At 66.0% G+C, this 57,671-nt stretch carries 48 protein-coding genes, 1 tRNA gene and 1 other RNA gene (2 of these 50 cut by a window edge); 22 read left to right on the top strand and 28 right to left on the bottom strand.

Annotated elements, in window-relative coordinates; translation table 11 throughout:
* Positions 1-1,052 carry the 3' portion of a PD-(D/E)XK nuclease family protein gene (locus IPM20_01625; GenBank protein ID MBK9130331.1) on the top strand. Its footprint begins 1,912 nt before the window's first position, so the window shows 1,052 of its 2,964 coding nt (coding positions 1,913-2,964); its start codon lies off the left edge, out of view; the stop codon is at positions 1,050-1,052.
* Complete coding sequence (locus tag IPM20_01620; protein ID MBK9130330.1) at positions 1,049-4,456, top strand: UvrD-helicase domain-containing protein; 3,408 nt, start codon at positions 1,049-1,051, stop codon at positions 4,454-4,456. Before IPM20_01625 ends, IPM20_01620 begins: the two co-directional genes overlap by 4 nt.
* A gap of 15 nt (positions 4,457-4,471) precedes the next feature.
* Here the strand turns inward: IPM20_01620 and IPM20_01615 are convergent, their stop codons facing one another.
* From IPM20_01615 to IPM20_01575, 9 genes are all read right to left on the bottom strand, one after another.
* Positions 4,472-5,200 carry a DsbC family protein gene (locus IPM20_01615; GenBank protein ID MBK9130329.1) on the bottom strand — a complete coding sequence of 243 codons (729 nt, stop codon included), beginning with the start codon at positions 5,198-5,200 and terminating at the stop codon, positions 4,472-4,474.
* A gap of 90 nt (positions 5,201-5,290) precedes the next feature.
* Positions 5,291-6,229 carry a site-specific tyrosine recombinase XerD gene (gene xerD, locus IPM20_01610; protein MBK9130328.1) on the bottom strand — a complete coding sequence of 313 codons (939 nt, stop codon included), beginning with the start codon at positions 6,227-6,229 and terminating at the stop codon, positions 5,291-5,293.
* Positions 6,230-6,323: 94 nt separating this feature from the next.
* A complete protein-coding gene (locus tag IPM20_01605; protein ID MBK9130327.1) occupies positions 6,324-6,704 on the bottom strand; it encodes a hypothetical protein in 381 nt (126 codons plus the stop codon).
* Between the two features lie 162 nt (positions 6,705-6,866).
* Positions 6,867-7,211 carry a 50S ribosomal protein L19 gene (gene rplS / locus IPM20_01600; protein MBK9130326.1) on the bottom strand — a complete coding sequence of 115 codons (345 nt, stop codon included), beginning with the start codon at positions 7,209-7,211 and terminating at the stop codon, positions 6,867-6,869.
* Positions 7,208-8,008 carry a tRNA (guanosine(37)-N1)-methyltransferase TrmD gene (trmD, locus tag IPM20_01595; GenBank protein MBK9130325.1) on the bottom strand — a complete coding sequence of 267 codons (801 nt, stop codon included), beginning with the start codon at positions 8,006-8,008 and terminating at the stop codon, positions 7,208-7,210. The genes rplS and trmD overlap by 4 nt, the downstream gene beginning before the upstream one ends.
* Before the next feature lie 14 nt (positions 8,009-8,022).
* Positions 8,023-8,538 carry a ribosome maturation factor RimM gene (gene rimM, locus IPM20_01590; GenBank protein MBK9130324.1) on the bottom strand — a complete coding sequence of 172 codons (516 nt, stop codon included), beginning with the start codon at positions 8,536-8,538 and terminating at the stop codon, positions 8,023-8,025.
* Between the two features lie 52 nt (positions 8,539-8,590).
* Positions 8,591-8,842 (bottom strand): 30S ribosomal protein S16, encoded by a 252-nt coding sequence (rpsP, locus tag IPM20_01585; GenBank protein ID MBK9130323.1) that lies wholly within the window; start codon positions 8,840-8,842, stop codon positions 8,591-8,593.
* 225 nt (positions 8,843-9,067) lie between these two features.
* Entirely contained in the window at positions 9,068-10,414 is a 1,347-nt protein-coding gene (gene ffh / locus IPM20_01580) for a signal recognition particle protein (protein MBK9130322.1), read from the bottom strand.
* A 104-nt stretch (positions 10,415-10,518) separates the two neighbouring features.
* Positions 10,519-11,283, bottom strand: coding sequence for a 3',5'-cyclic-nucleotide phosphodiesterase (locus IPM20_01575; GenBank protein ID MBK9130321.1), 765 nt, complete (start codon positions 11,281-11,283; stop codon positions 10,519-10,521).
* 307 nt (positions 11,284-11,590) lie between these two features.
* Here IPM20_01575 and ccsA point away from each other — a divergent pair, with 307 nt between their 5' ends.
* Together ccsA and IPM20_01565 are read left to right on the top strand one after the other, a co-directional pair.
* Positions 11,591-12,403 (top strand): cytochrome c biogenesis protein CcsA, encoded by an 813-nt coding sequence (gene ccsA, locus IPM20_01570; GenBank protein MBK9130320.1) that lies wholly within the window; start codon positions 11,591-11,593, stop codon positions 12,401-12,403.
* 52 nt (positions 12,404-12,455) lie between these two features.
* Positions 12,456-13,739 carry an HlyC/CorC family transporter gene (locus IPM20_01565; GenBank protein ID MBK9130319.1) on the top strand — a complete coding sequence of 428 codons (1,284 nt, stop codon included), beginning with the start codon at positions 12,456-12,458 and terminating at the stop codon, positions 13,737-13,739.
* On the opposite strand, the gene IPM20_01560 is transcribed toward IPM20_01565, so the two are convergent.
* The 6 genes from IPM20_01560 to hrcA all read right to left on the bottom strand — a co-directional run bounded on the left by IPM20_01560 (position 13,740) and on the right by hrcA (position 20,682).
* Entirely contained in the window at positions 13,740-14,627 is an 888-nt protein-coding gene (locus IPM20_01560; protein ID MBK9130318.1) for a hypothetical protein, read from the bottom strand.
* A 129-nt stretch (positions 14,628-14,756) separates the two neighbouring features.
* Complete coding sequence (gene dapB, locus IPM20_01555) at positions 14,757-15,560, bottom strand: 4-hydroxy-tetrahydrodipicolinate reductase (protein MBK9130317.1); 804 nt, start codon at positions 15,558-15,560, stop codon at positions 14,757-14,759.
* Between the two features lie 50 nt (positions 15,561-15,610).
* Positions 15,611-16,741, bottom strand: coding sequence for a molecular chaperone DnaJ (dnaJ, locus tag IPM20_01550; GenBank protein MBK9130316.1), 1,131 nt, complete (start codon positions 16,739-16,741; stop codon positions 15,611-15,613).
* Between the two features lie 186 nt (positions 16,742-16,927).
* Positions 16,928-18,856: a molecular chaperone DnaK gene (dnaK, locus tag IPM20_01545; GenBank protein ID MBK9130315.1), complete on the bottom strand. Its 1,929-nt coding sequence runs from the start codon at positions 18,854-18,856 to the stop codon at positions 16,928-16,930.
* Between the two features lie 92 nt (positions 18,857-18,948).
* Positions 18,949-19,536: a nucleotide exchange factor GrpE gene (gene grpE / locus IPM20_01540; protein ID MBK9130314.1), complete on the bottom strand. Its 588-nt coding sequence runs from the start codon at positions 19,534-19,536 to the stop codon at positions 18,949-18,951.
* A 108-nt stretch (positions 19,537-19,644) separates the two neighbouring features.
* Positions 19,645-20,682: a heat-inducible transcription repressor HrcA gene (gene hrcA / locus IPM20_01535; protein MBK9130313.1), complete on the bottom strand. Its 1,038-nt coding sequence runs from the start codon at positions 20,680-20,682 to the stop codon at positions 19,645-19,647.
* Positions 20,683-20,859: 177 nt separating this feature from the next.
* Between hrcA and IPM20_01530 the strand changes: the two genes are divergently transcribed.
* Both IPM20_01530 and recN read left to right on the top strand, forming a co-directional pair.
* Positions 20,860-21,738: an NAD(+) kinase gene (locus tag IPM20_01530; protein MBK9130312.1), complete on the top strand. Its 879-nt coding sequence runs from the start codon at positions 20,860-20,862 to the stop codon at positions 21,736-21,738.
* 7 nt (positions 21,739-21,745) lie between these two features.
* The gene (gene recN, locus IPM20_01525; GenBank protein MBK9130311.1) at positions 21,746-23,428 is read left to right on the top strand and encodes a DNA repair protein RecN; all 1,683 of its coding nucleotides are present in this window, start codon (positions 21,746-21,748) and stop codon (positions 23,426-23,428) included.
* A gap of 39 nt (positions 23,429-23,467) precedes the next feature.
* On the opposite strand, the gene fur is transcribed toward recN, so the two are convergent.
* Positions 23,468-23,920, bottom strand: coding sequence for a ferric iron uptake transcriptional regulator (gene fur, locus IPM20_01520; GenBank protein MBK9130310.1), 453 nt, complete (start codon positions 23,918-23,920; stop codon positions 23,468-23,470).
* An 85-nt stretch (positions 23,921-24,005) separates the two neighbouring features.
* On the opposite strand from fur, the gene IPM20_01515 reads away from it, so the two are divergent.
* Positions 24,006-24,326 carry an outer membrane protein assembly factor BamE gene (locus IPM20_01515; GenBank protein ID MBK9130309.1) on the top strand — a complete coding sequence of 107 codons (321 nt, stop codon included), beginning with the start codon at positions 24,006-24,008 and terminating at the stop codon, positions 24,324-24,326.
* A gap of 10 nt (positions 24,327-24,336) precedes the next feature.
* On the opposite strand, the gene IPM20_01510 is transcribed toward IPM20_01515, so the two are convergent.
* Positions 24,337-24,648 (bottom strand): RnfH family protein, encoded by a 312-nt coding sequence (locus IPM20_01510; protein ID MBK9130308.1) that lies wholly within the window; start codon positions 24,646-24,648, stop codon positions 24,337-24,339.
* Complete coding sequence (locus tag IPM20_01505; protein MBK9130307.1) at positions 24,635-25,072, bottom strand: type II toxin-antitoxin system RatA family toxin; 438 nt, start codon at positions 25,070-25,072, stop codon at positions 24,635-24,637. Before IPM20_01505 ends, IPM20_01510 begins: the two co-directional genes overlap by 14 nt.
* A 327-nt stretch (positions 25,073-25,399) precedes the next feature.
* Between IPM20_01505 and smpB the strand changes: the two genes are divergently transcribed.
* From smpB to IPM20_01485, 4 genes are all read left to right on the top strand, one after another.
* A complete protein-coding gene (smpB, locus tag IPM20_01500; protein ID MBK9130306.1) occupies positions 25,400-25,882 on the top strand; it encodes an SsrA-binding protein SmpB in 483 nt (160 codons plus the stop codon).
* Positions 25,883-25,987: 105 nt separating this feature from the next.
* Positions 25,988-26,362, top strand: a transfer-messenger RNA (tmRNA) gene (ssrA, locus tag IPM20_01495).
* A gap of 340 nt (positions 26,363-26,702) precedes the next feature.
* Complete coding sequence (locus IPM20_01490; GenBank protein ID MBK9130305.1) at positions 26,703-27,155, top strand: LAGLIDADG family homing endonuclease; 453 nt, start codon at positions 26,703-26,705, stop codon at positions 27,153-27,155.
* A gap of 170 nt (positions 27,156-27,325) precedes the next feature.
* Positions 27,326-29,068 carry a sulfotransferase gene (locus IPM20_01485; protein MBK9130304.1) on the top strand — a complete coding sequence of 581 codons (1,743 nt, stop codon included), beginning with the start codon at positions 27,326-27,328 and terminating at the stop codon, positions 29,066-29,068.
* Positions 29,069-29,098: 30 nt separating this feature from the next.
* Here the strand turns inward: IPM20_01485 and IPM20_01480 are convergent, their stop codons facing one another.
* Complete coding sequence (locus IPM20_01480) at positions 29,099-29,935, bottom strand: dioxygenase (GenBank protein MBK9130303.1); 837 nt, start codon at positions 29,933-29,935, stop codon at positions 29,099-29,101.
* 136 nt (positions 29,936-30,071) lie between these two features.
* Positions 30,072-30,344 (bottom strand): hypothetical protein, encoded by a 273-nt coding sequence (locus tag IPM20_01475; GenBank protein MBK9130302.1) that lies wholly within the window; start codon positions 30,342-30,344, stop codon positions 30,072-30,074.
* Positions 30,345-30,616: 272 nt separating this feature from the next.
* On the opposite strand from IPM20_01475, the gene IPM20_01470 reads away from it, so the two are divergent.
* Complete coding sequence (locus tag IPM20_01470; GenBank protein MBK9130301.1) at positions 30,617-31,528, top strand: LysR family transcriptional regulator; 912 nt, start codon at positions 30,617-30,619, stop codon at positions 31,526-31,528.
* Between the two features lie 62 nt (positions 31,529-31,590).
* On the opposite strand, the gene IPM20_01465 is transcribed toward IPM20_01470, so the two are convergent.
* The 4 genes from IPM20_01465 to IPM20_01450 form a co-directional block, all read right to left on the bottom strand.
* Complete coding sequence (locus tag IPM20_01465) at positions 31,591-34,074, bottom strand: tetratricopeptide repeat protein (GenBank protein ID MBK9130300.1); 2,484 nt, start codon at positions 34,072-34,074, stop codon at positions 31,591-31,593.
* Positions 34,071-36,227 (bottom strand): tetratricopeptide repeat protein, encoded by a 2,157-nt coding sequence (locus IPM20_01460; protein MBK9130299.1) that lies wholly within the window; start codon positions 36,225-36,227, stop codon positions 34,071-34,073. The genes IPM20_01465 and IPM20_01460 overlap by 4 nt, the downstream gene beginning before the upstream one ends.
* Before the next feature lie 43 nt (positions 36,228-36,270).
* Complete coding sequence (locus IPM20_01455) at positions 36,271-37,677, bottom strand: FkbM family methyltransferase (protein ID MBK9130298.1); 1,407 nt, start codon at positions 37,675-37,677, stop codon at positions 36,271-36,273.
* A 122-nt stretch (positions 37,678-37,799) separates the two neighbouring features.
* Positions 37,800-39,986, bottom strand: coding sequence for a tetratricopeptide repeat protein (locus IPM20_01450; GenBank protein MBK9130297.1), 2,187 nt, complete (start codon positions 39,984-39,986; stop codon positions 37,800-37,802).
* 233 nt (positions 39,987-40,219) lie between these two features.
* On the opposite strand from IPM20_01450, the gene IPM20_01445 reads away from it, so the two are divergent.
* On the top strand, positions 40,220-41,986 hold the full coding sequence (locus tag IPM20_01445; GenBank protein MBK9130296.1) for a cation:proton antiporter: 1,767 nt from the start codon (positions 40,220-40,222) through the stop codon (positions 41,984-41,986).
* A gap of 18 nt (positions 41,987-42,004) precedes the next feature.
* Here IPM20_01445 and IPM20_01440 read toward each other — a convergent pair whose 3' ends face one another.
* The 3 genes from IPM20_01440 to IPM20_01430 all read right to left on the bottom strand — a co-directional run bounded on the left by IPM20_01440 (position 42,005) and on the right by IPM20_01430 (position 45,083).
* A complete protein-coding gene (locus IPM20_01440) occupies positions 42,005-42,706 on the bottom strand; it encodes a copper resistance protein B (protein MBK9130295.1) in 702 nt (233 codons plus the stop codon).
* Between the two features lie 27 nt (positions 42,707-42,733).
* Positions 42,734-44,587, bottom strand: a complete 1,854-nt coding sequence (locus tag IPM20_01435) for a copper resistance system multicopper oxidase (protein MBK9130294.1) — start codon at positions 44,585-44,587, stop codon at positions 42,734-42,736.
* Positions 44,588-44,693: 106 nt separating this feature from the next.
* Complete coding sequence (locus IPM20_01430) at positions 44,694-45,083, bottom strand: hypothetical protein (GenBank protein MBK9130293.1); 390 nt, start codon at positions 45,081-45,083, stop codon at positions 44,694-44,696.
* A gap of 204 nt (positions 45,084-45,287) precedes the next feature.
* Here IPM20_01430 and IPM20_01425 point away from each other — a divergent pair, with 204 nt between their 5' ends.
* From IPM20_01425 to IPM20_01385, 9 genes are all read left to right on the top strand, one after another.
* Positions 45,288-45,509 carry a hypothetical protein gene (locus IPM20_01425; protein MBK9130292.1) on the top strand — a complete coding sequence of 74 codons (222 nt, stop codon included), beginning with the start codon at positions 45,288-45,290 and terminating at the stop codon, positions 45,507-45,509.
* A gap of 197 nt (positions 45,510-45,706) precedes the next feature.
* Positions 45,707-45,783 (top strand) — tRNA-Arg (locus IPM20_01420).
* 540 nt (positions 45,784-46,323) lie between these two features.
* The gene (locus IPM20_01415) at positions 46,324-48,303 is read left to right on the top strand and encodes a bifunctional aldolase/short-chain dehydrogenase (GenBank protein ID MBK9130291.1); all 1,980 of its coding nucleotides are present in this window, start codon (positions 46,324-46,326) and stop codon (positions 48,301-48,303) included.
* Positions 48,304-48,534: 231 nt separating this feature from the next.
* On the top strand, positions 48,535-49,935 hold the full coding sequence (locus tag IPM20_01410; GenBank protein MBK9130290.1) for a MinD/ParA family protein: 1,401 nt from the start codon (positions 48,535-48,537) through the stop codon (positions 49,933-49,935).
* Positions 49,936-50,007: 72 nt separating this feature from the next.
* On the top strand, positions 50,008-52,497 hold the full coding sequence (gene pgaA / locus IPM20_01405) for a poly-beta-1,6 N-acetyl-D-glucosamine export porin PgaA (protein ID MBK9130289.1): 2,490 nt from the start codon (positions 50,008-50,010) through the stop codon (positions 52,495-52,497).
* Between the two features lies 1 nt (position 52,498).
* Positions 52,499-54,451, top strand: coding sequence for a poly-beta-1,6-N-acetyl-D-glucosamine N-deacetylase PgaB (pgaB, locus tag IPM20_01400; protein ID MBK9130288.1), 1,953 nt, complete (start codon positions 52,499-52,501; stop codon positions 54,449-54,451).
* Positions 54,452-54,454: 3 nt separating this feature from the next.
* Positions 54,455-55,720: a poly-beta-1,6 N-acetyl-D-glucosamine synthase gene (gene pgaC / locus IPM20_01395; GenBank protein MBK9130287.1), complete on the top strand. Its 1,266-nt coding sequence runs from the start codon at positions 54,455-54,457 to the stop codon at positions 55,718-55,720.
* Positions 55,717-56,163: a poly-beta-1,6-N-acetyl-D-glucosamine biosynthesis protein PgaD gene (pgaD, locus tag IPM20_01390; GenBank protein MBK9130286.1), complete on the top strand. Its 447-nt coding sequence runs from the start codon at positions 55,717-55,719 to the stop codon at positions 56,161-56,163. The genes pgaC and pgaD overlap by 4 nt, the downstream gene beginning before the upstream one ends.
* Before the next feature lie 296 nt (positions 56,164-56,459).
* Entirely contained in the window at positions 56,460-57,488 is a 1,029-nt protein-coding gene (locus tag IPM20_01385) for a lipid A deacylase LpxR family protein (GenBank protein MBK9130285.1), read from the top strand.
* On the opposite strand, the gene IPM20_01380 is transcribed toward IPM20_01385, so the two are convergent.
* Positions 57,485-57,671 carry the end of a cytochrome b gene (locus tag IPM20_01380; protein ID MBK9130284.1) on the bottom strand. 404 nt of this gene lie beyond the right edge of the window, so 187 of the gene's 591 nt are visible here — the last part of the coding sequence; the start codon falls outside the window, past its right edge — the gene reads right to left on this strand; the stop codon is at positions 57,485-57,487. The two genes, IPM20_01385 and IPM20_01380, sit on opposite strands and share 4 nt — an antisense overlap.

Below are 57,671 nucleotides of genomic sequence, written 5' to 3'. Positions count from 1 at the left end.
TGCTGTTCACGCTGCACCGCGAGGCGGACGCCGACGCGCTGCCGAGCCCGTGGCTGACGCTGCTCGACACCTTTCACCGCCTGGCCTGGGGCGACGCCTTCGACGATCTCGGACTGGCCGCGCTGGTGCGGGATCCGCGCGCGCAGGTCGGCGGCGCGGCGCCCGCCCCATGGGCGCGGCCGACGCCGGCGCCGCGCGTGCGCCTGCCGGCCGGCCTGTCGCCGCGGGAATTCTCCGCCACCCGCTACCAGCGGCTGGTCGACTGTCCGTATCAATTCTTCGCCGCCGACTGCCTGGGCCTGAGCCCACCGGAGGAGGTGCGCGAGGCACTGGAAAAGGCCGACTACGGCGAACGCATCCATCGCATCCTCGAATGGTTTCATGGCGGCGACGCCCGGCGCGGGATCGAGGCCTTCCGCATGACCGGAGACCCGGGCGACCGCACGCGCGCCATCGCCGGGCTCGAGGCACTGTCGCGCCGCGCCTTCGCCGACGACCTGGAAGACAATGTCGTCCATCGCGCCTGGCTGCAGCGCTGGCTCGAAATCGTGCCGCGCTACGTGGACTGGCAGCTCGAATTCGCGCGCGCGCACCGCGTGGAGGCGGTCGAGGTGCGGGCCGCGCGTGACGACCTGCACCCCGGCCTGATCCTGCGCGGCCGCCTTGACCGCCTCGACCGCGGCGCGGCGGGCACGACCGTCATCGACTACAAGACCGGCGCCATGCCGGGGCTGGAGGACGTCCTGTCCGGCGAAGCGGTGCAGCTGCCCTTTTACGCCCTGCTGCTGCGCGAACCGCCGCAGCGCGTGCAGTACCTGGGACTGGAGCGCGACAAGGTACGCGCCGAGGCCGCGCTGGAGGGCGCGGACCTGTCCGAACTCACGCACGCCAACGCCACGCGCCTGATCGAGCTGACCGAGCAGCTGCGGTCCGGCGCCGAGTTGCCGGCCTGGGGTGACGAGCGCACCTGTGAACGCTGCTTCGCCATGCCGCTGTGCCGCAAGCAGTCATGGGATGACAGCGCCCCGCCCGCCGGGGAGGCGCCGGCATGAGCATCGAATTCGACACCGTCGCCGCCGCCTCGGATCCGCGCGACAACGTGACGGTGATGGCCTCGGCGGGCACGGGCAAGACCTGGCTGCTGATCGCCCGCCTGGTTCGCCTGCTGCTCGACGGCGCCGAACCCGGCGCCATCCTCGCCGTCACCTTCACGCGCAAGGCGGCGGGCGAGATGCAGGCGCGCCTGACCGACCGCCTGTCCCGGCTCGTGCGGATGGATGACGCGGCGCTCGACGCGGAACTGGCCGCGCTCGGCGTCACGGCGGACGCGGGCGCGCGCCGCGGCGCGCGCGGTCTGTTCGAGCGCCTGCTGCGCGCCCCGTTCCCCGTGCGCACCACGACCTTCCACGCCTTCTGCCAGGAGATCCTGCGTCGCTTTCCGCTCGATGCCGACGTGCCTCCCGGCTTCGACGTGAGCGAGGACGGCGGCCTGCTCGAACAGGAGGCGCTCGACGCGCTATACGCCGAGGCGACGGCGGCCCCGCGCGGCGAGGTCGCGCAGGCGCTGGACGAGCTGTCGGGCCGCTGCCGCAGTCCGGCCGGCGTCGCCGAGGCGCTGCGCGAGTTCCTGCGCCATCGCGGCGACTGGTGGGCGTGGACGCAGGACATGAAGGACCCGCCCGCCGAGGCCGCCGCGCATCTGGCGCGGCAGTTGGGGATCGCGCCGGAGGAAGCCCCGGAGGAGGATTTCCTCACGCCCGGCGCGACGGCCGCGCTGGACGAATTCCGCGCCCTGCTGCAACGGCACGAGACCGCCGCCAATGCCCGTCATGCCGAACAGCTGCTCGCCGCGCTCGACGCCGGACGCACGACCGGGGAGCGCATCGACGCGGTCATCGAGGTCTTCCTCACCGCCGGCGGCGAACCGCGCAAGCGCAAGGCGAGCGCGGCGCAGCAGAAATCGCTGGGCGCCGCCGGAGAGCAACGCCTGCTCGCACTGCACGCCGAATTCTCGGACGCCCTGCTGCGGCTGCTGGACCGCCGGCGGCGCCTGGGCACATTCCGCCTGTCACGCGCCTGGTACCGCGCCGGCGCGCGGCTCGTCGCGATCCATCAGCGCATCAAGCGGGACCGGCGCCTGCTCGACTTCAACGATCTGGAATGGAACACCTACACCCTGCTCAATCGCGGCGACAATGCCCACTGGGTGCAGTACAAGCTGGACCAGCGCATCGATCACCTGCTGGTCGATGAATTCCAGGACACCAACCCGACCCAATGGCGCCTGCTGCTGCCGCTGCTGGAGGAACTGGCCGCCGGGGCCGGACGCCCGCGCAGCGTGTTCCTGGTCGGCGACGTCAAGCAATCCATCTACCGCTTCCGTCGCGCCGATCCGATGCTGTTCGGGGCCGCGCATGACTGGCTCACCACGCGCCTCGCGGGCAAGAGCTATCCGCTCAACGCCTCGTGGCGCTCCGCACCCCGCATCATCGAGTTCATCAACCGCGTGTTCGCGGCCGGGGAACTGCACGAACGCCTCATCGGATTCGAACCGCACGCGAGCCGGCGCAGCGGGCTGTGGGGCCATGTCGAACTGCTGCCGCTGATCCAGCCGCTGGCCGAACCCATGCCCGCCGACGCGCCCCGGGGCCTGCGCAATCCGCTGCTGCAACCACGCGCGGAGGAGCTCGACCGGCGCCATTACCGCGAAGGCCGCGCGCTCGCGGCGCGGATCGCCGGACTCGTCGCCGGGGCGGTGATCGCCGACCGTGGCGGCGAACCGCGCGCGGTGGATTACGGCGACATCATGATCCTGATGCGCAACCGCACCCACATGCACGAGTACGAACTCGCGCTGCGCGACGCCGGCATCCCCTATCTCGGCGGCGGGCGCGCCAGCCTGCTCGACAGCCTGGAGATCCGCGACATGGTCGCGCTGCTCGATGTGCTGACCACGCCCTACGATAACCTGGCGCTCGCCACGGTGCTGCGTTCGCCCCTGTTCGGCTGTGCCGATGCGGACCTCATCGCGCTGGCCCAGCGCGCGCGCGCCGGCACGGCGGGCCGCCAGCGCCCCTGGCTGCACGCGCTGGCGGCGCTGGCGCCGACCTTGATGGCGGATTCGCCGCTGCGGCGCGCCTGGGACAAACTGCAGGACTGGAAGGCGCGCGCCGACCGCATGCCGGTACACGACCTGCTCGATCACATCTATTGCGACGGCGGTGTGCCCGCCTGCTACCTCGCGGTGTTCCCGCGCCATCTGCATCCGCGCGTGCAGTCCAACCTGATGCGTTTCCTCGAACTCGCGCTGGAGATCGAGAGCGGACGTTATCCCAGCGTGCCGCGCTTCATCGCCAGCCTGCGCGAGCTGCATCGCTACGCGCAGGAGGCGCTGGAGGAACCGCCAGCCGAACAGGGCCTCTCCGGCGTGCGCCTGATGACCATTCACGCCGCCAAGGGACTGGAGGCCCCGGTGGTATTCCTGGCCGACGCCGCGCGCGGCAACGCCGCCGCGCGCGCCTTCCAGGCCGTGGTCTCATGGCCGTCGGCGGCGGACCGGCCGCGGCACTTCCGCCTCGCCGGCAGGAGACAGGAGATCGACACCGATACCGCCGCCCGGCTCGACGAACTGGCGGCGGAAGAGACCCGCGAGGAGGCGAACCTGCTCTACGTCGCCCTGACCCGCGCCTGCCAGTATCTGTACATCTCCGGCTGCGCGCCCAGGCGCGGCGACGGGCGCGGGTGGTACGGGCAGATCGCCGCGCGCCTCGCCGACGACCCGGCGGGCATCGACGTGGAAGGCTGGTCCCGGACGGACGCCGACATCCCCGCCCGCGCGCCACGCGCGCAGCCCGCGCCGGAGCCCGGTTCCGCGCCGGATACGCGGCTCGCGCGGCGCCTGTCCGCGCGGATCGAATCCATGGACGGGGACGCGACGGAGACGACGCCGACCGGAGGCGATGCGGAGCGCCGGCGCGGCAGCGTGATCCACCGCATGCTCGATCTGCTGTCCACGCCGGGGGACGCGCCGGCGGCACGCGCGACGGCGGCCCATGAATTCGACCTGGACCCGGAGGCGCCGCTGCTGCGGGAATGGTGGGAGGAGGCATACGCGGTGGTCGCGGCCGAGGAACTGCGCGCATGTTTCGATCCGGCGCACTACCTGCGCGCCTATAACGAGATGCCCGTCACGCTCGAGCAGGACGGGCGATTGGTGCACGGCGTGATCGACCGTCTGGTGATCGGTCCCGACGGCATCACCCTGCTGGATTACAAGACCCGGCGCGATATCCCGCCCGGAGACCTGGCCCGCGCGGCGCTGCCCCACCGCGATCAGCTGCGCCGCTATCGCGCGGCGGTGCACAGACTGTGGCCGGAACAACCGCTGCGCGTGATGCTGGTGTTCACCGCGGGCGCGCGGGTCTACGAATGCCCCGCGGCATATTTCGCCGCCTGAAGGCGGCGGGAAGGGTCAGTCGGAGAACTGCGTCTCCAGGTACCGGGCGAGCTGCGTCGGATTGAGGTAGCCCGGCAGTATGCTGCCGTCGCTGAACACCAGCGTGGGGGTGCCGTTGACGCCGATCTTGCCGCCGAGGTTATACTCCGCCTCGACCGGGTTGTCACAGTGGCGTTCAGGCGGCTGGCGGCCGGACTTCGCCTCGGTCAGCGCCGCCTTGCGGTCCGCGGCGCACCAGACCGAAACCGCCTTGTCATAGGACGGGGAGTCGATGCCGGTGCGGGGGTAGGCGAGGTAGCGGATCTCGATGCCGAGATCGTTGTAGCGCTTGATCTCCTTGTGGAGCTGGCGGCAATAACCGCAATCGATATCGGTGAAGACGTAGACCGTGTACTTCGGCTTGCCCGCCGGCGCGAAGACGATGGCGTCCTCCTGCTTCACGTCCTGCATCAGCTCGCGACGCTGTTCGGAGCGTTTCTTCTCGGTGAGGTTGACCTGGGTCTTGAGATCGAGCAGATCCCCCTGCAGCAGGTAGCGCCCGTCCGCGCTGATGTAGAACGTCTCCGTGCCGTAGGTCACCTCGTAGAAACCGCCGGTCGGCGCCGCGCGGACCTCATCCGGGGTCTGGCCGGGGATGATGGCGGAAAGCATCTTGCGCACCGCCTCGGGCACGGCCTCCTCGGCCCCCGCACACGGCAGGCAGGCAATGAACAGGAGGGCGGCGATGAACGGCTTCTTCGGCATGGCGGCGGATCTCATGGATGGAGTCGCGGACATGATAACAGAGTCCCCCGCCGATTTTCGTGCCCGCGTAACACTCCGGGGACGCGCGGCTCAGCCGCGCGGGTGATGGCTGGCATGCAGGTGCTTGAGCCGCTCGCGCGCGACGTGAGTGTAGATCTGGGTGGTGGAAAGGTCGCTGTGACCCAGCAGCATCTGCAGGGCGCGCAGATCCGCGCCGTGGTCCAGCAGATGGGTCGCGAAGGCATGGCGCAGGGTATGCGGTGACAGCGGTCGGACGATCCCGGCCCGTCGCGCGTAACGTTTGATCAGGTGCCAGAATGCCTGGCGCGTCATCCCCTCGCCACGCGCGGTGACGAACACCGCATCGGACGGCCGCCCGTCGAGCAACTCAGGGCGCGCGTCGCGCAGATAGGTCTCCAGCGAGGCCAGGGCCTCCTCTCCCACCGGCACCAGGCGCTCCTTGCCGCCCTTGCCGAGAACGCGCACGATGCCCTGGCGCGGATTGACGCGCGCCAGGCTCAGGCCCACCAGTTCCGAGACCCGCAGGCCCGTCGCATAGAGCAGTTCGAGCATGGCGCGGTCGCGCAGCCCCAGGGCGGCCGACGCGTCGGGCGCGGCGAGCAGGGCTTCGACCTCGACCTCGGTCAATGACCTGGGCAACGGCCGCCCCAGCCTGGGGGCGTCGATGCGACTGCTCGGATCGGTCCGCGCCAGCCCCTCGCGTACCAGATGCTGATAGAACCTGCGCATGCTGGACACCAGCCGGGCGGTGCTGCGCGGACGCGCGCCCGCGCGAATGCGTTCGGCCAGGTAGTCGTGCAGATCGCCGCTCTCCGCCGCCGTCAAGGCACGCCCGCGCGACAACAGCCAGCGGGCGAGCCCTTCCAGGTCCGCGCGATAGGCGCCCAGGGTCGCGCGGCTCAGGCCGCGCTCCATCCACAAGGCGTCCAGAAAGCGTTCGAGACAGGCGGTATCCGCGTCAGGCGATCGCGGCGGCGCGGCGGCCGTCTCCATCCCGGACTCCTTCATGGACCAGCAGTCAGCGCCTGATCCGGCGCATGCGGCCGGCGGTCGCTCCGGAATACCCGCCGACGCCGTCGGTCGCGAGCGCGCGCACGCCGTGTTATCCGCCGGCCAGCGGGCGCAGTTTCTCCTTGTCCGCCGCCGAGGGTTTGTGGTTGATCCCGAGGAGCACCTCCGCCAGGGTGCGCTCCGCCGCGGGAGTGCCGTCCGCCTTCACCAGCGCCTCCAGCTTCTGCCTGTCCGCCCCGCCGACCTTATGCTCCATGTTCATCAGCGCGGTGGCCAGGGTGCGTTCGCCCGCGGTCGCGGAGGCATCGTCCGCGATGCCGCGCAGGGTGGCCTTCTCCGCGTCGGAAGGATAGTGATTGAGATGCAGCGTGATCCCCGCCATCTGCTCGATGGCGGAAGCGGCGAAGACCGGAGCGGCGAGGAATGCCAGCAGGATCGCCAGCAGAAACGGAGTGATTCTGAACAGGTTCATGACTCACCTCCATCGAGACAGGGAAACCCGCGGAAGGGGGTTTCGACGCAATAGAGATATACCGATTCGATGAGGATTACAAGAATGCGCGGGGAGCGGGAATATATGCCGCCCTCAAAAGGGAATACGGGCGCCGGTCCTGACGCCGGCGCCCGCGGTCCGTCAGAGTTTTTCCTTGATGCGCGCGGCCTTCCCTTCCAGTTCGCGCAGGTGATACAGCTTGGCCTTGCTGACATCGCCGCGGCGCTTCACTTCCACGGAATGGATCGCCGGACTGAAGGTCTGGAAGACGCGCTCGACGCCCTCGCCGTGCGACATCTTGCGCACCGTGAAGGCGGAATTGAAGCCGCGGTTGCGCTTGGCGATGACGACGCCGGTGAAGGCCTGCAGACGCTCGCGCTGTCCTTCCTTGACCTTGACCTTGACCTCGACGGTATCGCCCGGGCCGAACTCCGGCATCTCGCGCCCCATCTGCTCCGCTTCCAGCTGACTGATTATCTTGCTCATGATCTTTCTCCTGCTGTTCCTGTAGTCCCGCCGTTCATTCTTTCCGATTCCGGTTCCCGCGCGTCTTCCGCCGGCAGTTCCGCCAGCCAGCGGCGCCGCTGCTTGTCCAGCTCCAGGCCGGAGAGCAATTCGGGCCGCCTGCGCCGCGTCCGCAGCACGGCCTGCTTGAAACGCCATTCCTCGATCTCGAGGTGATTGCCGCGCAGCAGCACCTCGGGCACCGCGCGCCCGTCGATCTCGCGCGGGCGCGTGTACTGCGGATACTCGAGCAGCCCCGTGGCGAAGGTATCCTGGCGCACGGAATCCTCGTCGCCGACCGCCCCGGGGAGCAGCCGCGTCACCGCGTCGATGACCACCGCGGCGGCGAGTTCACCGCCGGTCAGCACATAGTCGCCGATCGAGAGCTCTTCATCGACCTCGCTCTCCAGCACGCGCTCGTCGATGCCCTCGTAACGGCCGGCCACCAGTATCAGCCGCGCCCCGTCTTCCGCCAGCGCGTGGGCGCGGGCCTGATCGAAGCGGGGTCCCTGCGGTGACAGGCAGATCACCCGCGCCGGATCCGGCGCCGCCGCGCGGGCGGCACGGATGGCATCGCGCAGCGGCTGCACCATCATCACCATGCCCGGGCCGCCGCCGAAGGGCCGATCGTCCACGGTACGATGGACATCCCGCGTGTAATCGCGCGGATTCCAGGTCCGAACGTCGACGAGGCCGGCCTTGGCCGCGCGCCCGACGATGCCCCACCCCATCAGCTCCGCGACCATGCCGGGGAACAGGGTCACCACGTCGATGCGCATCGGATGCCGCCCGTTCAATCCCCCGCTTCCCAGTCGACCGCGATCCGGCGCCGTGCCAGATCGACCTCGAGCACATAGCGCCCCATCACGAACGGGATCAGGGTCTCGCCCTGCTCACCCCGCACAACCAGGACATCGTTGGCCCCGGTCTCGATCATATGATCGACCCGACCGAATTCCACGCCGTCGCGATTGACGACCTCGGACCCGATCAGGTCGGTCCAGTAATATTCATTCTCGGCGGGGGCCTCCAGCTGCCTCCGTTCCACCGCGATCTCCGCCCCGATCAGCTCGCATGCATGATCACGGTCGGTGTAGCCGGCCAGCTGTACGACCAGGCCCTTGCCGTGGCGGCGACCGGCGTTGACCTCGAGCGTCTTCCACGCCCCGCCCAGATGTACCTGCCAGGGGTCATAGCGCAGCAGGTTCTCGGGTGGAGACGCGTACGACAGCACCTTGACCCAGCCGCGGACGCCGAAGAGGCCGCCGATCCTGCCCATCAACACCTGCCGGGTGTCGTGCTCCACCATGGCCAATCACCCGCGCCGCCGTCCCCGCGGAACGACGACGTCGCTGCCTGCCTCAGGCGGCGGCAGCCGCGTTTTGCTTGGCCAGCAGGTTGACGCGCTCAGAGGGCTTGGCCCCCTGCGAGAGCCAGTAGTTCAGCCGTTCGCCGTCGAGCTTCAGCTTCGGCTCGTTCTCGGCGGCGACCGGGTTGAAATACCCGATGCGCTCGATGAATCGGCCGTCGCGCGGCTTGCGGCTGTCTGCCACGACGATGTGGTAGAACGGCCGCTTTTTGGCCCCTCCGCGGGCCAGTCGTATGGTTACCATGGGATACCGGTCCTCTGTATGCGTATTGCTGCCAAGAAAAAGTGCATTATTTTACGCGATTTATCCCAAAAGGGAAGCGGGATTACCCGGCGGGAAAGACGCCTCGTCCGGAAGCCGTCGCGGCACCCTGTCCTGCTACGCCTCGGGATACCGGCGGGCGGGCGCTAATCCGGATATCTCCCTGTTTCCCCGCGCTTTATGGCTCGGGCTCCGACGGCGGGGGGATCAAAACGGGAGCTTACCCTTGAAACCGCGCAGGAGTTTGTTCATGCCGCCCTTCGACATCTGTTTCATCATGCGCTGCATCTGCTCGAACTGCTTGAGCATGCGGTTGATCTCCTGCACCTGGACGCCGGCGCCGGCGGCGATGCGGCGCTTGCGCGAGGCCTTGATGATGGCGGGAAAGCGGCGTTCCTGCGGGGTCATGGAGTTGATGATGGCCTCCATGTGGACGAACTGGCGGTCGTTGATCTGGTCGCGAGAGGCCTGCGGGATGGCGGACATCCCGGGCAGCTTGTCGAGCAGGCCGGCGACGCCGCCCATGTTGCGCATCTGCTGCAACTGGGTACGGAAGTCGTCGAGATCGAATCCCTTGCCCTGCTTGAGCTTCCTGGCGAGCTTTTCCGCCTCGTTCCGATCGACCTTGCGCTCCGCCTCCTCGATCAGGCTCAGGATGTCGCCCATGCCGAGGATGCGCGAGGCGACGCGTTCCGGGTGGAACACCTCCAGCGCCGCGGTCTTCTCGCCCACGCCGAGGAACTTGATCGGTTTGCCGGTGATGTGGCGCAGCGACAGCGCCGCGCCGCCGCGCGCGTCGCCGTCGGTCTTGGTGAGGATCACGCCGGTCAGGGCGAGGGCGTCATGGAAGGCCTTGGCGGTGTTGGCCGCGTCCTGGCCCGTCATGCTGTCCACCACGAACAGGGTCTCGACCGGCTGCAGCGCGGTATGCAACCGGCGCGCCTCGTCCATCATCTCCGCGTCCACGTGCAGGCGTCCGGCGGTATCCACGATGACCACATCGAAGAACTGCTTGCGGGCATGGTCGACGGCGGCGGTCGCGACGGTCACCGGATCCTGATCGGTACGGCAGGGATAGAACCCGACGCCGACCTCTCCGGCCAGGGTCTCGAGCTGCTCGATCGCTGCCGGGCGATAGACGTCGACGCTCACCAGCAGCACCTTCTTCTTCAGCTGCTCGCGAATCCAGCGCGCCAGCTTGGCCGCGGTAGTCGTCTTGCCGGAGCCCTGCAATCCGGCGAGCATGATGACGGCCGGCGGCGCAACATTGAGCTCGAGGCTGGCGGAGTGTTCCCCCATCACGGCGACCAGTTCGTCGCGCACCACCCGGATCAGCGCCTGTCCGGGCGTCATGCTCTGCAGGATCTCCTGGCCGACCGCGCGTTCGCGCACGCGGTCGACGAACTCTTTCACCACCGGCAGGGCGACGTCGGCCTCGAGCAGGGCCATGCGCACCTCGCGCAGGGCCTCCTTGATGTTGTCGTCGGTCAGGCGGGCCTGGCCGCGCAGGTTCTTCAACGCCTGGCCGAGGCGTTCGGTGAGATTCTCGAACATGGGCTGGAATCGGGTCCGGAATAGTCAAATCACGGCCATGATACACCGGCCGCGCACCTTCCGCGCAACCCCGGAGGGGATTCGGGACAGCAGGCGGGAACCGCTCAGATTTCGATCACGAGGCCGCTGGTCAGGCGCTGGAGCTGGCGGTCGGTGATCATCTCGCGGCACTGGCTGAAGATCAGCTCTTCCTCGCCGGGCTTGTTGTGGGTCAGGAAGATCCGCGGACGATGCCTGAGCTTCTTGAGGTCCTCGGCCAACAGCGAGGGGCAGTAATGACGCGACTTGAGCGCGAGCTCGCGGAAGGATTCCTTGAACGCAACCTCGACGATCAGCACGTCGAGCCGGGAGCGCTTGTTCAGTTCCGCCCAGAAGGTGTCATTGGTGGTGGTGTCGCCGCTGAAGGCCACCACCCCGCTCGCGCATTCGATGCGATAGCCGACGGTGGGAACGATGTGGTTCACGGGCATCATCTCGAAGCTGCGCCCGTCGAGCGTACAGACATCGCCCATGCGCAGGGGTTCGTAACGCATGACCGGATTGTCGGCGGTCGGAAGGCTGGCGAAATCGGGCCAGATGGCCCAGTTGAAGATGTGTTTCTTGAGCACCTCGATGGCGGAGGCGTGGCTGCGGATCATCATCGGTTCGACGATGTGCGGGAACATGCTGTCCACCATCAGCGGCAGGCAGGCGATGTGGTCGAGATGGGTATGGGTGAGGAAGATGTGGCGGACCTTCTTCATCTCGTCGAGGGTCAGCTCGCCGATTCCGGTCCCGGCATCGATCAGGATGTCGTCGTCGATCAGCATTGCCGTCGTGCGCAGCTCGCCGCCGATACCGCCGCTGCACCCCAATACACGCAGTTTCATATATCGATTCTCTTCCCGATTCCGCCGGAACCGCTCCCCGGTCCGGTGTCTCCGATCGCCCCGGATTGACCCGCCGGGAATGGAGCCCACTCCCGGACCTCCCTTTCTGCTTTGACCGCGAGCGGAAAAATCGCTAAATTCGTCACGGTGATAGCAAAATCCGCACCCGCCCCGAGAGGGCGAGAAGGTGTATACCACGATACTATCGACCTTGGACAGAATTTCTTCAGTGAATCAACACCCTGATACTGCCGGGATGGCAGCCTGATCGCCGCCGACCGCGCCCGGACCCCGACATCCACCTCCCATGCACACCCTGCTGCCCAGCATCCTGCTCGTTCCGGCCTATCTCGCCGCCGCCGTCATGCTCGTCCGTCGGCTCGCCGGCGGTGCCGGCGCCGCGTCCGGGAGCACCAAGCGGGGTATCCTGCTGCTCGCCCTCGCCGCGGTCGCCCTGCACGCCGCCGTGCTCTATCAGCAGCTGGTTACTCCGGAGGGCATAAACTTTGGCTTCTTCAACGCCTTGTCCCTGCTCACCTGGCTGATCGCGCTGCTGCTCTCGCTCACCGCCTTCAACCGTCCGCTGGAGAATCTCGGCATCGCGGTCTTCCCGCTCGCCGCGGCGGCCGTGATCCTGGAAGAGATCTTCCCGAGCAACCACATCCTGAGCCCGCAGCGTGACATCCTCGACATCCACATCATCATCTCGATCGCGGCCTACAGCGTGCTGTCGCTCGCGGCGGTGCAGGCCATTCTCGTCGCCATCCAGGACAAGCACCTGCACGAGAAGCATCCGGGCGGATTCATCCGCGCGCTGCCGCCGCTGCAGACCATGGAGTCGCTGTTGTTCCAGATGATCGGCGTCGGCTTCGTCATGCAGAGCCTGTCGCTGGTGTCCGGCTTCGTCTATCTCGACGACATGTTTGCCCAGCACCTCGTGCACAAGACCTTCTTTTCCCTCGTGGCCTGGCTGGTGTTCGCCATCCTGCTCTGGGGACGCTGGAAATTCGGCTGGCGCGGCAAGACCGCGATCCGCTGGACGCTGGGCGGCTTCGTATCGCTGCTGCTCGCCTATCTGGGCAGCAAACTGGTGCTGGAGCTGATGCTCGGGCAGCCTTGACGATGTCCCGCCGCGACCGCCCCCGACGGAACCACGCCAGGATCCAGACGCGATGACCGACATCTCCATCGGCAGCCTGTCGATGATCCTCGTCCTGCTGATCATCCTCTCCGCGTGCTTTTCCGCCGCCGAGACCGCGATGATGCGCCTGAATCAGTACCGTCTGCGCCATCTCGCCCACGCCGGTCATCGCGGCGCCGTCTACGCCAGCCGGCTGCTCGCGCGGCCCGACCGCCTGATCGGGTTCATCCTGCTCGGCAACAATTTCGTCAACATCCTGGCCTCATCGATCGCGACGATCATCGCCCTGCGCGTCTTCGGGGAGACGGGCATCGCGATCGCCGCCGGACTGCTCACCGTGGTCCTGCTGATCTTCGGCGAGGTGACCCCCAAGACCATGGCCGCGTTGCATCCGGAACGCATCGCCTTTCCGGCCGCCTATGTCATCACGCCGCTGCTGGGCCTGTTCTCGCCCTTCGTGTGGATCGTCAACGCAATCAGCAACACGCTGCTCAAGGCCATCGGCGTCTCGCCGAAGGAAGCCTCCACGCACCAGCTCAGCGCGGAAGAGCTGCGCACCGTGGTCAACGAGGCCGGCGCCCTGATCCCGCGCAAGCACCAGCACATGCTGCTCAACATCCTCGATCTCGAAAAAGCGCGCATCGAGGACATCATGATCCCGCGCAGCGAGATCGTCGGGATCGACCTCGACCACAGCGAGGATGAGATCGTCGCCCTGCTCTCATCCGCGCGCCATACGCGGCTGCCGGTATACCGTGAAGACATCAATGAAATCACCGGCATCGTGCACGTGCGTAATGCACTGCCCCTGCTCAGCCGGGGAACCTTTACCAAGGAAGCCCTGATGCGCGTCGCAGAAGAGCCCTATTTCATCCCGGAAGGGACGCCACTCAACACGCAGCTGCTCAATTTTCAGCGCCAGAAACGCCGTATCGGCCTGGTCGTGGACGAATACGGCGACATCGAGGGACTGGTGACGCTGGAGGACATCCTCGAGGAGATCGTCGGCGAATTCACCACCGATGTGTCGACCACCGTCAAGTTCGTCCACACCCAGGGCGACGGCAGCTTCCTGATCGATGGCAGCGCGCACATCCGCACCCTCAATCGCATGATGAACTGGCAGCTGCCGACGGCCGGTCCGAAAACGCTGAACGGCCTGATCATGGAACATCTGGAATCGATTCCCACCTCGGGGGTGAGTCTGCGCATCGATGGCTACACCATCGAGATCATGTCCATCGCGGACAATGCGGTCAAAACCGCGCGCATCCTGCCCCGGAACACCGCACCGGCAGACGCCCGCGGTCAGTAGTCAGTAATGGAATCCGAGGACGACGCCGAGCGTGTCGGCGTCGCTGCGCGGCTGCCACACCTGGCTGGAGCCGACCTGCTCGATCTCCGATTTACCGAGCCGGTAGCCGGCATAGTAGAACTTGACGTACGAGCCCGCCGCACCCTCCGCCCGGGGAGCGCCGAGCGCGACCTGATAGGAGAGAAATCCGGACGCGCGTTCATCCGGCGAGAGGTTGAGGGTCTGGCCCTGGATCGCTACCTGTTCACCGATCGAGCGCGGCTTGCGGAAGCCGAGCTGGAAGTAGCCGCCGGGCGAGGCGCCGTGCAGCGCGATCCCGATCCCGCAACGCAGGTAAGCCACGTCATAGTCCTCGGTGAATCCCGCCACCGACTGCCCGATGGAATTCACCCCGCCGTTGATCTCCCGGCGCCAGTTGTCCAGGCCCACCCCGCCGAACAGGTCGATCGAAACGCCCTCGACGAAATCGGGGAAGCGGTAACCCCCGTTGACCTCGCCGTACCAGCCGGAATAGTCGGAGACGGTGCCGACGAAGCGTCCGTTGTTGTCCTGCCCGTCGTAGTCGACCTCGCCCACATGGCCGCCCACGCGCATTTCGAAGATCGGCCCGGCATCGGCGTGAAGGAAATTGCCGAGCGCTGCGCCCAGCGCGAAACGCGGGCCTTGTTCCGTCAGCAGACGGCGGCCGTCGTCATCGAATTCGCGCCAGCGGAAGCTTTCCATCCCGCCTTCGAACGCCAGGCGCGCATCCGTCGGGGAAGCGCCCGCTGCAGCGGAAGCGGCATCGGATGTCCCGCCGTGAACAGCCACCAGCAGCCCGCACAGCACGGAACACAACCGCCGCCCCCCTCTCATCCGTCTTCCCCCCGAACGCTTCTTGTTGTTCATTCTTGTCCGTCCCGGCGCTTCGGCCAGGATGCGTTCCCGGCAGGGTATCATCACCGGAAGCGGAAAAACAGGTCCACACTGCCCCGTCGCTCGCAGCGGACGAGACCCCGCGACCGATCCGGGAAAGGCCTACTTCAGTCCGAGCACATCCTGCATGTCGAACAGGCCGGCCTGGCGCTGCATGATCCAGCCCGCCGCGCGCAGCGCGCCGCCCGCGAAGGTGAAACGGCTGGTCGCCGTATGCATGATCTCGACCCGCTCGCCGAGCCCGGCGAACATGACACGGTGCTCCCCGACGATGTCGCCGGCGCGGATCGTTTCAAAGCCGATGGTGGCGCGGTCGCGCGCGCCGGTGTGACCCTCGCGACCGTAGACGGCGCAGCGGTCCAGATCGCGCCCCAGCGCGTCGGCCACCACTTCGCCCATGCGCAGCGCGGTGCCGGAAGGCGCATCGACCTTGTTGCGATGGTGGGCCTCGATGATCTCGATATCGACCTCGTCGCCGAGCACCCGTGCGGCGATATCGAGCAGTTTGAAGCAGAGATTCACGCCGACGCTCATATTGGGCGCCAGCACGATCGCGATATCGGCGGCGTGGCGTTCGATATCCCGGCGCTGATCGGCACTGAGCCCGGTGGTGCCGATCACCATGCGGCGGCCGGCGTCGTGGCAGAGGGCGGCATTGCTCACCGTGACGGCGGGCAGCGTAAAATCGATCAACACGTCGAAATCGCCGACCCGGGCCGCCAGATCGTCACCGACGATCACCCCGACCGGTCCGATCCCGGCCACGTCGCCGGCGTCGCGCCCCACGGCGGGGCTGCCGGGGCGATCGACGGCAGCGCCGAGGCGGATTCCGGGGTGCTCGCGACACGCCTCGATGAGCGTGCGGCCCATGCGTCCGGACGCGCCGGCGATCGCTATTCTGGTCATGCTCCCCTCCCGCGGGCACGGCGTCCGCTCGGCGCGGCACGCCTGGACATTCAGAGTTTCAGATCCTCGAAGAACTTCTTGACGCCGTCAAGCCAGCTGCGCGCGCGCGGGCTGTGACTGTCGTTGCGCTCCTGCAATGTGTGCTCGAACTCCCGCAACCGCTCCCGCTGCTGATCGTTCAGGTTCACCGGCGTCTCCACCACCACGCGGCACAGCAGGTCGCCGAGGCCGCTGCCCTGCACGGAACGCACCCCCTTGCCGCGCAGCCGGAACAGCTTGCCCGTCTGCGTCTCGGCGGGCACCTTCAGCACGACGCGTCCGTCCAGCGTCGGCACCTCGAGCTCGCCCCCCAGCGCGGCAGTGACGAAGCTGATCGGCATTTCGCAGTGCAGGTCGGTGCCCTCACGCACGAAGATCGGGTGCGGCTTGACGTGGATCAGCACATAGAGATCGCCCGCCGGGCCGCCCTGCTCGCCGGCCTCGCCCTCGCCGCTGAGCCGGATGCGGTCGTCGGTGTCGACGCCGGGCGGGATCTTCACCGACAGGGTCTTGGTCTCCTTGACGCGGCCATGGCCGTGGCAGGCGGTGCAGGGTTCACTGATGATCTTGCCCGCCCCGCGGCAGCGCGGACAGGTCTGCTGGATGGAGAAAAAGCCCTGCTGCATGCGCACCTGGCCCTGGCCGCCGCAGGTCGTGCAGGTGACCGGCGTGGTGCCTTTCTTGGCGCCGCTGCCGTCGCAGGTCTTGCATGTCACGTGGGTCGGGACGCGCACCTTGACCGTGGTGCCGCGCACCGCCTCTTCCAGGCTTAACTCGAGATCGTAGCGCAGATCGGCGCCGCGCTGCGCGCCGCCGCGCCCGGCGCGGGTGCCGAAGATGTCGCCGAAGACGTCGTCGAAGATATCGCTGAAATTCGCGCCGCGGAAACCGCCGTGTCCCCCGCCGCCCGCGGCGGCATCGACGCCGGCGTGGCCGAACTGGTCGTAGGCGGCGCGCTTGCGCTCGTCGGACAGTACGTCGTAGGCCTCCTTGGCCTCCTTGAATTTCTCTTCCGCGTCCTTGTCGTCGGGATTGCGGTCGGGATGATACTTCATCGCCAGGCGACGGTACGCCTTCTTGAGTTCGGCCTCACTGGCGTTGCGCGCCACGCCAAGCAATTCGTAGTAGTCCTGCTTCGCCATCGTTCTTCTGCTGATTCCGCTGCCGCTTCACATCCGGGTTGCCGCATGACGCGGCTCCTCAATACGCAAAAGCGCGAGACGCATCGCCCCGCGCTTCGTGTCCGCCGCCTCCGGCGCCGGAACGGCGGTTATGATAGACCAGACGCGCCGCGAATGCGACGCGTCCGACCTGACTCCCGCCGGAAATTACTTGCGCTGATCCTCCTTGACCTCCTCGAACTCGGCGTCCACGACGTTGTCCTGCGCGCCGTCGGAGGCGGCGGAACCGGCGGCCTGCCCGGCGCCCGCTTCCTGCTGGGTCTGGGCATAGGCGCGCTCCGCGATCTTGGCCGAGGCCTGCGTCAGGGCATTGGTCTTCGCCTCGATCGCCGCCAGGTCATCGCCCTTCATCGCCGCCTGCAACTCGTCGATCGCCTTCTCGATCGCGCCCTTCTCGTCGGCCGCGACCTTGTCGCCGAGATCGGTGAGCGTCTTCTTGACCGCATGGACCATGTTGTCGGCCTTGTTGCGCGCGTCGACCAGCTCGTGGAAACGGCGATCCTCGTCCGCGTGCGCCTCGGCGTCGGTGACCATGCGCTTGATCTCGTCCTCGGACAGGCCGCTCGAGGCCTTGATCACGATCGACTGCTGCTTGCCCGTGGCCTTGTCCTTGGCGGACACATTGAGGATGCCGTTGGCGTCGATGTCGAAGGCGACCTCGATCTGGGGCATGCCGCGCGGCGCGAGCGGGATATCGCTCAGGTCGAAGCGGCCGAGCGACTTGTTCGCCGCCGCCACCTCGCGCTCGCCCTGCAGCACGTGCACCGTCACCGCGGCCTGGTTGTCCTCCGCGGTGGAGAACACCTGCGAGGCCTTGGTCGGGATGGTGGTGTTCTTTTCGATCAGCTTGGTCATGATGCCACCCATGGTCTCGATACCGAGGCTCAGGGGCGTCACGTCGAGCAGCAGCACGTCCTTGACCTCGCCGCCGAGCACGCCGGCCTGGACCGCGGCGCCGATGGCCACCGCCTCGTCCGGGTTGACGTCGCGGCGCGGCTCCTTGCCGAAGAAGTCCTTCACGACTTCCTGCACCTTGGGCATGCGCGTCTGGCCGCCGACCAGGATCACGTCGTCGATGTCGGAGGCCTTCAGTCCGGCGTCCTTCAGCGCGATCTTGCACGGCTCCATGGTGCGGGTGATCAGTTCCTCCACCAGGGACTCCAGCTTGGCGCGCGTCACCTTGATGTTGAGGTGCTTGGGACCGGTCGCGTCCGCCGTGATGTAGGGCAGATTGACGTCCGTCTGCTGGCTGCTGGACAGCTCGATCTTCGCCTTCTCCGCCGCCTCCTTCAGGCGCTGCATCGCGAGCGGATCGCCGCGCAGGTTGATGCCCTGGTCCTTCTTGAACTCGTCGGCCAGGTAATCGATCAGGCGCATGTCGAAATCTTCGCCGCCGAGGAAGGTATCGCCGTTGGTGGACAGCACCTCGAACTGGTGCTCGCCTTCCACGTCCGCGATCTCGATGATGGAGATGTCGAAGGTGCCGCCGCCGAGGTCATACACCGCGATCTTGGCCTCGCCGCGCTTCTTGTCGAGGCCGAAGGCCAGCGCCGCCGCCGTCGGCTCGTTGATGATGCGCTTGACCTCCAGCCCGGCGATGCGGCCGGCGTCCTTGGTGGCCTGGCGCTGGGAATCGTTGAAATAGGCCGGGACGGTGATCACCGCCTCCTTCACCTCTTCGCCGAGATAGTCCTCGGCGGTCTTCTTCATCTTCATCAGCACGCGCGCGGAAACCTCCGGCGGCGCCATCTTCTTGCCATTGACGTCGACCCAGGCGTCGCCGTTGTCGGCCTTGACGATCTTGTACGGCACCAGATCGATGTCGCGCTGCACCACGTCCTCGCCGAAGCGGCGCCCGATCAGCCGCTTGATGGCATAGAGGGTGTTCCTGGGATTGGTGACCGACTGCCGCTTGGCGGCCTGGCCGACCAGCACTTCGCCGTCATCGGAAAAGGCGACGATGGAGGGCGTGGTCCGGCTGCCCTCGGAGTTCTCGATTACCCGGGGCTTGCCGCCTTCGATGACGGCGACGCAGGAGTTCGTCGTGCCCAGGTCAATTCCTATGATCTTGCTCATCGCGGGATGTCTCCATTTTCTGTTGATCTGCCGGCGTCACCCGCCGCTAAACACCTCAAGTTGTGAGGTATATTGGGGCACGGGTCCCGCTTTCAAGCCATTTCGTCGATTTTCTTCTCCACCGCCGTATCCGGCTTGCCGCCGCCGGCCGCCGACACCACCACCATGGCGGGGCGGATCAGGCGGTCGTTGAGCAGGTATCCCTTCTGGTAGACGGCGAGCACGGTGTTGGGCTCGGCGCCGGGCGCGGGCTGCACGCTCATCGCCTGGTGCAGCTCGGGATTGAACTTCTCGCCCACCGGATCAACCGCGCGCAGGCCGAACTTGTTGACGGCGGCGGTCAGGATCTTCAGGGTCAGTTCCATGCCCTCGCGCAGCTTGGCCGGGTCGACCTTGTCCCCGGCGGCGACGCCCAGCCCCATCTCGAGGCCGTCGATGACCGGCAGCAATTCGGCGGCGAATTTCTCGAGTCCGTACTTGTGGGCGTTCTCGAGCTCACGCTCGGCGCGACGCTGGACATTGGCCATTTCGGCCCGCACCCGCAGCAGCTGGTTCCAGTAGTCGTCCGCCTTGGACTGGGCATCCTGCAGGCTCAACAACAGCTCGTCGGCCCCGCCCTGCGCCGCGTCCGTCCCGGCGCCGGCTGTACCCGACTCCTGTTCCCGCTCATCCGCCGCCATGGCCGGCTCCTTCTCTGTCGCCATCACACCTCCCAGGCTGGTTCTTGAAAACGACTGGACCGGCCGCGGGCGTGCCGGACCGGCGCTATTGTGGCTGAATGTAGGGGCCTAGTGGTACTGATTCAAGGCCGCGGTAAGCAGATTCGCCGTCGACTGCACCAACGGGATCACCCGCTTGTAGGACATGCGCGTGGGGCCGATGACCCCGAGCACACCGACCACCCGGCCCTCGACCGCGTAGGTCGAGGTCACCACGCTGCAGTCATCGAGCTCGTTGCAGCCGGATTCCTTGCCGATGAACACGCGCACGCCCTGGGTATACAGGCAGCGATCGAGCAGATGCAGGATCTTCCGCTTCTCGCTGAACGCCTCGAACAGCACGCGCAGACGGTCCAAGTCGGACAGCTCGTTGAATTCCATTAAATTGGTCTGGCCGGAGACGATGACGTCCTCGCGGTTTCCGCTGCGCTCCAGCACCTGCCCGGCGAGCAGGATGGCGGTGTCCAGGGTGCGGTCCATGCGCACACGCGCATCGTTCAATTCATTGAACAGATGGCGGCGGATGTCCGCGAGATCCCTCCCGGCGAACACTGTGTTCAGGTAATTGGTGGCCTGTTCCAGCTCGGCGCCGGAAAAGGCGCGACCGGTGTGGATGACCACGTTGTGCGCCTCCTGTTCGTTGAGCATCAGGATCGCGAGCACGCGCTGTTCCGACAGGGCGATGAATTCGATATGGCGCAGGACCAGGCGCTCGCTCCGCGGCACCATCACCAGCCCGGCCATGCTGGTCATTCCCGACAGCAGACCGGAGACCGAAAGCGCCAGCCCCTGCAGCGTGGCGCCCTGTTCGAAGAGGGCCTTCAGGCGCTGGATCTCGCCGCTGTCGCCCGGCTCCAGCGCCAACAGCGAATCGACGAACAGGCGATAGCCCTTGTCCGTCGGGATACGGCCGGCCGAGGTATGCGGCGAAGCCACCAGACCCAGCGCTTCGAGCTCCGCCATCGCGTTCCGGATCGTGGCCGGACTGAGGTCGAGCCCGGACTCCTGGCACAGGGTCCGCGAACCGACCGGCTGGCCGTCGCGGATATAGATCTCGATCAGCACCTTCAGCAGGTGGCGGGTTCGATCATTGAGTTCCTTGCTCATGGGCACTCACCAGAATACCGTTTTGATATCATCAGGTTAACCTAGATACCGGCATGCCGCCGCGGAGGTCACGGGGAAGTTAGCAACTCGCTTCCGGCGTGTCAAGAAAGCCGCTTGGTGAACGACAGGCCGCATGATACCTTTCCAGCATCTTTAATACATGATGGATCCTGAACGGTGACTTTCAAGCACATCGGCATCATCGGCAAATTCAGCGACGCGAGCGTCGCCGACACGATCCGCGCCCTCGCCGCCCACCTCGGCGCCAAGGGCGTCACCGTGCTGCTGGACGCGGATACCGCGCGGCTGTTGCCGGACATCGGTCTCCGGACCGCCAGCCGGGACGAGATCGGCCGGCGCTGCGACCTCGCGGTGATCGTCGGGGGCGACGGCACCCTGCTCAATGCCGCGCGCTCGCTCGCGGCGCACGCCGTGCCGCTGGTCGGCATCAACCTCGGCCACCTGGGCTTCCTCACCGATATCTCGCCCGGGCAGATGCTCGAATCGATGGACCAGATCCTGCGTGGCGATTACCGCATGGAGGAGCGCTTCCTGCTCGCCTGCTCCGTCATCCGCGCAGAGACCGAGATCGGCTCCGGCAGCGCCTTCAACGAGGTCGTGGTGCACAAGCGCAATGTCGCCCGCATGATCGAACTGGAGACCTGCATCAACGGCCGCTATCTCAACAAGCTGCGCTCCGATGGCGTGATCGTCTCGACACCGACCGGCTCCACCGCCTACGCGCTGTCCGCCGGGGGCCCGATACTCGACCCCGCGCTGGACGCCATCGTCATCGTGCCGGTGTGCCCCCATACCATGAGCCACCGGCCGATCGTCGTCGACGGCGCCAGCGAAATCGACGTCATCGTCGGCAACGGCAACCGCGACCACGCCCAGGTCACCTGCGACGGCCAGGTCTCCTTCGATCTCACCGCCGGCGACCGGCTGCACATTCGCAAACAGGCCCCGGTGCGCCTGGTGCATCTGCCCCGGCATGATCACTACGAACTGTTGCGCGCGAAACTGAACTGGGCGGAAAACCCGAAAAACCGCTGAAGCCCCCATGCTGACGCATCTGCACATCCGCAATTACGCCCTCGTCGATGAACTCGAACTCGCGCTCGCAGCGGGTTTCACCGTGCTCACCGGCGAGACCGGCGCCGGCAAATCCATCCTCATCGAGGCGCTCGGGCTGACCCTCGGCGACCGCGCGGACGCGGGCGTCATCCGCCACGGGGCGGAGCGCGCCGAGGTGACCGCCACCCTGACGGTCGCCGACAATGCGGCGGCGAGCGCCTGGCTGCGGGAACAGGAACTGGAGACCGGCGACGGGGCCGAATGCATCCTGCGGCGCACGATCACGGCGGACGGGCGCTCCAAGGCCTGGATCAACGGCAGCCCCGTCCCGATCCAGACCCTGCGCGAGCTGGGCGCCCTGCTGGTGGACGTGCACGGACAGCACGAGCATCACTCCCTGCTCAAACGCGAACATCAGCTCGCCCTGCTCGACGGCTATGCCGCGCAGCCCGCCCTGCTGTCCGCCGTGGAAGAGGAATACCGCGCATGGCGGCGGCTGACGCGCGAACTGGAGGAATTGCACGCGCCCGGCGCCGAGGGCGACAGCCAGATCGAATTCCTGCGCTTCCAGCTCCAGGAACTCGAGGAGCTCGACGTCTCGCTCCAGGAACTCGAGCGGCTGGACGCGGAGCACAAGCGACTCGCCAATGCCGGCGTGCTCATCGAAACCTGCCAGGCCGGACTCGCCGCACTGGACGAGGACGAGGATGCGCTACGCGTCCGCCTGGCACGCGCGCTGAATGATCTGCGCCAGCAGAGCGCGACCGATGCGCGCCTGCAGCCGGTGGTCGACCTGCTCGACGGCGCGGCGATCCAGCTCGAAGAGGCCGCCGGCGAACTGCGCGCCTACGTGGACCGGCTCGAGCTGGATCCGCAGCGCCTGGAAGACGTGGAACGACGCCTGGCCGCCATCCACGCCGCCGCGCGCAAGCACCGCGTGCCCGCGCGTGAGCTGCCGGAACTGCGCCGGCGCCTCGACGCGCAGATCGAAGGTCTCGCGGGCGCCTGGCAGCGGCGCGAGGAGATCGCGCGGGAAATCGCGGCGTGCGAAACCCGCTATCGCGCCGTCGCGGCAAAACTCGGCGCCGCGCGCGCGAAGGCGGCCCGGACGCTGGAAAAGAAGGTCGTGCAGGAGATGCGCCGGCTCGGCATGCCGGACGGCGTGTTTACGATCGAACTGCAGGCGCGCGCGGACGACACGCCATCGCCCTCCGGACTGGACCGTATCGAGTTCCTGGTCAGCACCAATCCGCACCAGCCGCCGCGCCCGCTCGCCAAGGTCGCCTCGGGCGGCGAGATGTCGCGCATCGGGCTCGCCATCCAGGTGGTCACCGCGGAACAGGTCGACGTGCCCAGCGTGATCTTCGACGAGGTGGATGTCGGCATCGGCGGCCGCGTCGCCGAGATCGTCGGCCAGGGCCTGCGCCGGCTGGGCGAATGCCGGCAGGTGTTGTGCATCACACATCTGGCGCAGGTCGCCGCCCTCGGCCATCACCACCTGCAGGTCAGCAAGCGCAGCACCGGCAAGCAGACCCAGTCGACAATCCGGCCGCTCGCGCCGGAAGAGCGCCAGGAAGAGATCGCGCGGATGCTGGGCGGCGTGGAGATCAGCGCCCAGACCCGGGCCCACGCCGAGGAAATGATCAGGCGATCGGAAGAGTTCGCCTGAGTCGCCCGCGCCGCGCCCGCAACGGGGCCGGCACGCGCCCTACTTTTTCTTCTTGCGACAGTCGGCGCAGACGCCGAAGATGTTCAGGTAATGGTCGGTCATCTCGTAACCGGCCTTCTTGGCGATCGCGCGCTGACGCTCCTCGATCGTGTCATCCATGAATTCGTCCACCCGGCCGCACTTCACGCACAGGATATGGTCGTGGTGCGAGCCCTGGTTCAGCTCGTAGACCGAGTGGCCTTCCTCGAAGTTGTGGCGCGTCACCAGGCCCGCGCTCTCGAACTGGGTCAGCACGCGGTAGACGGTGGCCAGGCCGACGTCCTCGCCGGTATCGAGCAGTGCCTTGTAGACATCCTCCGCCCCAAGGTGACGCTTCTCGCTGCTCTCCATGATGTGCAGGATCTTGACGCGCGGATGGGTGATCTTGAGGCCGGCCTTCTTGAGGTCCACGCCCTCGAGGTTGCTGTCGCTGGGATTCTGCTTGGTCGCCATGGGGATTCTCCGGCTGTTCCGCTGCGTACGGACGGCTAATTATATATAATGAAGCGCCTTCGACAACCGCAGTATGGACGCACCAATGCCACGATCACGCCTCCTTGCCCTCGGCTGCATCATCCTCATCACGGCCTCCTGCGCCATGCACCGGGTCGAGATTCAGCAGGGAAACGTCATTACACCAGAGATGGTCGCTCAACTCAAACCCGGCATGAACCGCCAGCAGGTCCAGTTCGTGATGGGTACCGCATCGATCATGGACCCGTTTCACCCGGATCGCTGGGACTATGTGTATGTCCTCAATGTCGGAAAGGAAAAGATCGAGCACCGGCACGTGACCGTGTATTTCGACGGCGATGCGCTTACGCGCGTGGAAGACGAGCAGGACGTCGCGAGCGAGTGAACGCGGGTCGTCAGGATTCCGGCCTGGGGGTATCCTTCGCTTCCGCGGCGCGCTGGCGCCGGGATTCTTTCGGATCGGCGATCAGCGCCCGGTAGATCTCCACACGATCGCCCGCCTGCAACTGGGCGCCCAGCTTGGACAGCTTGCCGAACACGCCAACCTTGTTGACCGCGAGGTCGATGTCGGGAAACTGCTCCAGCACGCCGGAGAGCCTGATCACTTCCTCCACGGTGGCGCTCGCGTCCGCCTTGACCGGGATGATCACCTGCACGTCGGGACGCGCATAACTCACCTCGACGTCGATCTTGTCAGCGCTTTCCATACAATTCCGCCGCCCGCTCGCAAAAGGCGTCCACCAGGGTATTGGCGATCTGGCTGAACACCGGACCGATGGCCAGGCGCAGCAGGTGACTGGAGAATTCGTACTCCAGATCCAGCGACACCCGGCTCGCCGCAGGGCTCAGGGCCTCGAAGCGCCAGAACCCCTCCAGATGATGAAACGGTCCCTCCACCAGGCGCATCTCGATCATCTTGTCCTTCTGCAGCCGGTTCAGTGTGGTGAAGGTCTTGTGGATGCCGCCGCGATGCAGCTCGATCGAGGCCTTCACCTCGTCCTCGCCGCGCGACCATTCCTGCGCGCTGCGGCACCACGGCAGAAACTGCGGATAGGTCTCGATGTCGTCCACCAGGGCATACATTTCGGCGGCGCTGTACGGCACGAGGGCGCTGCGGTTGATCACCGGCATCGGCGCCTCCGCCGAGCCGGGCGGAGCACCGCCTGTCGCGCCACCGGCGCCGGACCGTCACACGACTTCGTATTGCCCCACATCCCGACACCGCTTCCAACCACTGATTCGACTCCGGCGCCGCTCGTCCATCAGACCGCGATCGCCGCCGCAGCGCACCATGATATGCGTGGCTGTCCGGCACGGCAAGCCGTCCGGCCATGGCGTTCCGCGTCGCGGGAAAATCGCTCAACCGGGCGCGGGCTTGTGTGTATAATCAGCGCTTCCGTACGACATTCCGCCCGCGCGAGCCCCGCGGATCCACGCTCGTGCGCCACGGCTACCCGCATGAACGCAGGCAAGAAGACCAAGGACACCAAGACTTCGAGCACCATCGCGGAGAACCGCCGCGCCCGCCACGACTATTTCATCGAGGAGCAGTACGAGGCCGGGCTCGCGCTCGAGGGATGGGAAGTCAAGAGCCTGCGCGCCGGCCGGGTCCAGCTGCAGGAAAGCTACGTGCTGATCAAGGACGGCGAGGCCTGGCTGTTCGGCGCCCACATCTCGCCGCTGCCGACCGCCTCTACCCACATCCATCCCGACGCGACGCGCACGCGCAAGCTGCTGCTGCACCGGCGCGAGCTCGACAAGCTGATCGGCGCGGTCGAACGCAAGGGCTACACCCTGGCCCCGCTGACCCTGTACTGGAGCCGCGGCCGCGCCAAGCTCAAGGTCGGACTCGCCAAGGGCAAGAAGGAATTCGACAAGCGCGCCGTCGAGAAGGAACGCGACTGGCAACGGGAAAAACAGAGAATCATGAAGATCAAATAAATCTTTTAGAGTAAGGGGACAGATTTCAAATCTGTCCCCGTTTTCCTGCACGGTTTTTCAACCTCGCCCTTGTATCCTCATCCCCCGCCACTATAATAGTCCCCAGGGGGCGACCTGGCTTCGACGTGGGTTGCAAAACCTGAGGTGCATGCCGAGGCGCAGATGACCTCGTAAATCCAGCTGCAAACAACATAGTTGCCAACGACGACAACTACGCTCTGGCTGCTTAAGTCAGCCAGCCTCTGACCGGATACGTGCTTGTGCGTCCGTAGTCCTTCGGGACGAATCAGGGGTCATCGCTCACAAGATCGCGTTGAGGCTCGCCCCGGGCTGATGCGCTAAACCCTTAGGGGCTCGCCGTCCGTCTTCCCTGCCCGTCGGGTAGCGGCCGGTTAAATCAAAGACGCGGCTACGCATGTAGAGCCGAGGGCGGAGGACTTGCGGACGCGGGTTCGATTAACACAATGGTCGCCTCTACCCGCGAGGGTAGAGTGAAAACGGGGCTCACATCGGTGGACCCTGCGCCGTCGCAGGATGGCATGGCAACACCGAGGGGTAGGAAGAGGGCCAACCTCAGGCCTGCCCTGTAGAGACTCATAGACCGGCTGAGTTCAAAAAGGACGGAGCCGGCACTAGGATTCGCGGGATCCACTCCGCGGATAACACGCCCCGCATCCTGGGAATAAACAGGATGAAGGTATAGTCCAGGCCGGTTCGAAAGCACCGGAACCAACTGTCCCGCCGCCTCCACCATTTCAACCCCCGACGGGATGTCGGGGGTAACGGTTGAATGATCTTTCCGGGATCCGGACCGGCACGGATGACGCACTACCGCACCGTAAACCCTTTGTCGCTTATCGACGCCTCCTATATCGCAGGACTGATCGATGGAGAGGGAACGATAACTCTAACCCGCAAACACCGGGGAGAAAACCGGCAATTAGCTGTATCCATCAGCAGCACGGAACGTCCGCTTCTCCAATATGTCCTCGATATCACCGGTGTAGGCAAAATCACCGGGAAACACGTCCGGTACTCCCATCATGCCCCGGGCTTTACATATGCGGTCTACAATCGACAGGCGCTGACGCTCCTCGAACAAATCGCCCCATACCTCAAATCCTATAAATCCAGGCGCAGCGATCTGGTTCTCCAGGAATATCTGGCGCTCACCCCGCGTAACGGCAAATACAGTCCCGGCTTGCGTCTCAAACGGACGGCGTTCGAAAACCGTCTGTTGGCGATCAAACCCCATGAAAAATCGTTCCGCTAACCTTGTCAGTGGCCCATGGCCTGGCATCTTGGTAAACTCAAACGAAATCGCCATACCTCCGTCTACTCCCTGTCAAGGTACGGGGACAAAGAGGCGCCGGAATGGCGGGTGCATGATCGATCTCCCACCGCTTATCATCGAACATATACACAAATCCGATCACCTTCATCATGGCCGACCCACTCGATCCGCAACAGGCGAAAAGGAACGCGGCGCTCGCCTTCCTGCAGCAGAACGATCTCGCCACCGCGCGCGCGCTCTATGCCGAGGTGATCGCGGCCGACCCGCGCGACGGCAAGGCGCACTTCATGCTCGGCATCATTCATGCCAGACAGGGCGACCTCGTGTCGGCCGAGACCCAGCTGCGCCTGGCCGTCGAACTCGAACCGGCACTGGCCGCGGCATGGCTCAATCTGGGCCAGGTGTATGAGCTGCTGCAGCAGTACGCGGAGGCGGAATCCTGTCTGCTGAAGTCGCTGGGGCTGCAATCCGATCTGCTGGACGCGCGCGAATCCCTCGGTCGCATCCATTTCGCGACCGGCCGTCTCGCGGAGGCCATCGAATGCTTCCGCGAGGTCGTCGATCAGGCGCCGTCCAGGCTCCCGGCGCTCAGCGGACTCATCACCTCGCTGCATCTGACGGGACAGATGACGGCGGCCTATCAGATCGGCATGCAGGCCCTGTCCGTCGCGCCCGACAATGCGGGAATCCTGATCAGCCTGGGCCAGATCTGCCGCGACGTCGGCAGTCTCAAGGAATCACTGCAGTATTTCCGGAAGGTTCTCCAACTGGTCCCCGGACATCCCGCCGCCCTGCTCGGCGAGGCCGAGGTGCTGGAACGGTTAGGTCGACCGGAGGAGGCGCTGGCGCGGCTGCAGCCCCTGCTGCCGCACGCCGACCAGAACCCCGACATCCTGATCCTGTACGCGAAGATCGCGTCCCGGCTCGGTCTCGACGCGGGGATCATCGAGCGCCTGGAGCAGGCACTGGGACTGGCGGGGCTGAATTTCCGCACGCGCGAACAGATCCACTATCTGCTGGGCGAACTCCATGACCGGGCGGGACGTTATGACGAGGCCTTCGCGCATTACCGTTCCGCGAACACCCCCGCCGGACCGGGACCGGTAGCGGATCCGGGCCAGGATCCGGCCGACGCCATCATCGCCAGCATCAGCGCAGCCGATTTTCCCGCCCTGCCCAGGGCGGAACGCGCCGAGCTCACGCCGATCTTCATCGTCGGGATGCCGCGCTCGGGCACGAGCCTGGTGGAGCAGATCCTCGCGAGTCACCCCGACGTCTTCGGCGCGGGAGAACTGAACTTCACCGCCATGATCGCGGCCGAACTGGGGTACGGGAGAGGCGTCTTCACACCCGACCCGGCCGCCCTGCGCCTCCTGTCCCGACGCTACCTCGACCTCATCACGGAGCACGCCGACGGCGCCCGCTTCTTCACCTCCAAGATGCCGCACAATTTTCTCTACCTCGGCCTGATCAGCCTGCTGTTCCCGCACGCGCGGATCATCCACACCCGCCGCGACCCGCTCGACACCTGCCTGTCGTGCTACTTTCAGAATTTCTCGGGGACCCACCACTACACCCGCGACCTCGGCCGACTCGGCGTGCATTACCGCAATTACGAGAGGCTGATGAATCACTGGCGTCAGTTGGGCATCCCCTTCCTGGACGTGGACTACGAGGCGCTGGTCGACGACCAGGAAGGCGTCTCCCGGCGCATGACGGACTTTTGCGGCCTGGACTGGAACGAGGCCTGCCTGCGCTATTACGAAAACGGGCGAGTATCGGAATCCGCCAGCTACAACCAGGTCAACAAGCCGGTGTACAAGACCTCGGTCGGACGCTGGCGCAACTATGAGCGATACCTGACGCCGCTGCGGCAGGCCCTGGGCGGCTGAATCGCGCCCCCCGGCCGCAGCCGGACTCCCTCACCCGAACTGGTAGCCCGAGACCGGCATGCCGATGAGCCGGCCCGAATAGACGCGGCGGCCGCGGTCCTCGCCGGCGGCGCCCGCCGTGACGAACAGAGGCGTCAAGTGCTCGAAGGTCGGCTGATGCGAGGCCAGTCCGCCCGGCGCCTGTTCCCATTGTTCGAGTTCCCGTGCGCGTTCCTCCGGTTCCGCGCGTTCCACCGCCGCGGTCAACCAGGCATCGAAGCGCTCGCCGGCCTCGACATGTTCACTGCGAGGCGAGAAGAATGCGCGCATATTGTGATAGCTCATGCCGCTGCCGATGATCAGCACTCCCTCTTCGCGCAGCGGTCGCAGGGCGCGACCGATGTCGAGATGGGCGCGCGGATCGAGCCCGCGGCGCAGCGAGAGCTGCACGATCGGGACGTCGGCCTCGGGGTAGATCAGCATCAACGGCACGAAGGTGCCATGGTCATAACCGCGCCGCGCGTCCTCGTCGCACTCGATGCCGGCGCCATTGAGCAGGGCACGCACGCGCGCCGCCAGCACGGGCGCACCCGGGGCCGGGTAACTCAGATGATAGGTCTCGGGGGGAAATCCGCTGTAGTCGTACAGCATCGCAGGCTGCGCCGCCGAGCTGACTGTCGGGCGTGTCGCCACCCAGTGGGCCGTTATCACCAGTACCGCCCTGGGCCGGGGCAGGATCGTGCGACCGATGTCGCGCAGATATCCGGCCAGGCCTTCCCATTCCGCGCGCGGCCCGAAGGCCGCCGGGATCTCCATGAACGGCCACGGCCCGGCGCCGTGGGACAGATAGATCGTCGGATAACGCATGCCCTCTGCGACTCCTTTCATCTGACTCACCTCCTGACCGCCCCGGATATCAGCGGGCATCGGCATGCACGGCCCACGCCTGGCCGGTCACCGTGCGCGCCGTCCGGCGTCATCGCGCGGAGGCCGATCGAGACAGCGCGTGAGGATTCCCAAGCCACTAGGATTTCATCCGTCGGACGCAGACGGCGGCCGTCATGGCGGGCAGGATGAAGATCAGCAGGAAATTCCGCAGCTCCCCAACCGTCGATTGGCCCGCGACGGAGGTACAGAACCAGAGATTCAACAAGGCGCACCCCAGCCAGAGCGGGATGAACATCTTCGCCACGATCGCCGACGCCAGCTCCTGTCCGGAGGCGTCCAGCAAACGGCAGGCGAGCAGCATAATACCGAGCAGGACAAAGCCTCCCAGCGTTATCAGCGCCGTGTGCATACGATCCCCTTGGGCTTGATATGAACTGCAACGGGTCTTACTCAGAAAGACAACGGAAACACCAGTGATTCAGCAGGTTAACGGAGATTTCCCGGGGCTATATCTCTCATGGTGAGTCGCTCTGATCCTGCCCCGGCCGCTCCTTCCTTTCTCCTGCCTGGGTACCGGGCCAGCGAGTATTGGAAAGAGTCTATTGATCATTGTTTCCTGGATAAATAGGCAATATCTGAATAGACTGGTCAGGATTTCTGAACAATCTGCCGGGACGGGTCATGGACAGAATCGATACGATGCACGTCTTCCTGCGCGTCGCCGAGACGGGCAGCTTCACCCAGGCCGCCAATCAACTGAACCTGCCGCGCGCGACCGTCTCGAGTGCCGTGCAACGACTCGAGTCCACGCTCGGTACACGCCTGCTGCACCGGACGACGCGCATCGTTCAGCTCACCCGCGACGGCTCGGCCCTGGTGGAACGCTGCCGCGGCTTCCTGGCCGAACTCGACGATATTGAAAACCTGTTTCGCGATGTGCCGGCGCGCGTGCGAGGCCGGCTCAAGATCGACGTACCAACACGCGTCGCGCGCATCATCATCGTGCCCGCACTGCCGGATTTCCTCGCGCGCCACCCCGAGATCGAACTGGAGCTCGGCGCCACCGACCGCCCGGTCGACATCCTGCAGGAAGGCGTCGACTGTGTGATCCGTGTCGGCAACCTTTACTCGAGCGGCATGACCAGCCATCTGATCGGACACTTCCCGCTGCTCAGCTGTGCCAGCCCATCCTACCTGCAACGCTATGGCGTCCCCCTTGCACCGACAGACCTGAACGATCATTGGGTCGTGAATTACGCCTCATCCGGCAGCGGGACCATCCTGCCGTGGAAATATTCCGATAACGGTGAATACCGCAGCCGCACGCTGCGCAGCCGCATCACGGTGAACAATGCCGAGACCTATGTCGCCTGCGGACTGGCCGGACTGGGACTGATACAGGCGCCGGCCTACGGCCTGCTCGACCACATCGCACGGGGCGAACTGGTCGAGGTGATGCCCCAGGCCCGCGCCGAACCGATGCCGGTGTACGCGATACATCCGAACCGGCACCAGCTCTCGCACCGGGTGCAGGCCTTCATCGAGTGGATGAAGGAACGGCTGTCCTTCCCGCTGGCGGATGAAATCCGCTGACACGCTCGTTGTCGCGACCGTCCGAGGAACCGGAACTCGCTGAAACATCCCTCCGCGCCAAATCAGCGCGGGTTACCGCCGCCTCCGTCGCACCACTGCCGCCACATGGCGCGGTAGGCGGCCTCGAGTTCGCGCGTGAAGCCCGCCTCGTCGCGCAGCGCCGAAGCCTCCATCCGCGCGCGCAGCCCCGACCTCAGCGCCGCGCGCCGTGCCGCGTCTTGCGCCAGCGCGACGGCGATGCGCACGTAGGATTCCTCATCCTCCGCCGCCAGATCCTCCAGGCCCACCGCCTTCAGCAGCGCATACCCCGAGCGCGACGCCGAGGTCTCGCCCCTCAGGCTCACCACCGGGATCCCCCGCCACAGCGTGTCGCAGGTCGTCGTCGTCCCGTTGTACGGATACGGATCCAGCGCGATGTCCACCCGCGCCAGCAGCGCGCGATATTCCGCGTACGGCAGTTTCCCGTACAGCTCCACCCGCTCCGGTACGATCCCCTCCGCCGCGAACACCTCCCGCAGCCGCGCACGCGTCTCCCCCTCCGGCACGCTCGTCATTACCAGCCGTGACAGCGGCAGCGCGCGCAGTATCGCGCACCACAGGCGCAGCATCGCCGGGGAAATCTTGGCGAAGGCGTTCATCGAACCGAACACGAGCCCGTCGTCGCGCTCGCGACCGGCGCTGCCAGGCGCATCGGGATCGAGCAGCGGACGATAACACCACAGGCCGCGCGGCAGGCGCTGCAGCCGCTCGCTGTGCCAGGCCTCCGCCCCCGGCGGATCGGTGTCCTCCGTGCACAGGCGGTAATCCATCGACTCCAGTCCGGTCGAGCCCGGATAGCCCAGATACGTCACCTGCACCGGCGCCGGCCGGCGCGCGAACGCGAGCAGGCGGTTGCCCTCGGTATGTCCGGACAGATCCACCAGAATATCGATCCGATCCGCGCGTACCCGTTCCGCCAGCGCCGCGTCCGTCCATGCGGCGCAATCCGTCCAATGATCGGCGTACGGCCGTATCAGCGCGGTCACATCATCCTGCCCCCGGCGCGTGTAATAGACATGGACCTCGACCTGCGCCTTGTCGTGCCGCGCCAGCACCGGCAGCATGAAATAGGCGATCGAGTGGCGGCAGAAGTCGGGCGAGACATAGCCGATCCTCAGGCGCCGCGCCGGATCGCGCGGATTGTCATGCCGGCGCCACTGTGGTCTGAGCGGCGCTTCGCAGCGCTCGACGAAGAAGCGTTGCGCCGCACGCGACTCGGAGGGCGTGGTCGACGACAGGTAACACTGCGTCAGCAGTCGCGCGCTGTGCGCCTTGGGGGAATCCGGGTCCAGGGCGAGCGCGCGCGCCAGACTGGCGAGCGCCTCCGATCCGCGCCCCAGCTGGACCCAGGCGAGACCGAGGTTCACCAGGGCCTCGGGATACTCCGGTCGGCAGCTCAGCGCGCGCTGGTAGCTCGTCACGGCCTCGTCGAGCCGTCCGAGGCCGAAATACGCCAGCCCCAGATTGTAGTGCGCGCCGGCCATGTCCGGCCGGAGCGCGACCGCGCGCGCGCAGCTCGCGACAGCCTCGTCGAGCCGGCGCAGTTCGATGCAGACATGGCCGAGATTGCTGTGGGCCTCGGCATACTCCGGGCGGAGCGCGATCGCCTGCCGGCACGCGGCCGCGGCCGCCTCCAGCTGGCCCTGGCCCAGCCGCGCCAGCGCGAGCGTGAGATGCGCCTCGGCCGCATCGGGCCTGCGGCCCAGGGCCTGCGTGCAGGCCGTCGCCGCTTCATCGAGGCGGCCGATCCGGATCAGGACATTGGCGCGATTGATATGGGCCTCGAGGTAATCCGGCCGCAGGGCGATGGCCTGTTCGAAGGCGGCGAGCGCTTCCTCCATCCGGCCGAGGTTGAAATACGTCAGCCCGAGATGATAGTGCGCGAGTGGATTGCCCGGATTCAGCGCGCGGGCGCGCTCGAAATCCGCCGCGGCCTGCGCGAAGTTTCCCTCCGCGCCGCGGACCAGGCCCAGACCGAGATGGGCGTCCGCGGAACCGGGCGCGACCGCGAGCAGGCGGTGGTAGCAGTCCGCGGCCTCGTGCAGGCGCCCCAGACGGAACAGGGCGAGCCCCAGGTTCTGATAGGCTGCCGCCAGCTCCGGCCGCAAGGCCAGCGCCTGGCGGAAACAGCCCACGGCGTCCTCCAGACGGCCGCGGGTAAGCTGGACGTTGCCGAGATTGAACCAGGCCTCGACATGCCCCGGTTGCGCGGCGAGGACCGCCTCGAAATGCCCCGCGGCCTCGTCGAAGCGTCCCAGCATGCAGCAGCACAGTGCGAGGTCGCAGGCGATCGACATATCGGCGGCGTCGATACGGCGCGCGCGCGTCAGCCACTCCAGCGCGACATCCTGGCGCCCGGCCTGGCGCGCCAGTGTCGCGAGCAGATGCATGGCGCGCGTATCGCGCGCATCCCGCGCGAGCATCCGTTCGCACAGTTCGCGCGCCTCGTCGAGGCGCCCCGCCTGCTGCAGGTGAATGGCCTGCGCGAACATCTCGGCAGGCGTCATTGCCCGCACCACTGCCGCCACATGGCGCGGTAGGCGGCCTCGAGTTCGCGCGTGAAGCCCGCCTCGTCGCGCAGCGCCGACGCCTCCATCCGCGCGCGCAACCCCGACCTCAGGTCCGCGCGCCGTGCCGCGTCTTGCGCCAGCGCGACGGCGATGCGCACGTAGGAGGCTTCATCCTCCGCCGCCAGATCCTCCAGGCCCACCGCCTTCAGCAGCGCGTACCCCGAGCGCGACGCCGAGGTCTCGCCCCTCAGGCTCACCACCGGGATCCCGCGCCACAGCGTGTCGCAGGTCGTCGTCGTCCCGTTGTACGGATACGGATCCAGCGCGATGTCCACCCGCGCCAGCAATGCGCGATATTCCGCGTACGGCAGTTTCCCGTACAGCTCCACCCGCTCCGGTACGATCCCCTCCGCCGCGAACACCTCCCGCAGCCGCGCACGCGTCTCCCCCTCCGGCACGCTCGTCATTACCAGTCGCGATGAGGGGATCTGCAACAGGAGTCTCGCCCACAGCGACAGCGTGCGTGGCGAGATCTTCGCGATCATGTTCATCGAACCGAAGGTGATTCCGCCGCCACGCGGCACGGGCGCAACATCCTCCTCCGCGAGCCCCGCCGGCGCGCGATAACACCACAGGCCGCGCGGCAGGCGCAGCAGCCGCTCGCTGTGCCAGGCCTCCGCCCCCGGCGGATCGGTGTCCTCCGTGCACAGGCGGTAATCCATCGACTCCAGTCCGGTCGAGCCCGGATAGCCCAGATACGTCACCTGCACCGGCGCCGGCCGGCGCGCGAACGCGAGCAGGCGGTTGCCCCGGGTGTGTCCCGACAGATCGACCAGGATATCGATCCCGTCGCGGCGGATACGCTCCGCCAGCTGCGCATCCGTCATCCCGCGGCAACAGACCCAGCCGTCCGCCATGGCGCGCAACCGCTCGCTCATCGCATCGTGCTGGTTATGGTTGTAGTAGCAGGTGATCGCGAAACTGGCACGGTCGTGGGCCGCCAGTATCCCCTCGAAGAAATACGCCACCGAATGGAAACAGAAATCGGCCGACACGTAACCCAGTTTGAGCCTGCGCCGCGGATCGCGGTCGTTCGCATGTGGTCGCCACTCGGCACGGAGCGGCTGCTCGAAATGCGCGCCGAAGCGCCGGGACTCCATGGACAGCTCGGCGGCCGTCGCGGTCCCCAGGTACTGCATGACCATCAGCAGGGCGCTGCGCGCGTCGGCGAGATCGGGGTCCCGTTCCACCGCACGGCGGCAGCACGCGACGGCCTCTTCCAGACGTCCCTGGCGCAGCAGGGCATTGGCCAGATTCAGATGCGCCTTGGCCTGATCCGGAGCGAGCGCGACCGCCTGGCGCGCGAGCACCACGGCCTCGTCCACCCGGCCCAGGTCGCCGCAGAGCAGGCTCAGATCGAGTCTCGCCTCGATGTGGTCGGGCGCCTGCGCCAGTACCTCCTGATAGGACTGCTCCGCTTCGCCGAGACGGCCGAGGTTATTCTGCGCCAGGGCGAGGTTGTATCGGGCGGCGACGAGACCGGGATCGAGCGCGAGGGCGCGACGGTAGTGCTCCATCGCCTCGCCGAGCCGGTCCTGCCGGCTGAGCGCCAGCCCGAGATTGTGATGCGCCTGGGCGAAGTCGGGCTTGTACGACAGCGCCTGCCGGTAACAGGCCGCCGCCTCGTCCAGCCGGTCCTGGCGAATCAGGACCAGGCCCAGGTTGTAATGCGCCAGCACCAGGTCGGGCTTGAGCGCGATCGCCGCGCGAAAACAGGCGGCGGATTCCTCCAGCCGGTCCTGATCGAGCCGGACCAGGCCCAGGCTCTGCTGCGCATCGGCGTAATCCGGCTTCAGCTCCAGCGCGCGGCCGAACTCCGCGGCGGCCTCATTGAGCCTGCCTGCGCCGCCGTACGCCCGACCCAGGTCGTGATGCAGCCTCGGTTCGTCGCCCCTGAGCATCACCGCACGTTCGAGCGGATCGATCGCGGCTTCGAACCTTCCCGCCTGACAGTGCAGCGCACCCAGCAGGTACAAGACCTGGGGATGATCCGGCTGTGTGCGCAGGATGTCCTGATAGAGGGATTGCGCCTCCGGCAGGCGACCCGCCTTGTGATGCATCAAGGCGTCCTGCAATGTCTGCTCGCTCATCATCCCGCTCGTCGTACGCCGGCAAGAAGGACAAGGCGCGGGATCAGGCGCCGGCGCTTATTCTGCGGCCGGCCAGGTCCGCCCTTCTCTGCATGCCCGGAGTGGAATATCCGAGGCGGCTGATCTCTTGCACGATCTGCAGCGTCTGGTTGGGCTCGATGAAATAGCTGGAGTAACTCCGGAACTTCTCATAGGCATCCAGCGCAGCGGCGATGGCCCAGTTCTGCGGCACCAGTCCGGGAGTGATGCGTTCGAATTCAGCGGAAGGCGACAGATAGGGTTCGCCCGTGATCAGCTGCCCGATATGCCCCTCCACCGACCGGAGAAAGAAAGCCAGTGCCTGCACGGCATTGACCCGCGCACCGAAGTCGATGGCGACCCGGGCGAAACTCAGTACGCGCGGCAGGGTCGCGCGCTGCTGCAACAACGCTTCCAGCGCGCGATAACTCGCGTGCAGCGCATCGTACCGGGTGGTGATGTCTCGCTCCGGCGCGCGCGCGATGGCATAGAGATTCAGGGCCCTTTCGTATTCCTGCCAGCCGTCCTCGGGACGGGTCGCGGTCCTACCCTGCCATTCCCCGGCGTGGGCCGCTCCGAACGGGTACGCGCGCAGGAATTCCGCCCACAGGCTCGTCGCAGGGATGGAAAGGGCGGCGGATCCCGGATCGGTCACCAACCTGTTCAGCGACAGCAGCGCCGCGGCGCGATCCGGTTTGCAGCAGAAGGTATTGAGCTGGAAGCCGTCCATCGGTGCGCTGACATCCAGCGGGGCCAGCGCCTGCAGCCCGGGGATCACCCGATACGACCGGTAGCCCTGCGCGATCAGATAATTGACCGGAACCAGATCGATGTTCGCGCCAGCCTTGATCTCTAACATGACCAGGGGCGAGGCCGTGGTGAAAAACCGGAGGCCTCCTTCCAGCACCTGGAGTTCGTGGCCTTCGGCATCGATCTTCACGAGATCGATCTCGCGCCAGTCGTAGAGCGCGCACTCGGCATCAAGCGTGGTGAGCTCCACCGTCTCGCCGCGACCCGCATCGTCGGCGTCGGTCAGCGCATTGAGCTCGGAATTGTCGCCGGTACGCAGGCGACCGGCGCCGGCCTTGTTGGAGAGCGCCTTGTTGACCAGGGTGACGTGACGGAACCGGTTGGCGCCGATCGACTCGTTCAGATAGCCGGCCGTCTCGCCACCCGGCTCGTAGGACCAGACGTGTCCGTCGCGGCAGATACTGGCGATGGAGAGCGAATACAGACCGTAGTTCGCGCCGATGTCGATGAAGCGGGTCTCCGGACGGGCGATCTCGCGCAGAAACTTGATCTCGTCCTCGAACCAGTCCTGCTGCTCGTTCAGGATATAGGGAGTCATCAGGCCGTCACCGACCGGACAGCAGATTTTCACCTGGCCGACGATTTCATGGGTCGCGAATTTGTCCGGGCGGATGATCGTCATGGCGGGATACGCTTTATATTATAGGTTTGTGATCCCGAACCCGCGCCACGATGAGCCGGATATCCTGCCCTGCGCGCGAAGCGTCCGCGCACCGCCTCCTTGTCGTGGAGACTACGGGACCTTCATGCATCAGCGGCGGTATCGGAATTAGAAGCGCACCAAGTATACCACATGGCCCGATAGGCGGCCTCCAGCTCGCGGGTCAGGCCTGCCTCGTCCCTGAGAGGCGAGGTGATCATCCGCGCCCTCAGTCCGGATCTCAAGGCGGCCAGCCGCGCGGGATCGGCGGACAACGCGGCCGCGATCCCGACGTAGGCGTCTTCATCCGGCGCAATCAGTTCTTCGAGGCCGACGGATTTCAGCAGGGCGCAACCCGAACGCGACACCGAACTGTTGCCGGCCAGCGTGACCATGGGTATGCCCATCCACAGGGTTTCGCAGGTGGTGGTCGTGCCATTGTAGGGGAACGGGTCGAGGGCGATGTCGATCTGTCCGAGCATTTCCACATATTGCTGCGCGGGAACCCGGTTCCACACGCTCAGGCGCTGCGCATCGATGCCGTGCCCGGCGAATTTTTCCAGCAGCGAGCGGCGCACCGAGCCCTCCGGCACGCTGGTCATCAGCAGACGCGAAGCGGGGATCGCGCGCAGCACCGCGCTCCAGAGCGCGAGCGTCGCATCGGATATCTTCGCGAAGGCGTTCAATGACCCGAAGGTGATCACACCCGTCCGTGCCGAGGGCGCGGACGCGGCGATCTCCGGGCGGTCTTCGGGCGGACGGTAGCACCACAGGCTGCGCGGAAGGCGATAGAGCTTCTCGCTGTGCCACGACTCCTGTCCGGGTGGATCGACCTCCACCGTGGTCAGGCGGTAATCCATCGCGCTCAGCCCCGTAGTCGCGGGATATCCCAGGTAAGTCACCTGTACCGGGGCCGGCTTGCGGGCGAACGCCAGCAGGCGGTTATGCATGGTGTGCCCGCCGAGGTCCACCAGGATATCGATGCCGTCCGCGCGCACGCGCTCCGCGAGCTGCTCATCGGTCATGGCCTTGCAGGGTATCCAGTGATCCGCGCTCACGGCGATGCGCTGCGTCACCTGGTCGTATTTCGCATGGCTGTAATAGCAGAACACCTCGACCTGCGTCTTGTCGTGCTGGCTGAGAATCGGCTCGATGAAATAGGCCACGGAATGATTGCGGAAGTCCGATGATACGTACCCCACCTTCAGGCGGCGGCCGGGCTCGCGCGAATTTCCGTGCCCGCGCCAGAACGGCCTGAGCGGCCTTTCGCAGTATTCGGCGAAGCGCCGGTGTTCCTCGAAGATGTCCGCGGGAGAATACCGGGGCTGGAACAGCATGGTGAACAACAGCGTGCCACGCGCCAGCGCGGAATCCGGCTGGATCTCCAGCGCCCTGCGGTAACAGGCCATGGCCTCGGCCAGCCGCCCCATGTTGATGTAGAGCAGGGCCAGATTCACCCGCGCGTTGACATAGTCCGGCTTCAGCGCCAGCGCCCGCAGGTAACCCGCCTCGGCGTCGTCCAGCTTGCCCTGGTTGAAACGGGCGAGACCGAGATTGTAATGCGCGACCGCGCTGTCCGGATTGAGCGCGATCGCCTGCCTGCAACAGGCCACGGCCTCCTCGGGTCTGCCCTGATCGATATAAACGTTGGCCAGATTGACACAGGCCTGGTAATAGTCGGGCTTGAGCGCCAGCGCCGCGCGGTAACTCGCCACGGCATCGTCGAACCTGCCGAGGGTGTAACAGGTATTGCCCAAATTAAAATGCGCGACCTCCGAATCCGGCCTCAGCTTCAGCGCCCTGCGGAAACCCTCCGCCGCGGCCTCCTGCCCGCCCAGCGCGGAGTAGGCACAGGCGAGATTCACCTGGGCACCGAACAGATCGGGACGCAAGGCCAGGGCCCGCTCGTAACTCGCCGCGGCCCGATCGTGTCGATCGAGCGCCGCATACGCCAGCCCCAGGTCGTTATGGTAGTCGGCGTTGCGATCGTCCCCGGCGACGGCGCGCTCGAACCAGCCGACCGCCAGACGGGGTTGTCCGGCCTCGGCGGCGAGCTGACCGAGAAGATGCAAGACCTCGGCCCGTCCGGGATCGATCTTCAGCGCCTCGCGGCACGCCGCCTCCGCCTCCGCCAGCCGGCCACGACGCCGGAGATCGGCCGCATCCGTGACCAGACGGTCCACGCCGCGCGCGGCCGGGGTCATGGCGTCGCGTTCGGCGCCGAGACAGCATTTCTTGTATTTCTTGCCGCTGCCGCAGGGACAGGGATCGTTTCTGTTGGGGACCGTCATCACATATCCGCGCATCGGTCAACACTTACACAACTTCGCGAGCGGTCCGGATCCCGCCTGGAGGAACGCTTTCGCATGACGCAAGTATGGCCCAGCCGCCCTACGCATTTCCAGCGCGGCGCGCATCCACGGCGGATGAAACAGTACGAGGGCTCCACGATGCTGTCATAATGGACCGGCCGCGCGAGCGCGGCACCACAGGGACAAGTCCGACGCCGGGGAGTCGATCGATCGTGCATGCCATGCATTTCATCCAGGATCTCGCGGTCATCATGCTGATCGCCGGCGTGATCACCGTGCTTTTCCATCGGCTCAAGCAGCCCGTGGTCCTCGGCTACATCCTCGCGGGCGTGATCATCGGTCCCCATACGCCGCCGTTCCCGCTCATCACCGAGAAGGACACCATCAACATGCTCGCCGAGCTGGGCATGATCTTCCTGATGTTCTCGCTCGGCCTGGAATTCAGTCTGCGCCGCCTGCGCCAGGTGGGCATCACCGCGCTGGCGGCGGCGATCAGCGAGATCGTCCTGATGATCTGGATTGGCTACGAGATCGGACGCTTCTTCGGCTGGCAGACCATGGACGCCCTGTTCCTCGGGGCAATGCTCGCGATCTCCTCGACCACGATCATCGTCAAGGCCCTCGACGAGCTGAAGCTGAAACATGAACGCTTCGCGCACCTGATCCTCGGCATCCTGATCGTGGAGGATATCCTCGCCATCGCCATCATCGCGCTGTTGTCGAGCCTGGCGGTATCCGGCTCCATGGACGTGGCCCAGGTGGCGGGCACGCTGACGCGCCTGACGGTATTCATGGTGGTCTCGGTGGTGATCGGCCTGCTGCTGGTGCCGCGCCTGCTGACCTATGTGGCGCGCTTCGACAGCGACGAGATGCTGCTGGTGACCGTGCTCGGCCTGTGCTTCGGCTTCTGCCTGCTGGTGATCCAGCTCGATTACAGCGTCGCGCTCGGCGCCTTCATGATCGGCGCGATCATCGCCGAGGCGCGCGAGCTGAAGCGTATCGAGCGCCTGATCGAGCCGCTACGCGACATGTTCAGCGCGATATTCTTCGTCGCCGTGGGGCTGCTGTTCGATCCCGCGGTGCTGATCGAACATGCCCTGCCGATCGCGGCCATCACGCTGGCGGTCGTGATCGGCAAGATCCTCACCTGCAGCATGGGCGCCTTCGTCGCCGGCAACGACGGCCGGACCTCGCTGCGCGTCGGCATGGGGCTGGCGCAGATCGGGGAATTCTCCTTCATCATCGCGGCTCTCGGCGTCAGCCTGGGCGTCACGAGCGACTTCCTGTATCCGATCGCGGTCACCGTCTCGGCCATCACCACCCTGCTGACGCCATACCTCATCCGCGCCTCCGATCCGCTGGCGGACCAGCTCGCCGACCGCATGCCGGGCGCGTTCCGCAACACCCTCGTCCTGTATACCGAATGGCTGCAGAGCCTGCAGCCGCGCGGCGACCGCGCCGTGCTCGCGGCGATGGTATGGCGCATCCTCGCGCACGTGGCGATCAACGTCACGCTGATCGCGGCCGCCTTTCTCGGCATGGCCTACTTCGCCGAACCGCTGTCCGGATGGCTGGGCACCTCTGAACTGAGCGAACGCTATCAGCGCGCCGTGCTGTGGGCCGGGGCGCTGATCCTGTCGCTGCCGTTCCTGGTGGCGGCCTATCGCAAGCTGAAGGCGCTCAGCATGCTGCTGGCGGAGACCGGTGTGCGGCAGTCATTCGCCGGCCGCCACACCACCAAGGTGCGCGAGATACTCTCCGAACTCATCCCCCTGCTCTCGATGATGATGTTCCTGCTGCTGATCGGCGCGCTGAGTTCGAGCATCCTGCCCCCGCTGGAACTGCTGGTCCTGACGGGTTCCGCCGTCACGCTGCTCGGCATCGTGCTGGGACGCAAGCTGATCCGGTTCCATTCCCGCCTGCAGATCGCGCTGCTGGAGACGCTGCAGCCCGACTCCGGAGACGGAAGGCCGGATTAGGCGCGCTACACCCGCCGCTCAGAACCAGGCGCGCAGGCCCGCGAGCAGCCAGGCATCGTCGGGGTTCCGGTCGCCGGCACGGGCGAACTCCTCGGTCTCCCCGAATCGTCTCCGGCCCTCGATCCCAAGATACGGCAGGACCTGCGGCGTCACCTGGTAATACAGCCGTAACCCGAGCCGCGCCGTCGACAGTCCCGAGCCAGTGCCGAGCGCGGGGTCATCCTTGCCGTAGGCGTCCACCTCCAGGGCCGGACCCAGTATCAGCCGGCGGCTGAGCCGGAATTCGTACTCCGCCTTCACGCGCAACGCGGTCCGTCCCGACTCGCCGGCGAACAGCGCGGCATCGAGTTCGAGGAAATACGGCGTGGTGCCCCGCAGCCCGATCGCCAGCCAGTCGCGGCGCGGTCGCGGCTCGAGGTCCCCGCGCCAGCCGGCCTGCACGTCCCAGTAGGGCGAGACGGCGCGCGAGTAGAGCAGTTGCAGCTCCGCGGCGTCCGTCGTGCCGTCGCTGCGCCTGCCCTCGCTCTTGAGCCACAGCTTCTGCAGATCCTTCCCCAGCCAGGCCTCGATGTCCCATTTCACCGGATTGTCGCCCTCGACCTCGCGCACCTCGAGCGCATCGATCATGAACTTGCCCAGCACGGGATCGTCTTCCATATGCGCATGCGGTTCGGCGCCGGCGGGCAGGGTCCACAGGGAAGCGAGCACGACACAGATCATCATTTCCAGTCTCTTCATGGCATCCCCCTATCCGACCTGGACTTCACGGAACATGCCCATCATGTGGTAGAGCAGATGGCAGTGATACGCCCAGCGACCGCGCGCGTCGGCGGTCACCAGATAGCTCAGCTTCGATCCGGGCTGCACGATGACCGTGTGCTTGCGCGGGATATAGTCGCCGTCACCGGTCTCGAGATCGCTCCACATGCCGTGCAGATGGATCGGATGATTCATCATCGTGTCGTTCACCAGGGTGATGCGCAGCCGCTCGCCATAGGTGAAGCGCAGCGGCTCCGCCGCGGCGAAGGGGATGCCGTCGATCGACCACATGTAGCGGCTCATGTTGCCGGTCAGGTGCAGTTCGATCTCGCGTCCGGGCTCGCGCGGGTCCGGGGTCTCGCTCAGGTTGCGCAGGTCCGCATAGGTCAGCACCCGCCGGCCGTTATCACGCAAGCCCGGCCCGGGATCCTCCAGCCGATAACGCGGAGCGGCGGCCTGCATATCCACCTGGGGACCCCGTTCACTGCGCGGATGGCGCAGCGGGCGACTGCTGCCCTGGCCGGCCTTGCCCGACCCCATCTCCGGCGCGGCCGGCATGGCATCCGGGGATTCGTGCATCGCGTGATCCATGCCCGCCATCCCCTCCATGTCCATCTCCATGTCCATGTTCATTTCGTCGTGGGACATCGCGTGCGCGCCATGATCCATGGCCTGCGCCGCATCAGCGTCATGCCCCATGTCATGCGCCATGCCCATGTCCGCATGCGTCAGCCGTGGCGGGGGATCGAGCGCCGGGACCTCGGCGCCCAGCGCCGGATCGGGGGTGATCAGGCCGCGCGCATAGCCGGAGCGGTCGATCGCCTGGGCGAAGACCGTATAGGCGACATCGCCCTCCGGTTCGACCAGCACATCGTAGGTCTCGGCCACGCCGATGCGAAACTCATCCACGGTCACGGACTCCACGTGCTGGCCGTCGGCGGCGATGACCGTCATCTTCAGCCCGGGGATGCGCACGTCGAAGAAGGTCATCGCGGAGCCGTTGATGAAACGCAGGCGCAGTTTTTCACCGGGCCGGAACAGACCCGTCCAGCCCTCGGCGGGTGTCCTGCCGTTCATCAGGAAGGTGTAGGTCGCGCCGGTCACGTCGGAGAGATCGCGGTCGCTCATGCGCATCTCGTTCCACATCGCGCGGTCGCGCCACGCCGCAGAGACGCCCTTGTCCCGCACCTCGCGCCACAGGTCGCCCGCCGTGCGCGGGTTCCGATTATAGAATTCGCTGTGCTTCTTCAGGCGGGCGAAGATCGCTTCCGGCGTCTCGTCCGACCAGTCCGACAGCATCACCACGTAATCGCGATCGTAGGCATAGGGTTCGGGCCGGAGGGGCTCGATCACGATGGGGCCATAGACGCCGGTCTGTTCCTGAAAATGGGAATGGCTGTGGTACCAGTAGGTGCCGCTCTGACGAACCTGAAAGCTGTATTCGAAGGCCTCGCCCGGCCTGATGCCCGGGAAACTCAATCCCGGGACACCGTCCATCCCTTCCGGCAGCACGATGCCGTGCCAATGGATGGAGGTATCGACGGCGAGACGATTGGTGACCCGCAGGCGCACCCGGTCACCCTCCTTCCAGCGCAGCACGGGGGCGGGCAAGGCGCCGTTGACCACGGTCGCCCTGCCCTCGCGGCCGGTGAAATTCACCGACCGATATCCGACCTCAAGATCGAAAACATTGCCGCTCAGGACCTCGCCGGGGCGGAAACCGCCACCGTCGGCCAGGGCACGGCCGGCGACGGCCAGCGCACCGGCGGAAAGCGTACCCAGCACGAAACGCCGGCGTGATTTTGATACCTGCCTGTGCGCAGGCGAGCGCTTGATGGACATTGCATATCTCCTTATCCAGCGGGGGCGCGGCGGGGTTCGCCGTGCCCGAACGAACAACGCGAGACGCGCGCACGTCAGCGAGGCGCGCGCGGACCGAGGTGCTGGACTAGAGCTTTATGGGTGGGCGATACAGGGATTCGGCACAGCAAGCCGGGGTCAACATGGCAAGCGGAGGTGAGTCCACCACCGCAGCGCGCGATGGAGGAGAGACTGAGAACTCGAGAATCACGGGTACGCAGCCGAGCAGGCAGCAGGCCCGGTCGGCGCAATGCGGGCAGTGCCCGGGCGTGGCCGCATCCTGGCTGGCCGGGCCGGCGTCGGCGCCGGCCGCGCAGTGGTCATGCGACCGGACATCCGCCGCCGGCGGGCTGCCCGCATTCGCGCCGGCATGCGTGGGATGTCCCGCGGCCAGCGTGGCGGACGAGAGCATCTGCATTACCAGGACCAGGATGCCGGTCCAGGCATAAGCGTCGCGACGTCTTCGCAGGAACCTCACCCTAATCCCTCACCGTACCCTGAAGGTCATCCGACACGTTCCCTGCCCAAGGATCCGCTCCACCGCTCACCTGCCCGCCCCATCTTTCCATATCTGTGAACCGGCTCACAGAACTCACCGAACCCCTGACTTAGGATCGGCCATGAAGTCCCATTGCCATACAAATGAACTCGAACAACAAACATCCATATGCAAGGGGGAATCATGGGGAGTAAATCTTCGAATAATTATGTCTGTCTGAATAAGAATGACAAGAATTTTCTGGAAGAAACCAACCTGGAAGAAATCCTGGACGTGGAAGAACGCAAGGACGCCCCGCTGCGCACCGAGAATGTACGCAAATCGATCGAGCGCCATATGGAGCGGCAGCGCCTGAAGCAGAACATCGCCGACTTCGATTTCCTGGACGAGTACGAAGAACACTGAAACACGCACCACCCGGCATCGCTTTTCGACACATCGGGTACGGTCGACAACCGACCGTACCCGCGCGCATCCCCCATCGTTGGACCACGTCCGGTCGCTTGCTGTTATAATCGCCCACCAATATTACCGCCTCGTCGTTGAAGCCCGGCAGGTATTCGGCGTTTCCGTACAATTTTATCTACCGATTTCACGAATAAGCCCCGGTAGCTCAGCTGGATAGAGCATCCCCCTCCTAAGGGGAAGGTCAGCCGTTCAAATCGGCTCCGGGGCGCCAGTGATCTTTTTTGCCTTGCACTTTACCGCATGCCATGTGTTCGCCCGCCCGCGTGAGAATTTCATGTTCTTCACGAATTCTTAAGCTAACTTGACTGATGCACCTGATAAAAATCTCTTATCCACAAAATCGGTGCATAAAGTTGTGGATAACTTTTTAATAAATCGATGAGCACCGCTTTTGTCATGGGATTTTATTAATTTGTTCATATTTTGTTCACACGATCCCGATGGTAATTACCATTAAATAACATACAGTTATAAAATAAACCCGGTCCCATCTCTTGCCGGGACGACAACAACGGCCTCAAATCCCGTGCATATTCGCCCGTCTCCGCAGGACTGTGAATAAGGTGATACGACCCGGGCAAGGGCTGGACCCTGACGCAAGGAACAACGATCCCCACGGACCGCCGACAGGAAAACTATTGTAGAATTTCCATTCCGCGGAGCATCAGGCCGACGCGGACATCCCGAGCCGGGCGGCACAAGCCCCGTCTCACAAATAAACAATCAATTACAATCAAAAGGTTCGCAGCACATGCTCAACCGTTGGAATGACCAGGCGGCGGCGCAATTCACGAGCCCCCTCGCCCTGCGCGTCTACACCTCACGCCTGCTGGGACAGGACCCCTCGCTGGTCCTGCACGGCGGGGGAAACACCTCGGTCAAGGAAACGGTCCGCAATCTACTCGGTATCGAGGAGGAGATCCTTTACGTCAAGGGCAGCGGCTGGGACCTCGAAACCATCGAAGAGGCGGGCTTCCCGGCCGTCAAGCTGGGACACCTGATCGCCCTGGCCCGCCTGCCGGCGCTGAGCGACATGCAGATGGTCAACGAACTGCGGACGCACATGACCCGGGCGAGCGCACCCACGCCCTCGGTCGAGGCAATCCTGCACGCGGTGATCCCGCACAGGTTTGTGGACCATACGCACGCCGACGCCATCATTGCCATTACCAATACGGCCGCGGGGCGGGAACGCATCGCCGAGGTGTTCGGCGACGATGTCGTGGTCATCCCCTACGTGATGCCAGGCTTCGACCTCGCCCGGCTGTGCGGGGAACGCTTTTCCAAAGAGTCAACATCAAAAACCATAGGCATGGTTCTGATGAACCATGGGATATTCTCATTCGGCGCGACGGCCCGGGAATCCTATGAACGAATGATTGAACTCGTCGCCCGGGCGGAGAACTACCTGAAAAAGCAGGGCGCCTGGGAGCTGCCCGCCCCCGCGCCGCGCGCCACCGCACCGGAACCGGCCTTGCGTCTGGCGATCGCCACCCTGCGTCGCGATGCCGCGCGCGCCGCCGGCTTCCCGCTGCTGCTCGCCACCCAGCGCGATGAACGCAGCCTGGACTTCGCCCGGCGCCCCGATCTCGCGACACTGACCCAGCAGGGGCCGGCAACCCCGGATCACGTCATACGCACCAAGCGCATCCCGCTGCTCGGACGCGACGTCGAGTCCTATGTCGCCGCCTACAAGGCCTACTTCGAGGAACATGCCCCGCACGCGCGCGACAAGAAGACCATGCTCGATCCGGCGCCGCGCGTCATCATCGATCCCGAATTCGGCGTCTGCGCGCTCGGGCGCAGCGCGAAAGACGCGGGCATCGTCGCGGACATCTACGGCCATACGATCGAGATCCTGCTGCGCGCACAGGCGCTGGGCGGCTACCAGGCGCTGCCGGCCCGGGACATCTTCGACGTCGAATACTGGGATCTGGAGCAGGCCAAGCTCAAATCGGCCGGCGCCCCGCCGCCCTTCGCCGGCGAGGTGGCGCTGATCACCGGCGCGGCCTCCGGCATCGGCAAGGCCTGTGCCGAGCAATTCCTCAAGCAGGGCGCGGCGGTCATCGGTATCGACATCGACGCCGGCGTCGAGACCCTCGCCCGCCACCCCGCCTATCTCGGCGTGACCTGCGACGTGACCAAGGAGAGCGAACTCGCCGCCGCCCTCGAGGCCGGGGTCCGCCGCTTCGGCGGACTGGACATGCTGGTCCTGAACGCCGGGATCTTCCCCGCCAGCCGCCGCCTGGATGTGCTCGACAGCCGCGAATGGCGCCGCGTCTTCGACATCAATCTGGATGCCAACCTCAATCTGATGCGCGAGGCACATCCCCTGCTGAAACTGTCCCCGCGCGGGGGCCGGGTCGTCATCATCGGCTCCAAGAACGTCGCCGCCCCGGGCCCCGGGGTCGCCGCCTACTCCTCGTCCAAGGCCGCGCTCACCCAGCTCGCCCGGGTAGCCGCGCTGGAATGGGGCGAGGATGGCATACGGGTCAATTCCATCCACCCGGACGCCGTTTTCGACACCGCGATCTGGACCAACGAGGTACTTCAAGCCAGAGCTAAGAATTACGGCTTAACTGTCGAAAATTACAAGAGAAAAAACATCCTGAGAACCGAGATTCAGTCCCGCGACGTGGCCGAGATGGCCATCGCGATGTGCGGTCCGCTGTTCGCCAAGACGACCGGCGCACAAGTGCCGCTGGATGGCGGCAACGACAGAGTGATCTAGCCCTGCCCCGCCAGTCGGTGCGGACACCGCACCGACTGGCGCCGGATCTCACGACCCTCCCCATCCTTCTCAAAAAAGTGATACAATTTCAACGCTCAAGATTGACCACTAAAGATAACTTCTGAACATGGCGGATCGGGTTTCGGGGATCGATATGCCGGAACCGACGGTCAGGGTCTCATCCAGGCACAGAGGCAAACGGACTCAGTCACGAGAGATCGCATCCGGACCATGAACATCTTTCCCATCAAGCCGTCCGGACCCGCGCGTTCCTCCCCGCGTCAACCGGCCGACACACAGTACCCCAAGGTCATTGCCATCACGAGCGGCAAGGGCGGGGTCGGCAAGACCAACGTCACCAGCAACCTCGCCATCGCCCTGGCCAAGAACGGCAACCGGGTCTGTATCTTCGACGCCGACACCAGCCTGGCCAACATCAATGTCGTCATGGGCCTCAGCGTGGAATACACCGTCGAGCACCTGCTCGCGGGGGAACGCACGGTGGACGAAATACTGGTCGAGGGACCGGAGGGCGTGATGATCATCCCCGCCGCCTCCGGCATCGCCGAATGCGCGAACCTGGACCAGGAACAGCGCGGCCGCCTGATCGCCGCCCTCGAATCGCTGGAAGACCGTTTCGACTACATCCTCATCGACACCGCCGCCGGCATCGGCGAATCGGTATTATCCTTCATCCAGTCGGCGCAGTACGCCATCGTGGTGATCTCGACCGAACCAACCTCGCTCACGGACGCCTTCGCCCTGCTCCGCGTGCTCAAGCGACGGAGTTACGAGCATCCGGCCTACGTGCTGGTCAACATGGCGATCAACTACGCCAACAGCATGGAGGTCTTCAAGCGCTTCGAGGCGGCCGTCAAAAAATACCTCAACATGAAGGTTCAATACCTCGGCTATATCACTGAAGACAAGGCGATCCGGACCTCCGTGAGCGCCCAGCGCCCGGTACTGCTGCAGCATCCGGAGGCCGTGGCCAGCCGGTGTTTCACCACGCTGGCCACGGTATTGAGCAAACAGTTCGCCGGGAATTCACCGCCACACAGCTTCAGTGCGTACTGGAGCGAACTGGCCGTGAACCCCGCGTCCTCCGCGGTGGAACCATCCGTCCCCGCCCATCCCGCCCCGGGCTGGGAAGACGCCCCTTCCCGGGTCTGGATCCAGGCGGGCGAGCGGGTGCAGGATCGCGCCGTCCCCGAGGAGGAGATCACGCGTGAATTGGGCGACCTTCTGCACGCCTATCACGCACGGTTTCACAAACTGCCCATCGCCATCGATCATCTGCCGGGCCTGCTCGGAGAGGGCGCCACCACCGAGGCCGAGCTGCGTGCGCTGACCGCCGGGCTCGAGGCCCTGATCGAACGACGCTTCGGCCAGCCCCGGGCGGGGACGGAAACTCCGCCCCCGGACACGCCGGAACGAGATACAATCCTGCTCGAATACCGGCGCTCTGCGGAACGTATCCAGGCGGAAGAAACCCTGCTGCATCAGGCGCTGAACCGGCTGTACGCCTACATCAATCGGGAACTCGCGGCCCCGCCGTTCATCGAAGAGGAGCGCCACGACGGCGGGGGAATCGGCGCGGAACACCGCCGCCCCGAACCCGGACCGGGATGACGCAACGCACCCGGACCGATTGATCCACGCGCGGTGGTCGAGGCTCGCGCGATCGTGAAACAAAAGATAACCATGAGAAGTCTGAACAACAATCCCGTCCTTGTGCGACACGTTCGCCTGCGCCGTTCTCCGGAACTGATCATCGCGCTCGCGCTCGGGCTTGTCGCGACCGCCTGGCACCCGCCCGCATCCGCGGCCGCGGCCGCACCCGCGCCCGAACAGGAATATCAACAGGCCCTGCGCTCCGCCCGCGCGGGCAACCACGCGCAGGCGCTGGAGACGCTCGGGACGCTGGTGGAACGCTACCCGGACAACCGCCGGTATCTCTACGATTACATCGCCGTGCTCGGCTGGGCCGAACGCGATCGCGAGGCGCTGGATCACGCCGCGAACCTCGACCTCAAGGACGCGCCCCCCTACGTGCTGGAGGCGCTGGGCAGGTCGGCGCGCAATGAGCGGGAATACCCGCTCGCGATCCGGATCTACCGCACCGCCGTCGAACGCGACCCCAGGGACACCGCTGCCCGCATCGGCCTCGCGCTCAGCCTCGCGGACGACGGCGACGGTGAGCAGGCGCGCCAGACACTGGACCCGATCGTCGCCGCACGTCCGCGCGATCCCGACGTGGTCGGCGCGCTCGCCTACGTCCAGCAGGCCCAGGGCCTGCCCTTTCAGGCCCTGAGTACCTACGACCGCATGCTGGAGATCGACCCCGCGAACCGCGAGGCGCGTCGCGGCAGGATCCTGACCGCGTACCGGATCGGCGCGCCGCACCTGGCCGCCGCGCTGGCGGACGAATCGCCGGGACTGCTCAGCCCCGATGAGCGCGACGCGATCGAGCGCGACAGGCAGGCCTACACCATCCGCTGGAGCCGCCTGCCCGCGACGGCGGAGACCACGCCGCAACGCGAATCCTTCAAGGCGATCCTCGACCTGCGGCGGGAACTGGAATTCCTCGAGGCCGGTGGCCAGGGCGAGACGCCTCATGCGCGCCAGGTGCGCCATGACCTGCTCGTGTCGCTGCACGAGCGCCGCCGTGATCGCGAGGCCATCGAACTCTACGAGCAGCACATCGCCGACGATCCCGAGATCCCGACCTATGTGCTCACGACCGCGGGCGACACCTACCTCGCACTGCGCCAGCCGGAACAGGCCCGCGACCTGTTCCTGCGCGCGCTCGAGCGCGAGCCCGGCGACTTCACCACGCGCCTGTCCCTGTTTTATGCCTATGTTGATAGCGAGGACTTCGCGCACGCGCTGCCGCTGATCGACGAGATCGCCGCCAGTGAGCCGGTCTGGCTGGGCACGGCGCCGGATCGCCGCCCCAATTCCGCCAAACTGCGCGCCGATATCGCGGCCGCCTATGCGCGCGCCTTCGCCGATGACCTGCCCGAGGCCGAGCGGCGGCTGGCCCCGCTGGCGGATCAGGCGCCGCTCAACGCGGAGCTGCACACAGCGCTGGCCACGGTACAGCGCTGGCGTGGCTGGCCGCGCGCCGCGCTCGGAGAATATGAGATCGCGCTGAACGGAAAGCCCGAAAATCTGCCCGACGCGCGTGCCGGCCGCGGACACGCCCTGCTCGACCTCGGCGACTACCCCGCCGCCGAGGCCGCGCTGAACGATCTGCGCGCCACCGCGCCGGACAGCAGTGCGACCGCGTCGCTGGCGCGGGCCTGGGAATTGCGCAATATGCGCGAGCTGCGCCTGGAGGCCGCGCGCACCAGGAGCTCGGGCGCGCAGGAAGGCAGCGATGACCTCGGCTTCGACGGCTGGCTCTACGGCGCACCGATCGGCTATCACTACCGTCCCTTTCTGCATCATCACTTCGAACAGGCCGAGTTTCCCGAAGGCGACGCAAGCTACCGCCGCATCGGCGCGGGCGTCGAGTACAGCGCGCGCGAGATCGCGGCGACGGCGGAACTGGACCGCGACGCCGGCGACAGCGTCAACGCCGGCCTCGCGGTGAACGGGCGCTGGAGCCCGACCGATACCTGGTCATTCACCGCGGGCGCCGACAGCTGGAGCGACGAAATACCGCTGCGCGGCCGGCTCAACGAGGACATCGACGGCTGGTCGGCCGACCTCGGCGCGGACTGGCGCGCGCATGAACGGCGCAGCGCGCACGTCGGCCTGCAACGCATCGATTTCAGCGATGACAACCTGCGTACCGCCGCGAACGCGCGCCTGGCCCAGCGCCTGATGACGCGCCCGCACTATCGCATGGACGGCCTGCTCGGCATATACACCTCGCGCAACACGCGCGAGGGCGCGCCCTACTTCAACCCGGCGAGCGACGTCTCGGTCGACGTCACCCTGAACAACGAGTGGCTGCTGTACCGGCGCTACGAGTATTCCTTCCGTCATCGTCTGGCGCTCAGCGCCGGCAATTACCACCAGGAAGACTTCGGTTCGGATGGCGTCTGGGCGGCGCAGTACGAGCAGCGCTGGAGCCCGCTCGACCGGTTTGATCTCGCCTATGGACTGATCCGCGCGCGTCGCGTCTACGACGGCATCCCGGAATACCAGACCACGCTCTACCTCAACCTGGACTGGCGCTTCTGACATGAGAGCCCTGACCCGAATCATCACCGCCCTGGCCCTGCTCCTGCCGGCAGCGCTGCCCGCTGCGCAGGAGGCGGACCGTTACATCGTACTGAGCTACCACGACGTGCAGGACGACCCGGCGCGTGATCGCCTGGGAGACGCGATGACCATCGCCACGTCCGACCTCATCGCCCAGTTCGCCTGGCTCGGCGAGCACGATTACCATCCCGTCAGCCTGGACGACATCGTCGCCGCGCGCGAACACCGCAGGCCGCTGCCCGCCAATGCGGTGCTGCTGACCTTCGACGACGGCTACGCCAGCACCTACACCCGCGTCTTCCCATTGCTCAGGCTGTTCGGCTATCCCGCGGTAATCGCACCGATGGTCTCGTGGATCGAGCAGCCGGCCGGCAGTCGGGTGGAATACGGCGCGCTCTCCCTGCCGCGCGAGGGATTCGCCACCTGGGATCAGCTCAAGGAAATGGCCGACTCCGGCCTGGTGGAGATCGCATCGCACAGTTACGACCTGCACCACGGCATCGTGGGCAATCCGCAGGGCAACCTGCAGCCCGCCGCCGTCACCCGGGCCTACGACCCGGACCGCAAGTCCTATGAAGACGACAAGACCTACATCAACCGGATCGGGGCCGACCTGCAACAGAGCGTGCGCCTCATCGAGCAGCGCACCGGACACCGGCCGCGCGCCATGGTCTGGCCCTTCGGACGTTACAATGAGCCTCTGACCGCGCTCGCGAGCCAGCTCGGCATGCCCCTGAGCTTCGACCTCGGCGACCACGGCTACAATTCCGTCCTGGAGGGCGGCGTGATCCATCGCGCGCTGCTGCCGCACGGCGCGACGCTGGAATCCCTGATCGACACGCTCAACGAGTCCAGGCGCGCGCGGCCGATCCGCACCGTTCAGGTCGACCTCGATTATGTCTTCGATCCCGATCCGGCCCAGCAGGAGCGTAACCTCGACCGCCTGCTCGACCGCATCAAGGCGCTCGGAATCAACACGGTCTATCTGCAGGCCTTCGCCGATCCCGACGGCGACGGCGCCGCCGACGCGCTGTATTTCCCCAACCGCCACCTCCCGGTGCGCGCCGACCTGTTCAACCGCGTCGCCTGGCAGCTCGCGACGCGCGCCGGCGTCAAGGTGTACGCCTGGCTGCCCGTCCTCGCCTATGTGCCGGAAGCCGGCAGTCCGCTGCAAGAGCAGAGGGTGCAGCGCGATTCGACAAACGACGCGCAGAGCCAGCGCTATCCGCGCCTGTCGCCCTTCAGCGCGGAGGCGCGCGACTTCATCGGCGACATCTACGAAGACCTCGCCAGGCACGCCTCCATCGACGGCCTGCTCTTCCACGACGACGCCACGCTGGCGGAAGACGAGGACGCCTCCGACGCCGCCCTCGAGGTCTACACGCAACAGTGGGGGCTGCCGGCCACGCTCGCCGAGATCCATGCCTCGCCCGAGCTGATGCAGGAATGGACCCGGCGCAAGACGGAATCGCTGATCAACTTCACCGACATGCTGGCCGCGCGCGTGCGCGAGTTCCAGCCGCAGATCAAGACCGCCCGTAATCTGTACGCGCCGGTCGCGCTGGATCCCGCGGCGGAGTCACGCTTCGCGCAATCGCTGCCGCTCGCGCTCGAGCATTACGACTACACGGCGATCCTGGCCATGCCCTACCTGGAGGCGCAGTCTCATCCGCGCACCTGGCTCAAGAAACTGGTCGCTCAGGTCTCGCGTGAACCGGATGGGTTGAACAAGACCGTGTTCGAACTCCAGAGCGTCGACTGGCGCGACCGCTCACCGGTCGATGCCGCCGACCTGCGCGCCCAGATGGACCTGCTGCGGCGCCTCGGCGTGCGTCACCTCGGCTACTATCCCGACGATTTCATCGCCGGCCGCCCCGACATCGCCGGCATCCGCCCCGCGATGTCGCTCAGCACCTACCCTTATCCGGAGTAAGGCATGGAAGAGTTCCTGACACATCTGGTCGGCGGGATACTCGACTTCGAGTTCTACTATCCGCTCTTCATGGCCTATCTGTGGATGGTCGGCGCGCTCTATTATTTCGCCCACTGGGAACTCGTCGCCGGACGGCGCATCGACCAGCCGCCCAGGCTCGAAAACTATCCCGGAGTCACCTTCCTGGTGCCGTGCCACAACGAAGGGGAGAACGTCGAGGAGACCATCGAGTACCTGGCCAAGCAGCAGTATCCGGAGTTCGAGATCATCGCCATCGACGACGGCAGCCAGGACGACACCGGCGAGATCCTCGACCGCCTGGCGGAACAGCACCAGCGCCTGCGCGTCATCCACCTGGCGAGCAACCAGGGCAAGGCCATGGCCCTGCGCATGGGCGCCATGGCCTCGAATCACGAATTCCTGATCTGCATCGACGGCGATGCGCTGCTCGACCCCCACGCCACCCCCTGGATCATGCAGCATTTCATCAAGGGACCGCGCGTCGGCGCCGTCACCGGCAATCCCCGCGTGCGCACGCGCTCGACCCTGCTCGGCAAGATCCAGGTCGGCGAATTCTCCGCCATCATCGGCATGATCAAGCGCGCCCAGAGGATCTACGGCCGGGTGTTCACCGTCTCCGGCGTCGTCTCGGCCTTCCGCAAGAGCGCACTGCACAACATCGGTTACTGGAACCTCGACATGATCACCGAGGACATCGACATCAGCTGGAACCTGCAGCTCAATCACTGGGACATTCGCTTCGAACCCAATGCCCTGTGCTGGATCCTGATGCCCGAAACGCTGCGCGGCCTGTGGCGCCAGCGCCTGCGCTGGGCGCAAGGCGGGATGGAGGTGTTCCTCAAATACCTGCCGGACGCCAGGCACTGGCGCAAGCGCCGCATGTGGATGGTCTATCTCGAATATCTGACCAGCGTGGTATGGGCCTACCTGATGGTCGCCACGATCCTGCTCTTCATACTCGGCCTGTTCATCGATCTGCCTCCGTTCCTGCAGGTGCAGACCCTGCTGCCGGCCTGGAGCGGCGTGGTGCTGGGAGTCACCTGCATGCTGCAGTTCGCCGTCGCGCTGCTGATCGACTCCCGCTTCGAGCGCGGCATCGGCAGGGTCTACTACTGGATGATCTGGTATCCCGTGGTCTACTGGCTGCTCAACGTCCTCACTGCCGTGGTGGCCGCCCCGCGCGCGATCAGGAAGCGCCGCGGCACGCGCGCCACCTGGGTCAGCCCGGACCGGGGATTGCGTCCATGAACAAACGCCCGCTGATCATCGAGAATCCGGAACTGCAGACACCCCGGCAGCGCTATGCCTTCGCCGCCATCACGCTCCTGTTCTGGATCCTCTGGTTCTACCTCTGGATCCCGATCATCAGCCTGCTCGCCTGGCTGTTCGGCGCCGAGCGCTTCTACCGGGCCATGATCGTGCACAGCGGCCTCGATACCCTGCTCGAATTGCTCGGGGTCTACTCCATCATCATCCTGATCATGGGCGCCACCCTGGCACTCTGGGCCTGGTATAACCAGATACGCTTCCGCGGCCGGGAAAAGCGTCGCGCCTCACCCACCGTCACCGCCGAGGAGACCGGATCCTTCTACGCCCTCAGGCCGGAACAACTCGACCTGGCCCGTTACGCCAAACATGTGGTGATAGAGCACGACGAGCATGGAAAGGTGAAGGATATCCGCGTCGGCTAGTGTCTCTTCTCCCTCCACCCGTTACATTGACGTTCCCAGGGGCCCGCCCTAAAGTATCTCGCACAGCGCAATACCGCCGACAATCCGCACCAGGGGTTGATCGGGGGTTGATCGCGGATCGTTCGGAGATCCGAATGGATGTTCATGCGGTTGCCGGGCCCGCTGGCCTTGTCGTCCGGTCACACAGAATTCATGATGCGTGCGGACACGCACGTCGTTTCACCTGCCCTGTCGTAATTCTCTTCGCCCTGCTCCCGGGCGGTCCGCCGCTCCACGCGCAGGGTAACGGCCCGGTATTGGAGAACGGCCAGCCGAGAGGCCTGCCGCTCGATGAAGACGGCAGGGAGAAGCGCAATGGCGGCTGGACGTTCGCCATCGACAACGACGTGCTGTTACCGACCGAGAACGACTACGACTATACCGGCGGACTCGCCTTCACCTTCGCGGGTCGGCGCACGGCGGAATGGGCCTGGTCCCTGGATCCCCTGGTGGGCTGGGTCGAGCCGGTGCTGTTCCGGCAGGACGGCGCCGCGTTCAATCTCCACAGTCAGCAGATCGGCCTGCTGGCGTTCACGCCGGACGACCTGAACAATCCGGAACCCATCCTCGATGATCGCCCCTACGCGAGCCTGGCCTTCATCGCGAACAGCCGCACACGCGTGAGTCACCCGCTCGAGCCGGTCGACACCACGACGGTGACGGTGGGGATGCTGGGACTGAGCTGGGCCGGTGCGCTGCAGCGCGGCATACATACGAGACTGGATCTCACCGAAGTGCCGGAAGGCTGGGAACACCAGATCTCGGACGGCGGCGAACCCACCGTACGGGTCGCCTGGACCCGGCAATCCCTGCTCTGGTCCAACTTCCAGCAGGGCCGCTACGAATACGAGTTGAAGTGGGGACGCGACCTGAGCCTGGGCTACCAGACCGAGGTCGCCGCCTCATTGTCGATACGCTGGGGCCGGATCAACACGCCATGGTGGAGCTTCACGCCGGACCGGGTCGAATATGTCTCCCAGCCGGCCCCGGTCATCGGCACCGCATTCCGGAGCGGGACGCGTGAATTCTATTTCTGGTTCGGGAGCAAGGTCCGGCTGCGCGCCTACAACGCCTTTCTGCAGGGACAATTCCGCGACAGCGTCCACACGATCGACAGCGACGACATCGAACCGGTGATCGGGGAGGCCTGGTTCGGCGCGACCTGGCAACTGAGTGAAGCCCACCGGCTCAGCTACACGATCCGGTTTCAGACCCCGGAGATCAAACACGGCCAGGGGCACCGGAACCTGGTCTGGGGCGGCATCATCCTGAGCCGGGATTTCTAGACCGCCGGTTCGCGGGTTTCCGCCGGGCGGCGCGGGCCGCCGTGGCGCGGCAGCATGCGCACGAGGGTGTTGTCGCGCGCGAAATAGTGGTGATACAGCCCCGCCGCCGCGTGCAGGCCAACCAGGAAATAGCCCGCATTGGCCCCCGCCTCGTGAACTTCCATGATCGCCTTCGCCAATTCC

The organism is Gammaproteobacteria bacterium, assembly GCA_016716465.1.
GTDB lineage: Bacteria > Pseudomonadota > Gammaproteobacteria > SZUA-140 > SZUA-140 > JADJWH01.
Note: the sequence above shows the minus strand (reverse complement) of the source record. Positions and strands in the feature narration are given on the sequence as shown.

Coding starts and splice junctions, on each gene's coding strand:
- IPM20_01620 (MBK9130330.1), top strand. CDS start 1,049: ATGAGCATCGAATTCGACACCGTCGCCGCCGCCTCGGATCCGCGCGAC.
- IPM20_01615 (MBK9130329.1), bottom strand. CDS start 5,200: ATGCCGAAGAAGCCGTTCATCGCCGCCCTCCTGTTCATTGCCTGCCTG.
- xerD (MBK9130328.1), bottom strand. CDS start 6,229: ATGAAGGAGTCCGGGATGGAGACGGCCGCCGCGCCGCCGCGATCGCCT.
- IPM20_01605 (MBK9130327.1), bottom strand. CDS start 6,704: ATGAACCTGTTCAGAATCACTCCGTTTCTGCTGGCGATCCTGCTGGCA.
- rplS (MBK9130326.1), bottom strand. CDS start 7,211: ATGAGCAAGATAATCAGTCAGCTGGAAGCGGAGCAGATGGGGCGCGAG.
- trmD (MBK9130325.1), bottom strand. CDS start 8,008: ATGCGCATCGACGTGGTGACCCTGTTCCCCGGCATGGTCGCGGAGCTG.
- rimM (MBK9130324.1), bottom strand. CDS start 8,538: ATGGTGGAGCACGACACCCGGCAGGTGTTGATGGGCAGGATCGGCGGC.
- rpsP (MBK9130323.1), bottom strand. CDS start 8,842: ATGGTAACCATACGACTGGCCCGCGGAGGGGCCAAAAAGCGGCCGTTC.
- ffh (MBK9130322.1), bottom strand. CDS start 10,414: ATGTTCGAGAATCTCACCGAACGCCTCGGCCAGGCGTTGAAGAACCTG.
- IPM20_01575 (MBK9130321.1), bottom strand. CDS start 11,283: ATGAAACTGCGTGTATTGGGGTGCAGCGGCGGTATCGGCGGCGAGCTG.
- ccsA (MBK9130320.1), top strand. CDS start 11,591: ATGCACACCCTGCTGCCCAGCATCCTGCTCGTTCCGGCCTATCTCGCC.
- IPM20_01565 (MBK9130319.1), top strand. CDS start 12,456: ATGACCGACATCTCCATCGGCAGCCTGTCGATGATCCTCGTCCTGCTG.
- IPM20_01560 (MBK9130318.1), bottom strand. CDS start 14,627: ATGAACAACAAGAAGCGTTCGGGGGGAAGACGGATGAGAGGGGGGCGG.
- dapB (MBK9130317.1), bottom strand. CDS start 15,560: ATGACCAGAATAGCGATCGCCGGCGCGTCCGGACGCATGGGCCGCACG.
- dnaJ (MBK9130316.1), bottom strand. CDS start 16,741: ATGGCGAAGCAGGACTACTACGAATTGCTTGGCGTGGCGCGCAACGCC.
- dnaK (MBK9130315.1), bottom strand. CDS start 18,856: ATGAGCAAGATCATAGGAATTGACCTGGGCACGACGAACTCCTGCGTC.
- grpE (MBK9130314.1), bottom strand. CDS start 19,536: ATGGCGGCGGATGAGCGGGAACAGGAGTCGGGTACAGCCGGCGCCGGG.
- hrcA (MBK9130313.1), bottom strand. CDS start 20,682: ATGAGCAAGGAACTCAATGATCGAACCCGCCACCTGCTGAAGGTGCTG.
- recN (MBK9130311.1), top strand. CDS start 21,746: ATGCTGACGCATCTGCACATCCGCAATTACGCCCTCGTCGATGAACTC.
- fur (MBK9130310.1), bottom strand. CDS start 23,920: ATGGCGACCAAGCAGAATCCCAGCGACAGCAACCTCGAGGGCGTGGAC.
- IPM20_01515 (MBK9130309.1), top strand. CDS start 24,006: ATGCCACGATCACGCCTCCTTGCCCTCGGCTGCATCATCCTCATCACG.
- IPM20_01510 (MBK9130308.1), bottom strand. CDS start 24,648: ATGGAAAGCGCTGACAAGATCGACGTCGAGGTGAGTTATGCGCGTCCC.
- IPM20_01505 (MBK9130307.1), bottom strand. CDS start 25,072: ATGCCGGTGATCAACCGCAGCGCCCTCGTGCCGTACAGCGCCGCCGAA.
- smpB (MBK9130306.1), top strand. CDS start 25,400: ATGAACGCAGGCAAGAAGACCAAGGACACCAAGACTTCGAGCACCATC.
- IPM20_01490 (MBK9130305.1), top strand. CDS start 26,703: ATGACGCACTACCGCACCGTAAACCCTTTGTCGCTTATCGACGCCTCC.
- IPM20_01485 (MBK9130304.1), top strand. CDS start 27,326: ATGGCCGACCCACTCGATCCGCAACAGGCGAAAAGGAACGCGGCGCTC.
- IPM20_01480 (MBK9130303.1), bottom strand. CDS start 29,935: ATGAAAGGAGTCGCAGAGGGCATGCGTTATCCGACGATCTATCTGTCC.
- IPM20_01475 (MBK9130302.1), bottom strand. CDS start 30,344: ATGCACACGGCGCTGATAACGCTGGGAGGCTTTGTCCTGCTCGGTATT.
- IPM20_01470 (MBK9130301.1), top strand. CDS start 30,617: ATGGACAGAATCGATACGATGCACGTCTTCCTGCGCGTCGCCGAGACG.
- IPM20_01465 (MBK9130300.1), bottom strand. CDS start 34,074: ATGACGCCTGCCGAGATGTTCGCGCAGGCCATTCACCTGCAGCAGGCG.
- IPM20_01460 (MBK9130299.1), bottom strand. CDS start 36,227: ATGAGCGAGCAGACATTGCAGGACGCCTTGATGCATCACAAGGCGGGT.
- IPM20_01455 (MBK9130298.1), bottom strand. CDS start 37,677: ATGACGATCATCCGCCCGGACAAATTCGCGACCCATGAAATCGTCGGC.
- IPM20_01450 (MBK9130297.1), bottom strand. CDS start 39,986: ATGACGGTCCCCAACAGAAACGATCCCTGTCCCTGCGGCAGCGGCAAG.
- IPM20_01440 (MBK9130295.1), bottom strand. CDS start 42,706: ATGATCTGTGTCGTGCTCGCTTCCCTGTGGACCCTGCCCGCCGGCGCC.
- IPM20_01435 (MBK9130294.1), bottom strand. CDS start 44,587: ATGTCCATCAAGCGCTCGCCTGCGCACAGGCAGGTATCAAAATCACGC.
- IPM20_01425 (MBK9130292.1), top strand. CDS start 45,288: ATGGGGAGTAAATCTTCGAATAATTATGTCTGTCTGAATAAGAATGAC.
- IPM20_01415 (MBK9130291.1), top strand. CDS start 46,324: ATGCTCAACCGTTGGAATGACCAGGCGGCGGCGCAATTCACGAGCCCC.
- IPM20_01410 (MBK9130290.1), top strand. CDS start 48,535: ATGAACATCTTTCCCATCAAGCCGTCCGGACCCGCGCGTTCCTCCCCG.
- pgaA (MBK9130289.1), top strand. CDS start 50,008: ATGAGAAGTCTGAACAACAATCCCGTCCTTGTGCGACACGTTCGCCTG.
- pgaB (MBK9130288.1), top strand. CDS start 52,499: ATGAGAGCCCTGACCCGAATCATCACCGCCCTGGCCCTGCTCCTGCCG.
- pgaC (MBK9130287.1), top strand. CDS start 54,455: ATGGAAGAGTTCCTGACACATCTGGTCGGCGGGATACTCGACTTCGAG.
- pgaD (MBK9130286.1), top strand. CDS start 55,717: ATGAACAAACGCCCGCTGATCATCGAGAATCCGGAACTGCAGACACCC.